The organism is Occallatibacter savannae (genome assembly GCF_003131205.1).
GTDB classification, from domain to species: Bacteria; Acidobacteriota; Terriglobia; order Terriglobales; family Acidobacteriaceae; genus Telmatobacter; species Telmatobacter savannae.
Window position 1 is genome coordinate 173,015 of record NZ_QFFY01000008.1, and the last position, 57,671, is coordinate 230,685.

Sequence of the window (57,671 nt, forward strand, 5' to 3'; positions counted from 1 at the left end):
AGCTGCACCGGAACCCCTCCGCGGAACACCGATTGCAACATCCTTCTACGGCACGACGCGAACTTGCACCTGCTTCTCAGTTCTGGTGAAAGGAGCGAAAAGATGAACCAGACTTACACCATAAAGTTCATACATCGAATAAATGAAGATGGCTCAATCGATTCCATCTGCCGCGACTGCTTCGTGACGATCGCAACAGGTCGTTCGCGGTTGGAGCTCGCGCCTCAGGAACAGCAACATACCTGCGAGCCGATGACCATCCAGCGCTACGAGGGGTATAAAAAACTCGCGGTACGCTGAAATTTGTACCCGTGTAGATATTGCACACGGCAACCAGCCGGGGCGTTCCATCGCCCCGGATCTACTCAACCGGCCCCACCATCTGCTCTGTTTAGGATTGCCACAGATTCTCACGCAACTCAGTGCTGCGCCTTGTACCTGCGCGCCTTCATGCGATTGCCGCAGATCTTCATGTTGCACCAGCGCCGCGTGTGGTTCTTGCTCGTGTCGATGAACAGCCAGCGGCACTCCTCGCTTCCGCACTGCCGCGCCAGGCTCATCTGCTCTGAAGTCGCAAGTTCCGCCGTCTTCAGGCTCAGCAGCCACAACGGACACGCCGCTTCAGAAGTCTGCTCGAGAACCCATTCCAGCTTCTCGCCGGTCCATCGCGTTGTCTGCTTGGCCCTCGCCGGCGCAAAGTACTCTTCCAGGCGCCTCACACTCGATTGCGCAGGACTCGTGCCTTCGATCGCTGCATAGAACAACTCCGCTGCTGCTTCGCGAAGCTCCCGAATCTGCGCGAGCACTTTTGCGCCCTTGCTCTCCGGAACCGTGCGCACCAGCCTGCGCGCTTCCATCGAGGTCAACACCGCACTCTGCTCGCAGAATCGCAGCACATCGGAGTAGTCCGCCAGCAGTTCCTCCGGCCCCGACTCCCGAAAACGCCAGTCCAGCGTGTTCACCAGATCCAGCGCCGGATGACCGCCGCTCAAATCGAACGCGCGATCCTTCCTCTCCTGCAACGCTGCCGAACCCTTTTCCACCGCTAACCCCTCATCTCATGTTGACAGGTTACCCCGCCGATGTAAATATGGTAACCAGTCATGGCCGATTCGGTGGTTAGCATAAAAACCGGGGCAGAAGACATTGCGGCACGCGGGTATCGCGCCCGCATGCTCTTCTCCTTCTTCGCCGTCTACGTGATCTGGGGAACCACCTTCCTCGCCATCCGCATCGCCGTCGAAGAACTCCCGCCGCTCTTCGCCGCCGCCGCCCGCTTCTTCACCGCCGGCGTTGTCCTCTTTGCATTCATGCGCTTCCGCGGCCAGGCCTCACCCACACTGCGCCAATGGCGAAACCTCAGCCTCGTTGCGCTGTTTCTTTTCGTAGCCGAGTACGCGCCGCTCTTCTGGGCAGAGAAGTCCGTGCCCTCCGGCGTGGTCTCCGTTCTCGCCGCCACCATTCCGATCCTCACCCTCGTCGCTGAAGCCGTCATCCTGCGCGAGAAGCACCTCAAGCCGGGAGTCATCATCGCTACTCTCCTCGGCTTCAGCGGGGTCGCCATTCTTCTCCTCCACGGCGCGCACAGCAGCTTCGGTCTCGTCCCCTGCATCGCCGTCCTCGCCGGCTCCATCTGCTGGGCAGCCGGCTCTGTCTTCAACCGCTCCATGGATCTGCCGAAATCGCGCCCTGTCACCGCTGGTGCAACCATGATGCTCGGTGGCATCGGGCTCTTCGCGCTCTCTGCCGCATTCGGAGAACTGCACCCATTCCCGCACATCTCCCTGCGCGCGGTCTGGGCTCTGCTCTACCTCATCGTCTTCGGGTCGCTCGTCGCCTTCACCGCGTACGTCTGGCTCATCGGCCACATGTCGGCCTCGCGCGTCTCAAGCTACGCCTACGTCAACCCCGTCATCGCTATCGCCATCGGCTACTTCTGGGCAGGCGAGCCCATCACCCCGCGCATCCTCGCCGGCACCGCCCTCGTGCTCATCAGCGTCTTCCTCATCCTCCGCCAGAAGTAGGGTGTCCGTCTTGTGTCCCTGCAGGCCGACTTGACTCACTTGTATCCGGACGTACCGATGGGAATCGAAGCATATTCGGATTGCGCTACATCTTTGATGGAAGTGAGAGATAGCTGAGAGCTGAGAGCTAAAAGCTAATAGCTAAAAGCTAAAAGCTAAAAGCTCTCAGCTTCGACGAACCTCACTCCACCCTTAACGCCCTCATCGGTTCCACCTTCGAAGCCCGCATCGCCGGCAGCAGCACCGCAACGAATGCCACTGCACACAGCACGGAAGGAACTGCGATGAATGCCGTAGGATCCCAAGTCTTCACGCCGAACAGGAAGCTCGCAATCAACCGCGTCAGCCCAAATGACGCCCCAACTCCCAGCACCATTCCCACCAGCGCCAGCTTCATCCCGCTCCAAACCACCAGCTTGCGGATCGTTGTGCGGTCCGCACCCAGCGCCATGCGAATTCCGATCTCCTGCGTCCTCTGCTGCACCGAGTAGGCCATCAATCCGTAGATTCCGATCGCCGCCAGCGTCAGCGCAATCGCCCCGAAGATCGATAGCAGCATCATGTTGAAGGTCTGTCGCGACGTGGTGTTCGAGACAATCTCCTCCATCGTCTTGATCCGCGCCACTGGGAATCCGCCGCTCGCCTGCCGCAGTTGTTCCGCGATCGCATTGCTCAGCTGCCGCGGATCGCCGTGCGTCCGCACCGCCCAGCGCAGCGGAACGATCTTCGCGTTCAGCTCCGTCATCGCATCCAGCACCTGTGTATCCGGCACCACCATCAGCGGAGGCGTGTCCTGGTCCAGTCCCGCATCGTGCGTGTTTCCGACCACGCCCACAATCGTCCGCGCCGGTTCCTCAAACGGCGGTCCCATTCCCTTCGCCACTGCGATCTGCTGCCCCACTGGATTCTCATTCGGAAAGAACTGCTTGGCGAACGCCTCGTTGATGATCACCACGTGCGGCGACGACGCTGTGTCCGACACGTTGAACTCGCGCCCGCGCTTCACCGGAATCTTGAACGTCTTGTAGTAGTCCGCCGACGCGTGCATCCATCCCGCGCCCTGCTGTCCCTTCGAGGGATCAACCGGCTTGCCGATGATCGCGAATGGCAGCCCGAACTGTCCTTGCACCGGCAGGCAGCACGAGAAGGTCGAACTCTCCACGCCCGGAATGCGATTCAATCTCTCGCGCCCGTCGCGGGACAACTGCGCCACAGCCGTCGTCTTGCCAAATCTATCGCCGTTCAGCGACATCTCCATGGTCAGCACGTTATGCGCGTCGAACCCCGTATTCACCGCGCGCAGCGCCACAAATGTCCTGATCAGCAGCGCCGCGCCCACCAGGAGAACGAGCGCCAGTGCCACCTCTGTTACCACCAGAACGGCGCGCGTCTTGCCGGTCCCGAAGCTGGTGCCCGAGCGGTTGCTGCTCTCCTTCAGCGTCGAATTCAGATCGGTGCGCGAGACGCTGAAAGCAGGGAAGAGCCCAAACAGCACGCCCGTCGCGCACGAAACCAGCAGCGTAAATCCGAGCACCCGCCAGTCCACGCCAACTGCCGCGCCATTCTCGCCGACGCGGGGCAGTCCTGCCGGACTGATCGCCAGCAGCCATCGCACTCCCAGGAATCCGAGCGCCGAGCCCAGCGCTCCGCCGGTCACAGCCAGCATCACGCTCTCCGTGAGCAACTGCCGGATCACGCGCGTCCGGCTCGCCCCCATTGCCGCGCGAATCGCAAACTCCCTCTTCCGTCCCGTCGCCCGCACCAGCAGCAGGTTTGCCACGTTGGCGCAAGCAATCAAAAGCACCAGGGCCACTGCCCCAAGCAGCACTAGCAGCGAAGTCTTCGCGCCGCGCACAATCGCATCGCGCAGCGGCTGCACCGCAAACCCGCCCTTGGGATCAGCATCGGGAAACTTTCGTTTAAATTCCGCATACGCCAGCTTCATCTGTGCATTCGCCTGCGCAACCGTCACGCCCGGCTTCAGCATCGCCGCACCGAGGAAGAAGTGCCCCTGGTTCACGCTGTTCGGCTCAAATTGAAATGGAATCCAGATCTCCGCCTCAGGATCTGTCCTGAAGTCCCGCCCCAGCACGCCAACAATGGTGTAAGGCTCGCTCCCCAGCGAGAGCGATTTACCGACGACATTGGGATCACCGCCAAATCTCCGCTGCCACACACCATAACTCAGCACCACCACGTGCCCGCCATTTGGCGAATCCTCTTCCTTCGTGAACGTCCGGCCCAGCGTCACCGGTGCGCCAAACACGCGGAAGTACGCCTCCGATACGTGAATACCGTGGATCAGCTCCGGCCGGTCGCCCGTAATATTGAACCCCGGTCCAGCGAAGTCATATGCCGCCACATCCTTGAACACCGACGTCTGCTGCTGCCATACCTGGAACTTCGGAATCGACGCTCCCGGTCCGCTGCCACCCGGCCCGGTGAGCATCATCTGCATGATCCTGTCTGAGTCCGGATACCCCAGCGGCTTCAGCAGCACCGCATTTACCACGGTAAAGATCGCCGTATTCGCACCGATCCCCAGCGCCAGCGCCGCCACCGCCGCAAAGGTGAACCCCGGGCTTTTTACGAAGAGGTGCAGCGCGTGCTTGATGTCACTCCACAGATCGGTCATGCAGTACTCCCTTTTCTCGTTCGCCGGACACTGATTTTCGGGGGAAGTTAGAGCCGCACTAAGACGACGCGCAACCGTATTGCTTCGTTAACGCCCTGCCGTCGATTTGTGACGAATGGCCCGCCCCTCATGCCGTATCCTTTCCTACGAACTTGAAAGGACTCCGGTTCCGTGCTCATCTTCGCCGCCATCCTCGCCATCTTCGTTTACGGAATGATCGCCGCCATGCTCGGCACGATCCTGCCCGAGCTGTCTGAGCGCTTCAAGCTCACGCCCACGCAGAACGGCACCATCGCCACTGTGCAGGCGCTCGGCCTCATCATCGCCTCGCTCAGCGTCGGACCTCTGCTCGACACGCAGGGCGATAAGGTCGGCCTCATTCTCGGACTGGGCTCCATCGCCGTTGCTCTCTTCCTGCTTCCGCGCTCCAAGGGCTACGGCAACATCCTTCTGCTCATGTTCCTGCTCGGGATGGGCGGCGGCATCGTCGTCACCGGAGCCAACGCGCTCGCCAACAGCGTCAGCGGATCGCAAAGCGCCGTCGTCCTCAATCTCGTCAATCTCTTTTTCGGGCTCGGCGGCCTCGCCACTCCCTTCATCGCCGCCAACATCTTCAAGAAGAACTGGGTCCGCCTCTGCTACACCGTCGCCGGACTCACTGTGGCCGCCCTTGCCGTGCAGGCCTTTGCCCACATGCCCGCGCCCACCGGCAACGCGCAATTCCTGCTCGCCAATGTCGGGCCAATCCTCGGCAAGCCCGTCATCTTCATGCTGGGCCTCTTCCTCTTCCTCTACATCACCTGTGAAGTCGGCGTGTGGAACTGGCTGCCGCGTCACCTCATCGCGCAGGGCATTCCCGAGTCGCGCGCGCTCAACATCCTCTCTCTCGGATTCGCGCTCGGCCTGCTCATCGGCCGCGTCGCCATCTCGCCGGTCCTCGCGCACGCCCCCGCCATCGAAGTCACCCTCGGCGCGTCCATCGCCATGGCCGTCACCACATTCCTGATGCTTCAGACCAACAAGCCCGGCATGGCCTTCGCGCTCGTGTTCATCGCCGGACTCTCCATGGCGCCGGTCTTCCCGACCACGCTCGCCATCACCGGCCAGGCCTTCCCGCAGATGACCGGAACCGCGCTCGGCTTCGTCATCACCTGCGGCTGGGTGGGACTCGCCGTCAGTTCCCGCATCATCGGCTCGATCGCCGGCAATGACCCGCGCCGCCTCAAAAAGGCGCTCCTCATCTTCCCCGTCTCCGCGGTTTTGATGATCGGGCTCGACGTGGCAATCTGGTCCATCCTCCGATGAACGATCTCCAATGCGGGAAACAAGCACATCGTGCGATCACAGCCCAAAACACTACGAGCTTCAGGGCACGACTTTACAGATTGCTGAAAAGGTCCGGTTCACCATGGTTTTGAAAGGGCACGGATTTATCCGTGCCGCTAAACTGCCCAAATTAGAAATCGGGCTTTAGCCCCTGAGGGAAGGGGTCTGCTGGCAGTAGACTTTTCAGCAGCTGTTCAGTCGTGCCATAACAACGCACTAAAAAGATCGGGGCTTTAGCCCCTGCCACACACGAAGGCCCAATGACCACCGCGCTGACCGCCTACACCGACCAAACCCGCCGCCGTTACAACCTCATCCTCCAGGTGGTCGCCGGACTCGGTGGCCTCCTCTACGGCATCGACGTCGGCATCATCGGCGGCGCGCTTCCATACCTCGAAGCCACCTCAAAGCTCGATCCCTCGCAGCTCTCCATCATCGTCGCCGCCGTCCTCCTCGGCTCCGTCCTCTCCACGCTCTTCGCCGGCCTCCTCGCCGACTGGATGGGCCGCAAGCCGCTCATGATCCTCAGCGGCGCAGCCTTCATCCTCAGCATTCCCGTCATCGCCCTTTCCCAGGGATACTCATCGCTCTTCTTCGGACGCCTCCTCCAGGGCATGAGCGGCGGACTCATCGGCATCGTTGTCCCCCTCTACCTCGCCGAGTGCCTCTCCGCCTCCACGCGCGGGAAGGGAACCGGCGTCTTCCAATGGATGCTCACCTTCGGCATCGTCGTCGCCGCGCTCATCGGCATCTTTTTCAGCTACCGCGTCGAAGCTGTTGCGCGCCTCGGCGACGCCGCCGCGCTCTTCGACTTCAAGAATCATGCATGGCGCAGCATCTTCTGGATGTCCATGCCCCCCGGCATCCTTTTCGTTCTCGGCGCATTTCTCGTCACCGAATCGCCCCGCTGGCTCTACCGCCGCAGTCCTGAGCGAGCCCGCGCCGCCCTCCTCCGCTCCCGCGCTCCCGAACAGGCAACCATCGAGTTGCGCGAAATGGAAGCGGCCTCGAAGCCTGCGATCGCCACCGCCGGCGTAAAAGCAAGCGACTCGCTCCTCCGCCGCAAATACGTCATCCCCTTCCTGCTCGCCTGCATCATCCTCGCCTGTAACACCGCCACTGGCATCAACTCCATCATCGGCTTCAACACCAACATCCTCATCCAGAGCGGCCTCTCCGATCTTCAGTCGCACTGGGGATACGTCATCCTCACCGCCTGCAACTTCTGCTTCACCGCTATCGGTATGACCCTGGTCGACCGCAAGGGCCGCAAGTTCCTCTTCATCCTCGGAACCAGCGGAATCATCCTTGCCATGCTGATCGTAGGCACGCTCTTCCGCCAGACCGAGAAAGAGAACATCGACTGCCGCGACCAGATCCAGGCCCTCGTCAGCGCAAATCCCGGCGCGCAGCAACTGACCTACCAATTCAACAAGGACAAGGCCCAGCAACTTCTCGCCGCCGCCGGAGCTACCTCCGCAGCCATCGACCCCAGCCGCGCCTCCTTCGCCATCATCTACTCCTATGGCGACTTCACCGGCACCACCAGCTACGCCCGCTCCGATGATCCCGCCGCTCCGCCGCTCATCGTCACCCGCGCCAGCGCCGTCCCTGCCAACAAAGTGCAGGCACTCTTCCAGAACCCCTTCGGCAACTACGAGGCCGCGCGCACCGCACCACTCCGCATCGACAAAGCCGTCCTCGGCCCCGTGCCGCAGCAGAGCCACGGCTGGCTCGTCGCCATCTTCATTTACATGTTCATCGCGTTCTACGCCACCGGCCCCGGCGTCTGCGTCTGGCTCGCTCTCTCAGAACTCATGCCCACTCGTATCCGCTCCAACGGCATGAGCATCGCGCTCGTCATCAACCAGCTTGTCTCCGCGATCCTCCAGGCCATCTTCCTGCCCTTCGTCGCCAAACACAGCTACTCGTCGATGTTCTACCTCTTCGCCAGCTTCACCGTCGTCTACTTCCTGACGACCACCTTCCTCTTCCCCGAAACCAAAGGCAAAACACTAGAGGAGATCGAAGCCTTCTTCGAAAAAACCGCCACAGATTGATCGTCGGGTGCCAGAATCGAATAGCAACTCGCTTTACAACGGCGCTGTCATTCTGAGCGCACGGGGCCCCAAGCGCTTTCTTCAGCTTGGGGGTGGTAAGCGAAGAATCTGCTTTTCGAAAATCACCGGGTGCCCCCGGTCCCTCGCACCTTGGGACCGGGGAAACAACGCCCTCACCTCCCCGGCGTCACCGTGATCTTTCTGAATATCACGTGCCCCTTCTCGCTCCCCTGCAGATAAATCGGCCCCGCCTCGCCCTCATGGCTATCCAGCGCGCCGCCCGTGATCCCCGGAATGTCCTGATGATCGATCACCGTCTTCCCGTTCTGCACCACCGTCACATTTCGTCCGACAAGCGTGATATCGAACGTCTGCCACGTATCAGGACTCCGCGGCTGCTCCGGTGTGGGTGCCAGAAACCCATACACCCCGCCGGTATGATGACTGGGCCCCTCGCCCTGCGACTCCGTCTCGATCTGCACCTCATACCGCCCGCGCAGATACACACCCGCATTCGCATCTTTCCCGCAATTGAACTCGACATGCAACTTGAAGTCCTGGAACTTCTGCTCGCCGATCAGCTCCGGCCCATTCCCCGGACTCACCAGGTTCCCGTCCTTTACCGACCAGTCCGGCGGCCCCGCCTTGCTCTCATGCCACCCCGACAGGTTCTTCCCGTTAAACAATTCAACCGGCTTTCCCCAATGAACAACCGCAACGTTCTTCTTCAGCGCCGGAGCCCTCACCCCAACCCACGACCACGTCGACCCATCCGGTCCATTCACCGATCCCGCCAGACTCCCATCCTTCAGCGCCCCTTCAAACACGAGATCCGCCTTGCTGTCCTCCTCCTCCTTCGGCGACACAAACCTCAACCGCCCACCATCCACCTCGACCTTCGGCAACGGCCGCGCATTCCCCCACCGCCCCGTGAACAGAGCCGTCAGCTTCCCATCCTTCTGCCCGATATCAATCCACGAAGGATACTCATGCCCCGCGCCCTTCAGCGTCAGATCCCACCGCCCGACAATCGCCTCCGAATAAGCCTGACCCGTCCCCAACTCCAGCCCGCAACTCGAGCACGCGCCCGCAACCACCACAAGCAGCCCGCCACAAAACAGCCTCACGCTCTTCACAATCGAACCCTCTTCCTATGTCGCTGACTTGATCGTCTGCGATCCCTCATCCCACTTCACCGGCACTCCCCTGAAGTACGACTCATTCGCCATGTGGCAAGCCAGAGCCGCATGATGCCCGAACACCGCATCCTGCACCACCGGCTTCCGCGAACGCACCGCCTCAAAGAAGTTCCACACATGCGGCCTCAGATCGTCATAGTCATTGCCGTTAATCGTGATCGACTCCGGAGCTGGCTCCTGCCCAGGCTTTGGATCATGCTCCTCGTGCCACTTCTTCGTATACTCCGCGCGCATCGCCGCCGGATATGACCCCGTGTAGTAGCTCGGCGCAGTATCCACACCGGGCTGCGGAGAATACGTCACCGAAAACTCGCGCAGCTCGATCACGCCCTTTGATCCGTAGAACCGCGTCACCTCCGCCGACTCGCTCCCGAGATTCAGCCGCATGTACACCGGAAGGTCGCCGTACTCGAACAGCACCGCGTGCACGTCCGGCATGTTGCGCCCATCCTTCCACCGCAGAATCCCTCCGAATGCCGACGCCTTCTTCGGAACCTCATTGATCCCCAGCGACACCTGCATCCCGCTGATCAGGTGCACCAGCAGATCGCCCGCCACTCCTGTGCCGTATTCCTTCCAGCACCGCCACCGCGCAAACGCCAGCGGATCGAAAGCCTTCTTCGGCGCCGTGCCCTGCCACGTATCCCAATCCAGATTCTGCGGCGACAGATCCGGCGGTGGCGGATACTCCCACGCGCCCGTCGGATCGTTCCGCCCCATCGTCGCCTCGATCAGGTTCAGGTCCCCGATCGCGCCCTTCGCAATCATCTCGTGCGTCTTCGCGCACAGCACCGAACTCGTTCTCTGCGCTCCAATCTGCACAATGCGATCCGTCTTCTTCGCGGCCGCCACCATCGCCACGCCGTCCGCCGCGTTGTGCGACATCGGCTTCTCGCAATACACGTCCTTGCCCGCAGCCAGCGCGTCCACCACCACCTGCTTGTGCCAGTGGTCCGGCACCGCGATCAGAATCGCATCGATGCTTTTGTCGTCCAGCAACTCCTGGTAGCGCCGCGTCGTCTTGATCGGCTTGCCCACAATCTCGCGCGCCAGCGTATGCCGCCCGTCGTACAGATCGGCCGCCGCCACGCACTCCGTCCCCGGCAGCGCAACAGCCGTTGCCAGCACGCCGCTGCCCTCCATCCCCACGCCCACCATCCCGAACCGCACGCGATCGCTCGGCGCAGAATACACACCGGCAGAGTACGCCGGCTCAGCCTCCAGTCGAATCGTGTTCGCAGCCAGCGTCGCCCCCGCAGCCGCCGCAGCCGCCGCAGACGTCTGCAGAAATGCACGTCGAGACAAAACAGATTTCGTCATAGGTTTTTGTTCCCTCACAAGAGCACACCCCTTCTATCCCCGCCGCCCCTTGGTGTCAAGCCGCGCACCTCATCATGTACACCGGACAGAAAATTCGCCCTTTGACCGCTGTCATTCTGAGCGCACGGGGCCCCAAGCGTTTTTCAGCTTGGGGGTGGTAAGCGAAGAATCTGCGGTTGCCTTTTGCACCCGGGGGCGAAGGGTAGGAGCAGGAAGCGGAACTAGTTCACTTCTCCTTTTACTCCCGCGATGAACTTTTCGTACGTGCTCCACTCCGGATCTTTCGCCGTATGAATCTCAATGGGAAATTCGGCCATTCCGGCTACTGCAAAGTCGAAGCGAGCTCCGAATTCAGCTTCGGATCGCGCATAGTACGTCCACTCGCGCGAATTTTCACCAGTTGATACGAGAGCGAGCGTCGCGAAACGATCATTCTCCAGCACCGGTTCCAACGCATCCTCCAACTCGTTCATTCGTTGGTGCTGTTCGCTCTCGGGCATTCCGGTTTCCGATTGATAGTTCCAGACAATGATGATCCGAATCGGCTGCAACGATCGATCGAACTCAGCTCTGAACTTTTTGGCATACCGGAAGACAATCCGTCGATTGTTCTCCTTGTTGGTCGATATCGCGGTTGCCCATTCCACCACTTCCGAAGCCAGATCCATTGCAACTCCTCGACAGCAGGCTAGGTGAAAGCTAACAGCTAGTAGTGGCCCGGATCACTCTTCGCCTGCTGCGAAATTGCTCCTCTACTATTCTAGGAACTCATCTCATACTCAACAGCTAGAGGGCAGCAGCGTGCTCGATCTCGACCTCCACATCCTCCACGCAACCCCCTCCGACGCCGAGGCGCTCTCCCGGCTCTCCGCCGCGGTCTTCCCCCTCGGCTGCCCTGCCAACACACCGCCCAGCGATCTTGCCGACTACATCAGCCGCGAACACACCCCCGATCGCTATCGCACCATGCTTCAGGACAAGCGTTTCCGCATCCTTATCGCGAAGGTCGCTTCGCCGATCACCCACCAACTCGCCGGCCTCGCTCTCCTCGTCCAGGCCCCGGCGCCTCCCGAGATGCCTTCGCCCTCCCAACTCGAACTCCGCAGGTTCTACATCGACGCGCCCTTCCACGGCCGCGGTGTCTCTCACGCGCTCATGAAAGCAACACTTAGCGCCGCGTCCGAAATGCGCGAGCCCTCCGTCTGGCTCAGCTCCTTCTCCGGCAACGCACGCGCCATCGCGTTCTACCGGCGCTGGGGCTTCCGCATCGTCGCAGAACACGACTTCATCGTCGGCACCGACCGCCAGCGCGACTACCTGATGCTCTGCCAGTCTCCTGATCCGCGCCTCCACGAGTCCTAAGAACCGGAAACCCAAGCGTGACCGCACCTTAGCGTGTCCTGAATTCGTCCAACACTCCGGTCACGTTGCAACCAAGGTTTTCGGAATTTTCCACTTCTTCAGGCAGCGATTTACCCTGTGGCCAAAATCACACCGCGCTCTGATCAAAAGACCCTCCGCCACTTTCACCACTGTCAATCTCGTACCACTTGTATGTCCTTCATAGCTTGACAGTTGTATCCGCTTACAACACTCAGGCGATGGGCGTGGTAACTCACTCCCGATATCGTCGGTGATGTCAGGAGTTCAGTACTTTCTCAGATCGAGGGGCTCATGCAAGACCACCCGGCATTCACGTCGCACCGTTCCAAAGTCGCAGAAGACATTCTCTGCGCCACCTCTTACCTCACTCCGCTTCCGGCGGCAGTCATGCTCATCATTCCCGGCACCAGGCGCAATCGCCGCATCCGCTTTCATGCCTGCCAGTCCGCGCTTCTGAACTGGCTTCTGCTCTCGGCCGGCTTCCTTCTCCATCTACGCGCCAACCTCGACCAGCTTCTTGACGCAGGCACGGGCAGCCGCTTTGAGTGGACTGCTCGCATCCTCTGCATGGCCGTCTGGAGCATCGTCGCTCTTCGCGTTGCGGGCGGCCGCGAACTGCGCATTCCCGTCCTCTCACGCTTCGCAGAACAGCAGGCCAATAGCTGGCTGTTCCGGCTCGGGACCTCCTCCCGCGGAGAAGAACGGTTCACCGCGAACCCAAGGCTCAAAGAAGCCATCCAGCTCTACAACTAGGCGAGCGGCATCGGATCACCGGCGGCGGGCGGGCAGCAATGCCTGCCCGTCGCCTTTCCTCTCAGCACGAGCCGTCCTCGGCGCGCTTTTCGTCAAGCGCAGCCCACCTCTCCCCGGCCGCTAAGCTTCACATTTCAGAAAGCTTCGGGAATTCAATTCCGTTTGCAGTCAATTAAGGCTGAAAGGCGCACAATCAGGGTAGTGTGAAAACGGTAAGCGGTTGTGCCCGCTTGCCGACTTGGTGAACATGGATATCGGCCGGGTGCGACAGGGAAGCGCCCGGCCGGCCTCCGCCCACGCAAGCCTAAGTCCTTTGTTATGAAACACCTTGTGAATAAGTCCAGTCAGGAGATACACTTAGCCCGGTGCCGATTCTGCAAGCCTATGAAACTACGGCACTTCCTTGCTAGCAGTAGGGGGAGGGGGCGGGGGTAGTCACATTGCACTTCACGTGATCTGTATCACGCGAAGCTGATCCCCGCCGGTCTACGAACTCGTCTCGATCACAGCCTTCGACAAGTTCCTCGGCCGGTCCACATCCACTCCTCGCTCCAGCGCCATGAAGTACGCGAACAGCTGCAGCGGAATCACCTCAGATATCGGTAAGAGATGCTCGCTCGCCGACTCGACAAAAACGCAGTGCGCCGCAAGCTTTGCAACCTCGCCGTCGCCCGCATTTGCCAGCGCGATCACCCGTGCTCCCTGCTTCTTCATGTCGCTCAGCAGCTGCAGCGTCTTCTCGTAGCGCAGCACTGAGTCGTCCAGCTTGCGGTCCACCGTTGCCAGCGCCACCAGCGGAACCTGCTCGCTCACCAGCGCGTTCGGTCCATGCTTCAGCTCGCCCGTCGGATAACCCTCCGCCGTAATGTACGACGACTCTTTCAACTTCAGCGCGCCCTCGCGCGCAATCGCATAGTGCACTCCGCGTCCGAGATAGAGAAAGCTCTCAGCATCGCTGACCTTCGCGGCAATTTCCTTCATCGCCCCGCGCCAGCCCTCGAGCTGCCGCTCGATCGTCGCCGGCAGCGCACGAAGCTCCGCGATCCGCTCCTTCAACTGCGCCGGCTCGAACGATCCCAGCCAGCTTCCCTCGTAGAGCGCCAGCAGATAAAGCGCCGTAAGCTGGCAGGTAAAGCTCTTCGTCGCCGGAATGGCCAGTTCTTTGCCCGCATCCAGCGGCATTGCCGCTCCTGCCTCGCGCAGCATAGTGCTGCCCGGCACATTTGCAATCGCCAGCGTCTGCTGCCGTCCTTCTTTCGCAAACCGCAGAGCCGCCAGCGTGTCCGATGTCTCGCCCGACTGCGAGATCACCAGCACCGAAGGTTGGCGCGGATTCACCGCCGGTCTGCAGCTGTACTCGCTCGAATATTCAACGTCAACCGCAAGCCCGCACAAATCCTCGAAGATGATCTCTGCGGCCAATCCCGCGTGACGGCTCGACCCGCTTGCGGCAATCAGCACCTCGCCGCGCGAGTTGAGCCACTGCTCCATCGGCGCAAACACATCCTGCTTCAGGCCGTTGCTGTCGAGATACAGATCAAGAGTGCGCTGGATCGCCGCTGGCTGCTCGAAGATCTCGCGCAGCATTGCATGAGGGAATTCGGTCACTGAGTTGGAATCCTTAAGAAGTTAAGCTCGTACTCTTCGATTCTAAGTGCCGCGCAAGCGGGTTAAATTTAAAGCCGCCGCAGCCGCGCGCACGCTTCGTCCAGATCGTGATCCTTCTTGGCGAAGCAGAAGCGCAGCAGGTCTTCGCCGCGACCCGGGCGGAAGAACGCCGAGCCCGCAACGGATGAGACGCCCGTCTGCGCCAGCAGATACCGCGCCTTTTTCGCCGCCGTCTCGCCCTGCAGCCGCGTCGCTTTCGCCAGCACATAGTAAGCGCCTGCCGGAACGCTCGGCTCCATGCCCGCATCCCGCAGCGCCGAGACAATCCGCTCGCGCTTCGACTGATGATCAGCCGCAAGCCTGGTGTAAAACTCCGCTGGCAGCTGCTCCAGTCCCGCGGCCGCGCCATGCTGCAAAGCCGAAGGAGCGCACACATACGTCAAATCGTGGAAGTAGCCCATCGCTCCCATCCACTTCGCATCGCCGGTCACGTAGCCGAGCCGCCAGCCCGTCACGCTGAACGTCTTGCTGAAGCCCGACATCACGATGGTCCGCTCGCGCATGCCCTCGAGCGTTGCCAGGCAGATGTGCTTCGCTCCGTCGTAAACAAAGTACTCGTAGATCTCGTCGGTGAAAACAAACAGGTCGTGCTCGCGCGCCAGTTCTGCAATCGATTCCAGCTCCGCGCGGCTGAACACCTTCCCGCTCGGATTCGCCGGAGTGTTCACGATCATCGCCCGTGTCTTCGGCGTCACGGCAGCCCGCATCGCATCCACGTCGAGCGCCCAGTCCGGCTCCGCCAGCGGCACCAGCACCGGCTTCACCCGCATCGACTTCAGCGTGCTCACGTGATAGCCGTAAAACGGCTCGAACATCAGCACCTCGTCATGCGGATTCAGCAGAGCCATGCAGGCTGCGTGCAGACCCGCTGTCGCTCCGCACGCCACCATGACCTCGGTCTCCGGATCGTACTCGAGACCGTAGTCCCGCCGCTGCTTGGCCGCAATTGCCTTGCGCAGCCGCTCGATGCCATCCAGACGCGTATAGATGTTGTGCCCGGCACGAATCGCCGCGATCGCCTCGTTCTCCACCGGACCCGGAACCGGCGTGTCGCAGACGCCCTGCGCAAGATTGATGCCCCCGATGCGGTCGCATTCGGTCGTCATCGCCCGGATCTCCGACTGCATGGCTCCGGGCGCAAGCTCGCTCAGCGCGAGACGGGAAGCTGTATGCGGATGAGGCGCAAGGGTTTTGCTCACGGGGAAGTCGCTCCAGCAGCCATTCTACAGTCGAGTGCCGTTCGACACACCCGACTTCAATCCGGCGCTTTAGAATCTTGCCTTCAGCGAGGTCCCGTGCACGAGCTCTCCATCGTCTCCAGCATCGTCGACTCCGTCACCGAAACCCTCGCGGCCTATCCCGGCGCGCGAGTCAAAGAGGTGCGCCTCCGCGTCGGCGCGCTGGCCTCGGTGATCGAAGACTCGCTCCAGTTCTGCTACGAGATCGCAACCAGAGATACGCCGCTCGATGGTTCGGCGCTGGTCGTCAAAGTTCTTCCGGTTCGGATGCACTGCGACAAATGCGCAGAAGACGTTGAGATCGCCAGCCTCCAGAGCTTTCGCTGTCCCCGCTGCGGTGAGCCGCTGACAGACATGCGTCAGGGTAGGGAACTGGAAATCGACTCCATCGAAATCGACCAGGTTGAGGAAAATGTATGACCACCCGCATCGTTGAATTGCGCCAGGGCATTCTCAAGAAGAACGACGAGCTGGCCCGCAGCCTCCGTGCTCAATTCGAAGCATCCGGCGTCCTCGTCCTCAACCTCGTCTCCAGCCCCGGAACCGGCAAGACCGAATTTCTCCAGCGCACTCTCCGCGAGCTGATCAACTCCGGTGCCAAAGCCGCAGCCCTCGTCGGCGATCTCGAAACCGATAATGATGCCCGCCGCCTCGCCGCCAGCGGTGCTCCCGTCCGCCAGATCAACACTCACGGCATCTGCCACCTCGAAGCAGAGATGATCGCGAAGCATCTCGATGGCTGGAAACTCGCCGAACTCGACTACCTCTTCATTGAGAACGTCGGCAACCTCGTCTGTCCATCCAGCTACGACCTCGGAGAGAAGATCCGCGTCGCCCTCCTCAGCGTCACCGAAGGCGAAGACAAGCCGCTCAAGTACCCGACCCTGTACAACTCCGCCGACGTCGCTGTAATCACGAAGATCGACATCGCTCAGGCCGTCGGCTTCGATCGCGACGCCGCCCTCCGCAACATCGCCGAGATCCGTCCCGGAGTCCGCATCTTCGAAACCTCGGCCAAAACCGGCGCCGGCATGGCAGAATGGCTTGCGTATCTGGCCCAGCAGCGATCGGCCAAGTAGTCCTCCAGGAGAAAGCAATGCGCAAGACCCCGAACCCCGCAGCACCGAAAGCAAAACTGGCCGACTCCGCCGACGGCGTCGACGCCTATCTGGCCAACGTCCCCGAACCCGCCCGCACCACGCTCCAAAAGGTTCGCGCGACGATTCGCTCCGCCGCTCCCAAAGACGCTACTGAAGGCATCAGCTACGGCATGCCCGCCTTCCGCTACAAAGGCGCTCTCGTCGGCTACGCCGCATTCAAGAGTCACTGCAGCTTCTTCCCCATGCAGGCCTCCCTCATCGACGAGATGAAGGAGGAACTGAAGAACTACCGCACGGCAAAAGGAACTCTCCAGTTCCCGCAGGACAAACCCCTGCCGGCCGCTCTGCTCAAGAAGATGGTCAAACTCCGGGTCGCCGAAAACGAGATCCGCTCTGCAACGAAGGGCCGGAAAAGTTAATGACCGCTGGAGACCTCGCCTCCTTCAGATCCGAACGTGAAGCCAAGGAATATCTCATCTCCCGCATCGTTGCCGAGGCCAGGGTGCAGGGAACTGAACTGAGCGATGTCGAACGCAAGATGCTCTACTTCACTGAGACCGGCTGGACGCTTCCCGGCATCATGGATGTGAACGCCGAGTTCGAGCGGGATCACGACAACGAAGAGTACGAGTCGAAGATCGCTGGCATCGTACGACAGGTTGAAAAGGCTAATTCCGCAACAGGCGGCGATCAGCAGTCGCTCTGGGATGACGCAGTTGTTAAGCTGAGCGAAGGTGATCACTATCTCTTAGTCTTGATCGGTCTCGGTCGTTCAGCACCTGCCGGAAAACTTTCAAAATGGCTCCCTGTCGCGAACTTCTACGGAACGGCCAGGGCGCGCCCGGTAGGAGATTTCTTCCGGCTAATCGCGGTTGCTGTCGCCTCGATCCTCTTGATACTGGCCGTTGTGGTCATCCAAGCTTGGCTGCGCCGCTAATCTCCAAGGTGATCCAAATCACATCTGGGCATCATCTTCCGGCGTTATAAGGGTGATGCTATGTGCCTGGCAATCCCCGGAAGAGTGGAACAAATCACGTCCGAAGGCGACATTCGCATCGGCCGCGTCAACTTCGGCGGAGTAATCAAAAACGTCTGCTTGGACTACGTTCCCGAACTCGTCGTCGGCGACTACACCATTGTCCACGTTGGCTTTGCGCTCTCCAAGATCGATGAGCAGAGCGCCCTCGAGACCCTGGATCTCTTTCGCAAAATGGGCGCTCTCGACGAGGAACTGGCGACCGAGGAAGAAGCGTTCGCCCGCGCCGCCATTGCCCCGCAGTCAGCCTGTCCCGACGGAAGCTGCGAACTCACGGGAAAAAACCTCCGGGATAAATCCGAGCCGATCCGATGAGATACCTGAACGAATTTCGAGACGGCGAAGTCGCCCAGCGCATGGCGCGCGAGATCTGGCAGGTTGCCACGCAGCCCTGGAAGATCATGGAGATCTGCGGCGGTCAGACGCACTCCATCATTCGCAACGGTATCGACCAGATGCTTCCGCCCGGCATCGAGATGATCCACGGTCCCGGTTGCCCGGTGTGCGTGACACCGCTCTCGCTCATCGACAAGGCGCTCGCAATCGCGGCTCAGCCCGGCGTGATCTTCTGCTCCTTCGGCGACATGCTTCGCGTCCCCGGCACAGACGGCGATCTCTTTCAGATCAAAGGTCGAGGCGGCGACGTCCGTGTCGTCTACTCGCCACTCCATGCCGTCGAACTCGCTGTCAAGAACCCAGACAAGCAGGTTGTCTTCTTCGGCGTCGGCTTTGAGACCACAGCACCCGCAAACGCAATGAGCGTTCATCTCGCAAAGCGGCGCGGCCTCAGGAACTTTTCGCTCCTGGTTTCGCATGTGCTCGTGCCGCCCGCCATCGAAGCCATCATGAGCTCGCCCGAGAACAAGGTGCAGGCGTTTCTCGCCGCCGGCCACGTCTGCAGCGTCATGGGTTTCTGGGAGTACCCGCCTCTCGCCGACCAGTTCGGAATTCCGATTGTGGTGACCGGCTTCGAACCGCTCGACCTTCTCGATGGGATCCGGCGCGCCGTGATCCAGCTTGAGAACGGCGAGCACCACGTTGAGAACGCCTACGAGCGCATCGTGACCTATGCGGGAAACCTGGAGGCTCAGCGCCTTCTTGCCGAAGTGTTCGAGCTTACCGATCGCGCATGGCGCGGCATCGGAGTGATCCCAAACAGCGGCTGGCGCTTGAATGACCACTATCGCGCCTTCGATGCCGAACAGCGCTTTCAAATCTCCGGAATCCGCACCGAGGAGTCGCACCTCTGCAAAGCAGGCGACGTGCTCCGCGGTGCAATCAAGCCTGCAGGCTGCGCTGCCTTCGGCAAAGAATGCACGCCGCGACATCCGCTGGGAGCCACAATGGTTTCGAGCGAAGGCGCCTGCGCCGCATATTTCAACTACGGTCGTTATCTTTCCGCTGAAGACCTGGCCGGCGCCGGAGCAGCCCATGCCTAACCAAGGCGCGCCTGACTTCTCCAACTGGAGTTGCCCTCTTCCGCTCCGCGACTATCCCACAATCGTCATGGGACACGGCGGAGGCGGAAAGCTTGGCAACGAACTCGTTGAGCATCTGTTCCTGCCCGCATTTCGCAACCCGGCATTGGAGAACCTCGGCGATGCGGCCGTGATCGAACCCGGCTCCGGGCGGCTGGCGATGAGCACGGACTCCTTCGTGGTGCAGCCCTTGTTTTTTCCCGGCGGCTCAATCGGAGCTCTGGCCGTCAACGGTACCGTCAACGATCTCGCAGTCTCCGGAGCCGACCCGAAATTCCTCAGCGCCAGCTTCATCCTCGAGGAAGGCTTTCCGCTCGCGCAGCTTGCCGCAATCGTCGAAGCCATGGCAGATGCTGCCGCGAAGGCTGGCGTCCGCATCGTTACCGGGGATACCAAGGTGGTCGAACGAGGCCACGGAGATGGCTGCTACATCAACACCGCGGGCGTGGGCGTGATCCGGCAGGGAATGAGCGTCGGCCCCAATCGCGCCCAGGTTGGAGACGTCGTCCTGGTCTCAGGTACGATTGGCGATCACGGGATGGCCATCATGAGCGTCCGCGAGGGTCTCGAATTTGAGAGCCAGATCAAATCTGATTGTGCCGCGCTCAACGGCATGATCGCCGATGTGCTGGATAGCGCAGGCTCCTCGGTGCACGCCATGCGCGATCCTACCCGCGGAGGCCTGGCCTCGACTCTGAACGAGATTGCGACAGCTTCGAACGTCGGCATCGAAATAGAAGACGACAAAGTGCCCGTGCGAACCGAGGTGCAATCGGCCTGCGAGTTGTTGGGGCTCGACCCGCTCTATGTCGCCAATGAAGGCAAAGCGGTCTTCTTCGTTGCCCCCGAGGCAGCAGATCGCGTCCTCCGTTGCCTGCGTTCACATCCGCTCGGCAGCGACGCGGCAATCATCGGATCAATTCCTGTCCAGCACCCGCGCATGCTGGTCGCCCGAACAGCCATCGGCGCGAATCGAGTCATCGCCACCCAGATTGGCGAGCAGCTACCGAGAATCTGCTGACGACGGAATTGCGGCTGCTTTAAAGCCCGTGATCAATCGGGGCAAGTTCTTGCTCACGGCTCGTTCGCATCGGCACACCTTTTGCCGGAGAGCCGCGTCGATGTAAACTCTAGCTCACCAAAACGTTTTATCTAAGTTGCTTTCTGTATCGGTCGACGCAGTCCGGGCACCCGTCAACCCAGGCAGGAGCAGGGTGAAGAAAGAATGAGCGGGAAGAGAAGAAAGACGTCCTATCACAAGACAAGGATGCGGTCATTGTGGCTGACAATTTTGGTGTTAGGCGCAATCATCATCGGATCAACCATTCTGATGGCCTCGGCCGGAAACTTCGACCGGTTGTTCCGATCGTGAATAGCTAGATCACGAGATATTCTCGAACGCACGCTGGATCCGCTCTGGTATCTCACCCGGAGCGTCTTCGAGGTTGTAGCCAATCTCCAACACTGCGGCTGGCGGGTTCTGAAGCGCCTTAATTGCACCGAGGGCTTCGGTCCAGTTGATCGTGCCATCACCCGGCCAGAGATGTTCGTCGCGCACTCCGTGGTTGTCGTGGATGTGCAGCTCGGCGATTCGCTTGCCGAAGATGCTAATCGCTTCTGCAACCCCGGGAGCCATGTGAGCGTGGCCGAGGTCGAGGCAAACGTCAATCTGATCGAGATGAGCCATGTCCAGAATGGTCATCAGGTGTTCAGGCGAAGCGAAGTCGCTGGTCAGATTCTCCACCAGCACGCGGACGCCGAGAGGCTTGGCAAATGCGCCCAGGTGCTCGAGCGCCGTGGTGGCGTACTCGAGCAGACGCATCGAAAAGCTGTCGAAGTTCTCGCCGAGGTGCACAACGAGTTTCTGGATGGGTATGTGCTCTGCCACTTCGAGAGCGCGCTTGATCTCATCCATCGCGTCAATACGGCGGGACTTCTCCGCATGCACAAGATTGACGGCCGGAGCCCCTGCGCGTCCCATCTCGCGATCGGGCCATAGTGGTGCGTGCATCGACCAGGGCTGAAGCTCATTGAACGCAAACCACCCGGCAAGCTCGGAAACATGCTCGCGGCTTGTGTAGTCGAAGTGCTGGCGGGCTGCGAAGATCTCCACGCCCTGTGCGCCACAGCGAGCGGCGGTTTCGAGAAGTCCAGGATGCAACCGCTGCTTCAGGAAAAGATGAGTCGATAGAACAGGCAGCATGCTTAGTTGAGTTCTCCTCGAAAACTTTCCCAATTGTCTCATTTCCAACGACGAATCGAGCTGATTTCCATACGCGGAGATTCATGCGGAGGCCGCTCCGACCGGGTCCGACGAATCGGCCAGTTTGACGGTAACCGCCTCGGCAGGCGCGACAATCAGACTTCCAGTGACGCGCACGCCTTCACGCCGCGCGCTGGTGGCTGCCGCAATCACTCCGTCTTCGCACGCGATCTCACTGGGTTCGTCGGATAGATTGATGCACACGCGGAAGCGAGCCCTTGTGTCCGATCGCAGGAAACGCAGCACGCCATCCATTGCCGAAAGCTCCGTGAGCTTTCCAGAGACGAGTGTGGACTCATCGCGGCGCAGTCGGAGCAGTCGCTGATAGAGCGAAAGCATCGAGTCTGGGTTCATCCGAGAATCCGTTACGTTGACGGCACGATTCGCATCTCCGATCGGCAGCCATGGCCGGGCGGGAGTGAAGCCGCACAGAGGTGAGCCGTCCCAGGGCATGGGCGTACGTTCCGGATCGCGCCCCATTCCGATGCCAGGCTGCCGTTTCTCTGCGGGATCCTGGACGTCATCGGCGGGAATAGCCACGTCCTGCATACCCAACTCTTCGCCGTTGTAGATGGTCAACGTGCCGGGCAACGACATAAGAAGCAGGGCGGCTGCCCGGGCTCTCGAAAGGCCAATGCGGGTTGCGATCCGCGACTTGTCGTGATTGCCCAGCACCCAATTAGGCCATGCGCCGGCGGGAAGAGCAGACATGTACTCTCCGATCGTGCGTGCGAGCTCGTCGGCTGTCCAGGCGCACTGCAGAAGCTGAAAATTAAATGGCAGGTTGGCGCCGCCCAGAGAAGGGCCGTAGTAGTCCATCAGGCGCGGAATCGGCAGGTAAATCTCGCCAATCAGAACCCGGTCGCCGAACTCCTCCAGAACTCCGCGCATTTCAGCGACGAGTTCGTGAATCTCGGGTCGGTCAGCATCGTAAATCGGGAGAAACTGCGCCCGGGAGCCTTGACCGATCGTGTAAGCCGGGTTCGGCGGATTGTCTCGAAACTGACCGTCCTTGATCATCAGCCACATCACGTCAACCCGGAAGCCGTCCACGCCTTTACGCAGCCAGAAACGCAGGGCGTCAAACATGGCTGCCTTCACCGCAGGGTTGCGCCAGTCAAGGTCAGGTTGCTCTCTCAGAAATTCGTGCAGATAGTACTGACCAGTCTTCTCGTCGAACTCCCACGCGGAGCCGCCGAAGTGGCTCTGCCAGTTGTTCGGCTGGTCGCGCCAGATATACCAGTCGCGTTTTGGGTTGGTGCGCGATGACCGGCTCTCCACGAACCACGGGTGTCGGTCGGAAGTGTGATTCGGAACGAAGTCAAGGATGAGACGCAACCCGCGCTGATGCACAGCTTCGAGCAGGCGATCGAAATCGTCCATCGTTCCGAAGATCGGATCGATCCCGCAGTAATCGGCTATGTCGTAGCCAAAGTCCGCCATCGGCGACGGGTAGATCGGCGAAATCCAGATAGCGTCGATGCCAAGCTCGACCAGATAGTCAAGCCTGTTCCGAATCCCGTTCAGATCGCCGATTCCGTCATCGTTACTATCCTGAAACGATCTCGGATAGACCTGGTACACCACAGCGTGCTTCCACCAACTCAAATCCTGCATCCCAACTATTACTCTCCCGCTGCTGCTCGCGGACGACAAGATCATGATCAACGATCTCTGGTACAAGAACGCAATCTTCTACTGTCTTTCTGTCGCCACATATATGGATGCGAACGGCGACGGAGTGGGCGACTTCCCGGGGCTGCTCAGAAGGCTGGACTATCTGCAAGGGATGGGCTTCACTGCTCTGTGGCTGATGCCCTTTCAATGCTCGCCGGGCCGCGACAACGGCTACGACGTGAGCGACTATTATGCGGTCGATCCCCGATACGGCACACTGGGAGACTTCGTTGAGTTCACTCGCGGCTGCAAGCAGCGCGGCATGCGGGTCATCATCGATCTGGTCGTGAACCACACGTCGAACGAACATCCATGGTTCAAGGAAGCATGTGTCGACCCGGAGTCGAAATACCGCGATTGGTATGTGTGGTCGACAAAGAGACCGAAGGACGCGAATAAAGGTATGGTCTTTCCGGGAGTGCAGAAGACCACGTGGTCCTACGACAAGACCGCTGGTCTCTGGTATTTCCACCGCTTCTACGACTTTCAGCCTGATCTGAACACGTCTCATCCGGATGTGCAGGCAGAAATTCTGAAGATCATGGGTTTCTGGCTGCAACTCGGCGTCGACGGTTTCCGTATGGATGCAGTCCCGTTTGTAATTTCGCAGAAAGGGCCGGATCTGAAACGCCCCGTCGAGCACTACGACATGCTGCGGTCGTTCACCGAGTTCCTTTCCTGGCGCAAGAGCGGGGCGATGATTCTGGGCGAAGCGAACGTCACGCCGAAACACGACATGCAGTACTTCGGCGATGCCGGCGAGCGACTCCAAATGGTCTTCAACTTCGACGTCAATCAGCACCTGTTCTACGCCCTGGCTTCAGGCGATTGCGGACCTCTGATGAAAGCCATGGACGACACGCGCTCGCGTCCGGCAACCGCGCAATGGGGACACTTCTTGCGCAACCACGATGAGCTCGACCTCGGCAGGTTGACCGCTTCGCAGCAACAAACTGTCTTCCAGGCTTTCGGCCCGGAAAAGAGCATGCAGCTTTACAACCGGGGTATCCGGCGAAGGCTCGCTCCGATGCTGCAGGGCGACCGCCGCAGGCTTGAGCTTGCTTACAGCCTGATGCTCACCCTTCCCGGCACTCCTGTCATTCGCTATGGCGACGAGATCGGCATGGGCGATGATTTACGTCTTCCAGAGCGCGAATGCGCGCGAACGCCGATGCAGTGGTCCAAAGAGCCGCATGCTGGGTTCACGAAAAGCGCAAAGCCGGTGATGCCTGTCATCAGCGAAGGGCCATACGGGTTCGAGCATGTGAATGTGGCGGCGCAGCGGCGCGACCCGAATTCGATGCTCAACTGGATGGAGCGCATGATCCGGATGCGCAAGGAAGTGCCCGAGATTGGCTGGGGAGACTTCAAATTTCTGAACGTCAAGACGAACCAGGTCCTCGCTATGCTTTACCAATGGCGCAACAACTCCGTCGTTCTGCTGCACAATCTCTGCGCCGAGCCTTTCGAACTGCAGCTGCGGCTGGGACGGAACGCCGCAGACGATCAGGGGCTGGTCAATCTGCTCTCTGAAGATCACAGCCGCCCGACGAAGACCGGAACGCATCGAATCCTGCTCGAGCCGTACGGCTACCGCTGGTATCGCGTCGGCGGGCTCGACTATCTTCTGAAGCGATCGGAGTCCTAGGCTGAACTGCTAGTAGCCCGCGGCACTGCCATAGGAGCTGCGATGGTCGTGGCCTGCAAGGAGTTCGCCGGTCTTTGGATCGATGGCGATGCACTCGCCGTTCGACCAGTGGCCATCGCCGAGGTCGAGAGTATGGCCCATGTCCCTAAGTTCGTCCTGGACCCTTGAGTCAACGCCGGGTTCCAGATAGAGCTTGTCGGGCAGATATTGATGGTGAAACCTTGGCGCATCGACCGCCTCCTGAATATTGAGCTTGCCTGCAGTCGCGGAGAGGAAGATGTTCGCGACCGTGGTGATGATCCGGCCGCCACCTGGCGAGCCGAGAACGTACCGCAGCTTGCCATCTTCCAGGACAATGGTCGGCGTCATTGCGCTGAGCGGACGCTTGCCGGGCGCGATCGCATTCGCCGGACCCTGTATCAGTCCATACATATTGGGCGTCCCGAGCTTCGATGTGAAGTCATCCATCTCATCGTTGAGCAGAAACCCGAGTGACCCGGCAGTGACGTGCGAACCAAAGCTGTCATTCAAGGTTGTGGTGAGCGCGACCGCATTGCCTTCTGCATCGACAACGGACAGGTGCGTCGTGTCGGGCGACTCCTTCTGCCGTGTGCCGGCAGTCGATGGCGCAAGCGGCAGAAAGCCCGCGGGGCGCTTGAGAGCGGCGCTGGGTGAAGCGCGATCAGGCTCGATGCTCTTGCTCCAGGCCGCAGCGTAGTCCTTGGAAATCAGCTCGGCGGTCGGAATGCGGTTGAAGTCGGGATCGCCAAGGTATTCGGCGCGGTCCATGTAGGCCCGGCGGAATGCTTCTGTGATGAAGTGGATCCATGGCGCACTGCGATCCTTCATCTGCGCAAGATCGAATCGCTCGAGAATATTGAGAGCACTGACCAGCACGATCCCGCCGGACGAAGGCGGCGGCGCGCTGATGATGGTGTAGTCGCGATACTCGCCAATGATCGGCTTGCGCTCGACGACGCTGTACTGCGCCAGGTCGTCGCGGGTGATCAGCGAGCCGCCTTTGCTCAGATCGGCGACGAGTTCCTGCGCCATCTTGCCGTGATAGAAGTCATCCGGATCAGCCGCGATCCTCTCCAGCGTGCGAGCAAGCTGCGGCTGTTTGAACACTTCGCCTGCACGGTAGAACTTACCATCGCGCTGAAAAAGGGATCGCGATTCCGGAAACCGCGCGAGATCGGATTCGGTCAGCTCGTTGGCTTCTTCCGCCGTGAGCGCGAACCCGTCGGAGGCAAGCTTGATTGCCGGAGCGATGACGCGCTTGAGTCCCAGCTTGCCGTACGTTCTTTCCGCGTAGGCAAGCCCAGCGACAGAGCCGGGTGTTGCGATGGAGCGGTATCCGAGCGTGCTGGCATCCGGAATAATGTTGCCCTTCGCGTCCTGGTACATGGTTTCGGTTGCGGCGAGCGGTGCCTTCTCGCGAAACTCAATGAAGGTGGATTTACCGTCGTGCGTGCGAAGCAGCAGAAATCCACCGCCGCCGAGATTTCCGGCGATTGGGTGCACTACGGCAAGCGCGAAGGCGGTGGCAACCGCCGAATCCACTGCGTTGCCGCCTTCTCTCAAGATGTTCAGGCCTGCGTCCGACGCGAGGTGATGGACACTGACCACCATGCCGTGCTTGGCTCGGACCGGCTGCTCGCCACGCCATGCGAGCACAGCTTTGTCGCGTTCCTGCGCATGCGCGGCACACGAACTTGCGAGCAATCCGGAAATCAGAAGGAATGAAGAGAAGCGTCGAACGGTATGCATGTCCTAGCCGTCAGGATAACCTGCAACGTTATGCGAGCATCGCACCGTGTTTGCAAGGGTGAGGGGATTTTCAATGAAGGCAATTGTTCTGCACTCTTATGGCGGACCCGAAGAGCTTCGATACGAGGACAGCGAAATTCCGGAATTTGGCGACAATGAAGTGCTCGTGCGTGTCAGGGCAACGAGCGTCAATCCAGTGGACTACAAAATTCGCAGCGGCGCTGCGAAAGCGCGGATGCCGGTCGATTTTCCTGCAATTCTCGGGCGCGATCTCGCCGGCGAGGTCGTTGACGCCGGGCGAAACGTCACCGGCTTCCCGAAAGGCATGCGCGTGATGGCGCTCGCTAATGGCACGTATGCGGAATTTACGGTTGCAAAGGCGGACGTGCTCGCGCCGATTCCCGATGCGCTCGATTTCGAAAAAGCTGCGGCGCTGCCGCTGGTTGTGACGACCGGCGCACAGCTGATTGAACGCTCCGTGAAGCTTCAGCCAGGATGGACAGTGCTGGTGACCGGCGCACTGGGAAGCGTGGCGCGTGCCGCGATACACGTTGCGCACAGACATGGTGCGCGTGTTATCGCCGGGGTTCGCGAGAAGGAAAAGACTCAGGCAGCGGAACTTGACGTCGACGAGGTTGTGGCGATTGACAGCGAGCGTGAGATCGAGATGCTCCACGATCTCGATGCCATCGCAGACACGGTCGGCGGGAGGGCAATCCAGAGGCTATTCAAGACGCTGAAACCCGGCGGTGTGATTGGTTCCGTGCTCGGCGTTCCAGAAGGCGCACGCGAACACGGAATCCGCGTGGAAGCGATGATGGCGGTTCCGGACGCCTCGCGGCTTTACGAATTGGCGGACGAGAATGCGCGCAATCAGTTCACCATTCCGATCGCGCGTACGATGAGGCTTGAAGAAGCCGCCGAGGCGCAACGGCTTGCCGAAAGCGGCGGGGTCGGAGGAAAGATCATTCTTGTGCCATGATCCGCGCGCAACGCTGAGAGTCCGCAAGCAAGAAGGGCAGACGATGTAATCTCGTCTGCCCTTCGAGTTCTGCGGATCAGCTCTTCTTAGAGATGTTCCACGATGTGCCGGATCGCGTCGTCCTGCTTGAGCGGGAGCAGCGCACGCGATGGCTCGACACCGACAACGTTGCGTTTCGGCAGCAGGCCGAGCTCGAGAAGGACTGCCAGGCTGACTTCGTCGCGCGAACTGAACGGACGGTATTCAGGATGCTGATACTTCTCCCAGTTCTGCGACAGATTGGCAACGATCGTTTCGGGTTCTGAATCGGCGCTGACGGTGACGACCATGTTGAGCAATGAGATCTCACGGTCGGTCAGTCGCACAGCGGGCGTTCCTTTTTTCAGCTCGTGCGCGACAGTTGGAATCTGCTTCTCGAAGAGTCCCTTGATCTCGATCCAGCGGGCGAGGCCGAGCCATGTTGGCGGATCCTCAGGCTGCGGGATGATGAGCTTGTGCATTTCGCTCACGAGAAGCGGAATGCCGGAGGTCAGCGTGTAAATATCATCGATCTGCTTGTCAGAGAGAGCAATGCGATAGATGTCGCTGAACCACGCCTTGATGTGATCGCGGCTGAAGCGCCGGATGGAGGCGATGCCCTGGAAGTTGCGCTCTGAGGGTTGCAGCAGGCCCCAGCGAAGCAGATCAGCGCCGCCGGTGAGCATTGGGAGGCCATCGTCCATTGCGATCGCCTGCATCACGTCGTTCGGAGAGATCCATTCGAAATCGGTGATAGCGGGGTGACCGGTCAGTGCCCGGATTCCGCACTTGGGATGCGAGAGCGGGTTGTGATCCTTCGGCTCGAGCCACTGCGACACGGCGAGCAAGGCGCGAACAGTGCGCGCATCTTTGCGCTCGATATTGGCGCGCTCGATGTGGCTCGTGAACTGGTCAACCTGGTCCCACGAGAAGAACGAGATCTTGCCGTTGCGCGATGGGATCAGAGATCCAGCAGGAAGTTCCTCTTCGTGCGAGTCAGAGGAGACGTGCAGGGCCGGGAAGTCGTCCGGTTCAGGAGCCGCAATCTTCGGCTCTTCGATGGCGATTTCCTGAACAGGCACCGGTACGGGTACGGGCGCAGGTACAGGCGCGGACTGGACAACCGGTTCCGGCATCACCGGAGTGTGAAGCTGTATAGGCTCCTGTTCCGCAGCGTGAATCACCGGCTCAGCGATCGGCGCAATAGCAGGCTCCTTGTAGCTTCCGTTCCCGTTGCCATTGCCGAAGTGCGAACCATTCGATTCGATCTTTGCAGGAGCGCTTGCCGGCTTCGGCGCAGGCTTCGCTGCTGCGCGAGGCGCGGACTCAGGCCCGTTACGCCACCAGTCGATTTCAAGCTGGCGGACAAAGTCGTCGAGGCGAGGAAACCCAGACTTGAGCTGCTGCAGCTCTGCATCGTTGGTCTCGTCTTCAAGGCCGCAGGCCCAGCCCAGCCAGTTTTCTGCTTCAGGGCCGGGGAGTTCGGGCGGCGTGGCGCGCTCGGAGATCTCCATCAGTTCGGAAACAGCAGCATCGCGGAGGGCAAGCCGTTCCTGGCGAGTGCGTTCGCGGCGATGCGAGATGGTGCCGGTGGCAAGGAACTGCGCAAGCTCAAGATAGCGGCGGCGCTTTGCGGCCGCATCATCGAGGCGGGAGACCAGCGTGGTCAGTTCCGACTTGGTCTTCCATGCGGCGGTGCTGTCTTCCGAAAGAATCGCGTCGCGCAGGTTCTGGCAAAGGTCAAGGAGCTTGCCGACCTCAGCGATGATCTCGCCGCGATTGATGCTTTGCGCTGCCTCAAGCTGATCGATCTTGTCGTGGCAGAGTTTCGCCTGCCCTGCGAGGCTCTTCAGTGTCTCGGCAACGACACTCGGGCCGTGTTTTGTCTCTTCGGAGGTCTTCACTTTGTTGAGCTCCCATCGCACTGAACAAGGGATTGTGCGGTATCGCCACATCGTATCGTGATTCGTGCCCTTGGTTTAAGGTGCTGCGAGACTTTGGTAATACAGAAGTCACATTACTTTTGTAGAGATATTTGATTCAAAGGTCCCTGATGAATCGCATCCGGAAGGTTGCGCGACGGCGAGAGCACAGCGTCGCGGCGGGTCCGAGAGCGATTCGTTGTTGCATCGTACTCGCCGGCGCGATGCAGCTTCGATTGCTGGGCGTGCTTCACTCATCCGCCGAAACGGTGCGCTGCACGGACTGACGACGCTCGCTTTGATCCGACGGCCTCCCCCGCCCCCCTCCCCCTACACCTTGCAGGGAAGTAGTGTGGGTTCAGCGACTTACAAAACCGGCTCGGCGCTAAGTGTGTCTACCCATTGGAGTTGCTCACAAGGTGTTTCATAACAAAGGGTTTAGCGAGCTGCCCGACAGCAATTCCAGGGCAATCTCGTTCACATCTCCTGTTTCGTCATTACGGCAATCGAGCGCACAAAGCGCCGGCTGATTTCCGCTACCTTCATTCTGCGCTTTTCGAACTTAATTGACTGCAAACGCAGTGTTGGTGTGGAAGCCGCTTAGATCGTGCCGCTTAATGGCGAGCGGTCGGGTTGACGCGCTTGACGAATCGTACGTGTGCATATCTTCGTGTAGTTGATGCAGACGCAGTGTCGCGGTGCGTTGCGGAACTGCGGCCTGCGTCACACTTCACTCTCTACTTTGTGGAGAGTTTGCCATTCAGGGTCGAATGGGTTGTCACGGTGAGCGAAGACGCGGTCCGATAGAATGCTTGCGTATTTTCATTCCTTCGAAGTGGAGCTTCAGTGAGAGGACTTATACCCATAGGGAGAGGGCTCGGTGTCTGGGCTCTCGCGTCGGTTTGCGCCATTGTTATGAGCAGTTCTATCCCCGCGTTTTGCGGGCCGATCCACGATGCAGCTCGCAAGGGCGATCTGAAGAAGGTGAAAGCCCTTCTCGCTGCCGATTCAAAAGCCGCGAACGAGCGCGACGCCAATGGCGACACTGCGTTGCATCTCGCAGCCCTGCACAACCAGCTGGCCGTTGCCCAGGCGCTGCTCGATGCGGGCGCGGACGTGAATGCCAAGAACGGCTACGGAGCGTATACGCCCGAGGATCTGGGAAGCATCCTGGGATCGAGCAATCATAAAGATCCGGTTTCGTTACTGACCGTGCACGGGATTGATACCGCGGATATGAAGAACGGCTACACGCCGCTGCACCTGGCGGAGTTCTCGGTGGGCCACCGGAAGATGGTGGAGCTGCTGGTGAGCAAAGGCGCGGATGTGAACGCTCGGCCTGCAAGCGGCGCCACTCCGCTTTTCTTTGCGGTGTTGCGCGACCAGAAGGATGATGCGCAGTTCCTGCTCGAAAAGGGCGCGCACGTGAACACGCCGGATGCCTACGGCAACACGGTTCTTGACTGCGCATTGCAGTTGCAATACGGCAGCCTCATCCAGCTGCTTGTCGATAAGGGCGCCGACGTGAACGCGCAGGACCAGAGCATGCATCGTCCGTTGAGCTACGCCATGAAGATGGACGACCACAGGTGGGCAGACTTGCTGAGGAAGCACGGCGCGCACGAGTGAGCGTGGCCGTCAGGCTGCGTCACAATGCTGCGACTTCCGTGTCCGAGCTAGCGCTCGGTGATGAGCATGAGCGGATCGGGTTGAGTGCGGCAGGTCTGCAAGCTTGACCTGCTCCACCTTGATCCGTCTGCATAGGAAACGGAGATCAGTTCGACGGAGTGGACAGCGGTGAATCCGGGGACCCGCAGGTCGGCTGAGACGCTGCCGTCTGCCTCTGTGCCGAATCTCACGTTCTGGATGGTGACAGCATTCCAGTCCTGCTCGGTGCCGGCCGGAGTGAGCATCATCCGGTTCTTTCCATTTAGGCCGCGCACGCGCACGACAGCAGAAACGATCGGATGACTGTCTTTGAGGTTCAGGGCGATTCGTTGTCCGACTTGCGGGCGAGCGCTCTGCTTCTCGCCTTCCCGGACGCGGATGGTGTGGTCCCACATCCCCTGGGTCGCGTGCATCCCGATGGGACATGTTTCCGCCAGGTCGGAGAGGAAGACCGCCGTTCCTCCCGGCATGAGGTGCACCTGCGGTGGTGGTGCGGAGCGGGAGCTTTCCTGAGCAGCCAGTGTGAAGGGCATGAGAGCAAGGGGCAGAGTCAGGGCCAGCCCAACAGCGGTACGAATCATAAGGCACCCCCGGGCGAACGAAGTCGCGTTGGAGATAAAAATACGCCAACGTAACGTTCCCTCGCAATGGTCCAGAGCACAGCGCCCGGGTATAGATTGAGTGCCTGCTGTGTTACCGTTTCAGTACGGCGTCCCTCAGCGATGCGGGGCAGCAATTTACATGAAGTCCATGGCTGCGCAGTGGCGCAGACGATTGAAGGGGCGAGGCTTGTGGCCGGCTTCCTGATCCGGAACGATGGACCGATGCAGGCCCTGGAGAATGTCACAGCAGCCCGATTTTTCGACGTCGAGCATGCCCACTAACCCGGCACCCGCAACTGGCGCATCAACATCCTCTTCTAACGAGAGCGCGCCCCTGGCCGATGACGTTATGGGCAGACCTTCACCGCAGCGGATTCCGCACTGGCTGGTGCGAACCGAACTGTATCTCCGCGTGCTGCTGAGGATGTATATCGGTCTGGCGATCTGTTATGCGCCGTGGTCGCAGCTGTTCTGGGATCAGAATCCGCTGTTCGTGCAGTATCCGACCCTGTCGATCTATGCGGCGAACGGCGCGGTGCGCGGCATCATCTCCGGACTGGGGCTGTTGAATATATGGATAGCGCTACAGGACGCCATTCGGCATCGAAACGAATGATTCGCCCTTGAAGTGAGTAAGGCTATGAGCGAGAAGACCGAACAGGGAAAAGGCGACCGGGCTGCGAAGAGCAGTTCGGAGCAGTCGAAGACAGCGGAAGCCGACGCGAAATCCCCCGCAACACAAAACAACGACCCCGACATGGCGGTTGAGCTTCCGGCAAACGGAACTCCGCCAGCGCTGGCGGCAGCGCCGCTGGCGTACGAGAACCCAGCGTTCCTGAACGGGCCCGACGGCAGGTTGATCCGCATAGTAGCGGAGTACATGGAACCGCTGGCGCGGTTCCGGCGCGAACACATTCAGGACACCGTTGTGTTCTTCGGTTCGGCGCGCTTTCGCGGCAAGGAAGAAGCCGCACACGAACTTGAGTTGCTGGACAACACCGGGTCGACGGCTCCCGCGCCCAGCGAAGAACAGCCGGCAAGCATTCCCGACATTGCTGCGGGCAAGGCGACGGAGTTGCAGCGAAAGCGTGCGGTAGCGGCCGTTGCCATGGCTCGTTACTACGAAGATGCGCGACGGCTGGCGCAGATGTTGACGCAGTGGTCGCTGAAGCTGCCTTCGCGGCGGCATCGTTTCGTCGTCACCTCGGGCGGAGGGCCCGGCATCATGGAGGCAGCGAATCGGGGCGCACACGAGGCTGGCGGAAAAACGATCGGCATGAACATTCGCCTGCCTTTCGAGCAGTCTCCCAATCCGTACATCACGCCGTCGCTGAATTTTGAGTTCCACTACTTTTTCATGCGCAAGCTGTGGTTTGCTTACCTGGCAAAGGCGCTCGTTGTGTTCCCGGGAGGTTTCGGAACGCTGGATGAGATGTTCGAGATCCTCACCCTGGCGCAGACACACAAGCTGGCAAAGAAGATCACGGTTGTCGTGTACGGATCCGACTACTGGAAGAAGGTGTTCAACATCGATGAGTTGGTGGACACGGGCGCGATCTCGCCGAAGGATATTGAGCTATTCCAGTACGCGGACACTCCGGAAGATGCGTTTGAGATCCTGCGCAATGGGCTGACGGAGAACTACCTGATTCCCGAGGCAAACGCTGCTGCCGAACAGGCGTTCCACGGCGTGTTGCCCGGGGCCACGTTCGAGGACTTTCTCGGGCCGGAGATGGCCAGAATGAACAAGGACCAGGACTGATTTTCGTCACTGCTTTAACGCCAGTCATAAACGCCGGAGTGCCGGAAATTCAGGCGCAACTGAAGAGTTGCATTTGCGTCCTTGACTACCCTCTTTTCGCGATTACCAGTCTGAGTCGCTGCACTGATTGATGTGCAATTCTTCTCCTCTTAACCCTCTGTTGATGAGCCGGCCCGGATACTGAACGCGCAGCCCAGGCCCGCTCCCATGCGGACGAAGGAGGAGAGATGGCGAATGCGACCGTTTCGTACCTTTGGCGTGATCGAAAGGCGCACGAGGGCTATCGCACCGGCATTTCACTGCATAGCCACACCAATCAATCGCGCGAGACTCTCGACTTTCTGGCGAATCTTGGAAGCAAGTACGCTCTGATCCGCCCGCTGCTGGCACGGCTGGAGCATCGTGCCGAACGGCTTCATGGTGTCAGGGTCGACTACGCATCGAGCTACTGGACGCCGCCGATGACTCCGAAGCTTGCCTTCGACCTCGAGAGCGCGCAGATCGAAAAGCTGGGCCAGAACTCGATGGTCTCGATCACGGATCACGACAACATCGCGGCTCCCATGCTGCTGAGAACCGTCCCCAGCGCACGCCGTATTCCGGTATCGGTCGAGTGGAGCGTTCCGTATGGCGGCGTCCAGGATTTTCACCTCGGTATACATAACCTGCCGAGTTCCAGGGCAAAGCAGTGGATGAAGACGCTTGCGGAGTTTACGGCAAATCCCCGAGAGGAGCGCCTCAGGGAGATCCTGGTTGCTCTTCACGAAGAGCCGCATGTGCTGGTCGTGTTCAATCATCCGATGTGGGATCTGTTTCTGATTGGGGAAGAGCGGCATCGCTTCATGGTGAACGAGTTTCTGCAGAAGTTCGGCGGCTGGCTGCACGCGCTGGAGTTGAACGGGCTTCGCAACTGGGAAGAGAATCGCGAGACGCGCCGGCTGGCAGAGCGATGGAACATGGTTCTGATCAGCGGCGGAGACAGGCACGGCGTCGAACCAAACGCGAACATCAATCTCACGAACGCCGCAACCTTCACTGAGTTTGTGCACGATATACGCCGCGAGCGGCAGAGCAATATCTTGTTCATGCCGCAGTATGCGCAGCCCTGGAAGCACCGGCTGCTGCAGTCGACCCTGGATGCAATTCGAAATTATCCTGATTTCCCGCAGGGATCGAGAACGTGGGACGAACGCGCGTATCACCCGGATGCGCACGGCGTCGTGAGGCCACTTAGTGAAATCTGGCCGAGAGGGCGAGCGCCCCTCGCGGTTCAGTTCGTCATCAAGTCCGTACAGATGCTGGGCAGCCGTCCCGTGTCGGGCGGACTGCGCATGGCATGGAACGATGCGAGCCAGCTTCGCCTTGCACTGAGGGACCAGGAGAGCTAAGCGCAAAGGAACGGTTGCATGACCGGACAGGTTCCGCGGATTGCATTTTTCCCGGACTCGTTTCACGAGGTCAACGGGGTCGCGCATACCAGCCGTCACTTCGAACAATTTGCGAGAGAGCACAGCATTCCGTTCTTATGCGTTCGGGCGGGAAGCCGCGCTCCGAAGGTGAGCCGTGACGGCACCGTGTGGACACTCGAGCTTCCCCGGAGCGCCTTTTCCATCCCGCTGGAGAGAGACCTGACGTTCGACCCTGTGTATCTGCGGCACCTGCCTCTCGTCGATGAGGCGATACAGGACTTTGCGCCGGACGTGGTGCACGTTACGGGACCGAGCGATGTAGGCGTGCTTGGCGCATCGATGGCCCGGTACCACAAGATCCCGCTCGCGGCAAGCTGGCACACCAACGTGCACGAGTACGCCGCGCGCCGCTTTGCGCACTTGCTGCGCGTGTTTCCGCAAACTGCCCCGCTGGGTGCTGCCAAGGGCATTGAAGAGTGCGCGATGATGATTGCCGCACATTTTTATTCGGCTGCTGGAGTGCTATTTGCTCCGAATCGACAGCTGTGCGGGCAACTCGAGGAGCTGACCGGCCTCTCCTGTTTCCTGATGCGGCGAGGGGTGGACTGTACGCTGTTCAATCCTGGGAAAAGGAAGCGCGGAAGATCCGGGAGAGAGTTCGTCCTGGGGTTTGTTGGGCGGCTGTCCGTCGAGAAGAATGTGCGGATGCTTGCGCGAGTTCAGAATGAGCTCGAGCGGCTTGGCCGAAAGAACTTCCACTTCATGATCGTGGGGCATGGATCGGAGCAGGACTGGCTCCGGCGCAATCTGCCTCGCGCGGAGTTTACCGGCGTGCTGAAAGGCGAAGCGCTGGCCGAAGCCTATGCTGATATGGATCTCTTCATCTTCCCGTCGCACACCGACACCTTCGGCAACGTTGTTCTCGAGGCCCTCGCCAGTGGAGTGCCGGCAATCGTGACCCCCGATGGCGGGCCAGCGAGCATCGTTCGCGACGGGGAGACGGGCCGGGTGGCTTCGGAGGCCGTCTTTGCGCAAGCCATTGAAGATGTTCTCGAAGACGTCGCACTGCATTGCCAGATGGGCCAAGCGGCGCGAAGAGACGCGCTTAGTGCGACTTGGAATTCTGTATTCAGTGACGTTCTTCGCGGCTATCGGCACCTGACCGCGCAGCCCTCACATGACCCTTCCTGGGCCGCCACGAACTGACGAGCGACATATAACCTTGAGAGCTGAACTGCCATCCAAGTCCTGATGGTCTCGGTTATCCGCTGGAGGGTTTCGTGGCTTCGCTCGTTGTCCTGATGATGGAAGAAGAACAGCCTGAAGGCCTTTCCGCGCGCAAGCTCGTTGTGGAAACGGCAAAACACAATGTGCTGACTGCATACAATCTGCAGGACGGACTTGACCTTCTCCACCGGTTCCCGAATGTCGATGTCATCATGGTCCATTCACGTCTCCTAGAGCAGAAGCACGATCTGCTGGCTGAAGTGAGACGGACATGCCCGGGCAAGCCGATCATCCTTGCAAGTCCGTTTGCGAATGACGGGCGCGAGGAGGTCGACTATGTGGTGGATAGCCACAAGCCTCACGATCTGATCCGGCTGTTCGCGTCGGGAGAGTTACGGCTCAGACCCTGCTGATCTCTCTCCGGTTTAGATAAGCCCAGGGTTATCGTGTCGCCACGGTCAAAGATCAGCATGTCCGACATCCTGAAAGCGGCGTACGGCTCCGCAGGCAAGCCGGGAAACTTCTTCCGAATCGCTTCGATGATTTCGTTTGCCTGATCTCCAGAAATGCTCGGCAGCAGCATTCTCGAGCCCAAATCGAGATGCGCGTATAGCCCCGCCGCCTCTCCTTCGCCATCTCCCGGGTGGTAGCGAATGGCAGCAAGGTCCGCTATCCCAACCTGCTCGTGAGTGGAGAAGACGTGACCGAGATTCCCGTGTGCGATGACGCCCTCAATCGTGACACGCAGCCTGGTTTCGCGTCCGTGAACTCTATCCGCGAAGGCCCCTACCATCGTCCATATCGTGACGATGGCAATGAGAATGCAAATCCCTAAGTTGCCGCGATACCAGAACCAGCAGATGAGGATCAGGGAGATTGCGGGCCCGATAAAATCCTGGACCCCGCCTGTTTCGCGCAGAACCGTGAACTCCAATGCGTCGAAGTATTCGACTGTCTTTAGTTGCACGCCGCTCTCGAGTGACATGGCTCGCCTCGCTGCCGTTAAGGTGTTCTGAGAGCGCCGCTCTCCAGATCGAGCGCGAACGGTGTTTCCTTATCCGTCATTAAATTCCATCCCAGGCCATGAAGCGTGCAGCCCTCAATCGCATTCACAGTGACTCCCTCGTCCGACAGCTTGGGAGACTGCCACGCTTCTCCATGCGCGCCCCAGGCAAGGATGGAGCGGTGTCCAACGAATAGTAGTAGATTGGCGTCTGCCGCGGGGTACACATTGAGAACGGGACGATAGGGAAGCATGGTGAATCGCTCCGGCGCAGAGGTGTCGATCATATAGGCGTACCCTCCGGCGACGGCGCAAATCTCTTTTGGGTCTGGCGCCGACCAGATTCCGGTAGGAACAATCGGATCCTTGAAACCGAGCGCGCAGGTAGCGAGAAAGTCCCCGCCTGCGCTCGGCCGGACGAGAACTTCGAGCGCTCCGCGTTCTACCTCTTCCACCTGGAGCGGATAAACGAAGTGGCGCGCGGGCAGAATGGGCGGTCGACCGGCAAGCACCTCCGCTTGCCAGTCGTGAGCGAAGGTGAGGTCCGTCCGCACTGCGCTTTGCATGGACAGTTGAGCTAGAGAAATGCCGCGAGGCGCTGGCCCACGCTGGGGATGCCGATATCCAAGGCCGCTCCCTGATCGAGGACCGGAATAAGTGTCGTGAATTCGGGACACGAGGTTGAGCCGGTGAGTGCGATGCGTACCGGATCGTAGAGTTCGTTGCCGGAGATGCCGGTGGTGCTGCTGATCTCACTCATCCACGCATTGAAGTCGGCTGCGGTAAGCGGGCCGGGCTTGGTGCGGGTCTTGGCGGAGATCTCGTAGATCACGCGGCGAGCCGAATCGGCGGCGAGGATGGCTGCATTGGCCTCATCGGCGCGGGCGAGGTTCGGATTCATGTGGAAGATGAACGCTGCTTTCGCCGGGATCTCGCCAAGCCGGTTCACCGAGGGCAGGAACATCGCGATCATATGGAAAAACCAGACCAGTACCGCATCCGGCGTTTCTTCCTTCTCCGGCAAGAGGCCGCCGAAGTAATCCCAGCACAGGGCGGCGAGCCTGGCGGGCGTCGCAAGCTTGAGATAGTGCCGGTTGAGAGCATTGAGCTTCTCAAAGTCGAAGATTGCGGGGCTCGCGGCGATGTCTTCGAACGAAAACGCAGCGACCAGTTGATCGGGATTCAGAATCTCCGACTTTGCATCCTTCGGGGTCCAGCCCAGCAGCGCGAGATGGTTCACAAGAGCTTCCGGCAGATAGCCCATCTCGCGAAAGCCCGACATCGACGTGGCGCCATGCCGCTTCGACAGGCGCTCGCGATCGGGACCGACGATGGTAGGCAGATGAACGAACTCGGGGACCTTCCACCCGAAGGCCTCGTAGATGGCAACCTGCTTTGGCGTGTTGGCGATGTGATCGTCGCCGCGAATCACGTGGGTGATGCCCATGAGGGCATCGTCGACTGTGACGACGTAGTTGTAGACGGGAACTCCGGGGCTTGCCCCGGCGGTTCCACCTTGCGCGGACCGAACGAGAACGGGGTCGCTGATGGTTTCAGGCGCGAACTCGAGATCTCCGCGGATCGCGTCGTGAAAACGGATCGGCCGGTCTGGAATCTGGAGGCGAATGGAATAGGTCTTGCCGCGAAGGAGATTCTCCTTCACGTCGAACTTGTTCATCACGCGGCAGCGGCCGCTGTACACCTGCGGGCGGCCCTCGGCAATGGCGAGTTGGCGCTCCTCTTCGAGCTCCTCCGGAGTGCAGAAGCAGCGATACGCCTTGCCCTCGGCGAGCAGCTGAGCTGTATGGGTGGCATAGGTTTCCATGCGCTTCGACTGACGATAGGGGCCGCGATCCCCAGTCTCGCTGGCATCGTTCTCATTGGGACCTTCATCCCAGTTCAGGCCCAGCCAGACCAGCTCCTGAAGCAGATGCTTCTCGTAGTTGGGCTTCGATCTGTCGACATCGGTGTCTTCGACGCGAATGACGAACTTGCCCCCGCTGCGCCTGGCAAACAGCCAGTTGTACAGAGCAGTGCGTGCATTGCCGACATGCAGCATGCCGGTGGGGGATGGCGCAAACCGCACGCGTATACTTTGGCCTTCCATGCACTTACGATAATATCCCGCAATCTGAAAAGAGCCAGTAACTACTCTGGTTTGGCTTTTCGGGGGCGGAAGTGCTCCCAGCCGCGCGGTTCAAGCGGCTGTTTTTTTCCCGAAGAGACGAGGACCAGGCGGGGGGCTGACCCGCGATGCCTTTTTACCGTGCCGACCTGCGTGAGCGGGACCCCGGCAATGGTGTGCGGAAGACGCGCACCCGGCGGTGCTGTGAACAGGAGTTCGTAGTCTTCTCCGCCATGAAGGGCGTCATCGAGCGACGCACCCGGAAAGGTGGGCAGCGATGCCTGGTTGATTTCTGCCGACACACCGGACTCCTGGCAGAGGTGATGAAGATCGGTGGAGAGACCGTCGCTGATGTCGATGGCAGCCGATGTTGCGCCTCGGCGCCGGAGCCAGAGCCCCTGCTGAATGCGTGGTTGAGGCCACAGGTGCCGCGCGAGTTCGGATTCGGATTGCTTTCGGCCAGAGTTGAGAAGCTGTAGACCGAATGCAGAGCCGCCGAGCGACCCTGTCACGTAGATTGAGTGGCCCGGCCGGGCTCCGGAGCGGAGCAGGGCCTTCCCTCGCGGAACTGCGCCGATGAGAACAATGTCCGCAAGGGGCATCGAACACTCAGCCAGATCGCCGCCGGCCAGCGGCGTTTTCTGCTGGTCTGCGAGACGCAATAGCCCATCGAGAAATCGGTCGCTCCAGGCAGGCGCTCCGCGACGAGCAGGCCGGGTCAGTTCAGGAGGAAGGCCAAGCGAAAGAAATGCGGCAAGCGGCCGCGCGCCCATCGCGGCAAGGTCGCTCAGCCCGCGGGCGATGGCGCGGTGGCCGACGGCCTCGGGCGGATGCAGATCGCGGCGAAAATGACGCCCCTCGATCGACAGGTCAGTGGTGACGGCGATCTCTTCTCCCGGCCTGGCCCGCAGAAGCGCGCAATCGTCGCCGATTCCGAGACTTACCGCGCCAGACGACCTTTGCGCTCGCTGCCGGATGCGATCGATAAGTGCAAGTTCCGCCGCAACTTTCGGGATCGTCGATCGGGAGCTTCGCTGCACGTATCCAAGCATAGGACATCGCATTCAATGGCCGAAAAGCGTCATTACGCAGGGACAGCTTGGCCCGGAAAACGGGCGGAATTCGGCCGGTTTTCCGTCACCAGTTTATTGACCCCCCAAAGGGGCGGCTGCTAGCCTAAGTAGAAGTTCAAGAGAGTGCGCAGTTGTAGAGGCGTACGCAGTAGGGCGGGGCTCCCCCGGTACCTGCATTCATTGACCAACTGGCTACGCGGGTAAGTAGCATCTTTCATTTATGTGAAGGCAGGATCATGCTGCGAAAGCGCTATTACGTCCTTTTTGTTGCCAGAGATGAAGATGGCCGGGTCAGGAAGATACCCCTTCCTCTGCAGTATGTGTACGGATTCGTTGCGGCTGCGCTGGTGGGTGCATTCACCATCGTGGGGTTGGCCGGATCCTACACCCGCATGCTGCTCAAGACTGAGCACTTCAACGAGGTCCGAGAAGACAATCAAAAGCTTCGCAAGGATGTGAATCAGCTCGCGAAGGTGGCGCACGATCGCGATGTGCAGGTGGCGTCGCTCGGGGCGCTGGCCAGCGAGGTGACTGCGCTCTACGGGCTTCGTTCGCATAAAGTGCTTCCCGCAAAGCCCACTGCCAATCCAGCCGCAGGCGCAACTCCGGCAAGCCTCACTCTGAAAGATGAAGTGAGCAACGCCGATGTGAAGATGACGTTCGAGCAGTTCATCGCGCTCCGCGACCAGGCGATGTCAGGCCGCGTGACGCGCGCGCTCGAGGGCGGGTTGACGCCAAGCTTCCTCGGGGACTGGACGCAGATCGCGGACGCTCCTTCGATGTGGCCGGTTGAGGGTCGCGTAGGCTCAGGATTCGGTCAGCGTGAAGATCCCATCAATGGCGAGGGCGCCTTCCACCCGGGCATGGACATTGAGGCCGCCTATGGCACACCCGTCCGCGCTTCGGCCGATGGCAATGTCACCGGCGAGAACATGGGTGCGGGATACGGACGCCAGGTGGTGCTCGACCACGGACACGATCTGATCACGCTGTATGGACACCTGTCGTCGATCGCAGTCATTCCCGGTCAGCACGTACAGCGCGGTCAAGTGATCGGGTATGTCGGGCAGTCTGGCCGTGCGACGGGTCCGCACCTGCACTATGAGGTGCGCGTGCACAAGGTTCCCGTGAATCCCCACAAGTATCTGCGCATGACGTTCGAACAGGCACTGACCGCGGATACGACGCAACATATCGCCAGCAAATAAGAGACTGGAAATCAGGTGAGGAACGGCTCCAAGCGGGGCCGTTCTTCTTTTGTGCCTGAAGATCAGAGATACGGATCGCGGGCGAATTCTCTCCGGTTCGTCACAATAGTTGTTTCGGAATAGTATACCGGGCGTACTATTGCCGGCATGGTGAAAACACCGGAGTATCGCGACCTGTTTCCTGGCGCGCTCGAGATGATGATCCTGCAGACTCTGAGCCGCCGTCCGTTGCACGGGTACGCTCTTGCACAGCACATCAAGTCCATCTCAGACGATCTGCTTCAGATCGAAGAGGGTTCTTTGTATCCGGCGCTGCAACGGATGTTGAAGAGTGGTTGGCTGAAGTCGGAGATGGGTGTCTCGGCCAGGAATCGCCCGGTACGCGTTTACAAGGTTACGCCGGCGGGCCGCAAGCGCCTCGAAGAGGAGAGGTCGAGCTTCGAGAAGATGTTCGCGGGTATCAATCGCGTTCTGGCGATGGGCTGATGAGGAGTGAACATGCGCTGGCTTAAGCATCTCCTGACCCGGGAACACCTCTACGATGAGCTTACTGAATCGATGCGCGAGCATCTCGACGAGAAGATAGCGGATTTGATGGACAGTGGCTTGTCGCAGGAGCAGGCGGAGAGAGCAGCCCGCGTGGAGTTTGGGAATGTGCTTGTGATTGAGGAGCGCTGTCGGGAGGTGTGGCAGTTGGCTGCGCTTGAATCGCTATGGGCAGATGTGAAGTTTGCCGGGCGCCAGATGCGCAAATCTCCCGCGTTCACGATTACGTGTCTTCTGACCCTGGCGCTCGGCATCGGGGCCAACTGTGCGGTGTTCAGTGCGATCAATACGATTCTGCTTCATCCTCTGCCCTATGAGGATCCGGGAAGACTCGTGCTTGTATCCGAGAGCCTTCCGCTGTTGAACGGAGACAATCTGGTTGGAGTTTCGGCGAAGGAGTATCTGGACTACCGGCAGCAGAACACCGTCTTCACAGATGTTGCGGCGTTCGAGACGGAAGAGTTCAATCTCACCGGTATCGGGCAGGCGCAGCACGTGCATGCAGCGCGAATCTCGGCGACCGCTCTACCGCTGCTCGGCATAGAACCTGAACTTGGCCGTAATTTCAGCAGCGAAGAAGATCGCCACGGCTCCGACCACGTCGTGCTCCTGTCGCATGGGATTTGGGAGAGTCAGTTTGGCCGCGATCCCTCGATTGTGGGCAAGGCGATCCATCTTGATGAGACGACGTATACCGTCATCGGCGTGATGCCATCATCCTTTCGCTTTCCGCTCGATGCCGCGCCACCTTCTGAACGCGCGAGTCTGTGGCTTCCGATGGCGTTCTCGCCGAACCTGCTGAAACCGGAAAACCGCACGATGGAATTCGGGGTCGGGCTTGTGGGGCGCCTGAAGCCACAGGCCACGGCAAAACAGGCGCAGAACGAAATGGATCAGATTGCGAATCGCTTCATGCGCGATAGCGGGTACAGCGGATCAATCCGTGTGTCGCCGCACGTGCTTCCTTTTGCGGCGCACTCGGTAGAAGGTGCACGTTCGCTTCTCATCCTCCTTGCTGCCGCAGTCTTCTGTGTGTTGCTGATCGCAAGTGCCAATGTCGCGAATCTGCTGCTGGCCCGGGCAAACTCTCGCACGCACGAGATGGCGCTCCGTATGGCCATTGGGGCTAACCGCCGCCGGCTTCTGGGCCAATGTCTGGTAGAAAGCTCGTTTCTCGGCTTGATTGGTTCCATTGCGGGCATTCTGCTCGCAGTCGTTCTTGTGATGGGTCTCAGGCGTTTCGGGCCGGCGAACCTGCCGCGCCTGCAGGACGTAGTCATACATCCGGTTGTGCTGCTTTTTGCGGTTACGCTCTCGTTCATCAATAGCCTGTTCTTCGGGTTTATTCCCGCATGGCGGCTCGCCCATGTTTCTCCCAGGGCTTCGCTGGGAACGACAAAGCAGGCCGGCGGAGACCGTGGCAGCCTTCGCGTGCAGAACTCCGTTGCAGCCGCTGAGATTGCAATTGCGTTTGTCCTGTTGGTCGCAGGAGGATTGCTGCTGCGCAGCTTTGCGCGCCTGGTCGACTCCCCGTTCGGCTTCAATCCGCAGAATGCTTTTGTGGTCAGGACGGTCTTTGACCGCGTGCGGTATCCCGAGCCCGTCAAGCGGGATGTTGTCCAGAAGCAAGCATTGGATCGCCTCGCGCGCCTTCCTGGAATCGAAGCCGTCGCGGAGGCAAGCCACTTACCGCTGAGCGATACGCGCCAGATTGGATTCCGGCTGGAACATGCAGCAGCCGACGACTTTCACGTGGCCGAGAACTCGCTGGTGAGCTGGGGATATCTTCGGGCGATGGGTATCGCACTGCTGGCGGGGCGAGATTTCAGTCCTGGCGATGCCCGCGATACTCCTCCGGTTGCGATCGTCAATCAAGCTTTGAGCCGGAAATACTTTGCGGGGCAGTCTGCGATCGGGAAGCACTTCGATTGGGGAGATCGAGGGACATTCACGATTGTCGGTGTCGCGCAAGACGTGCACATCTCGTCTCTGGATAGTGATCCTCCGCCGATGATCTACCTCGATATGTTTCAAGTAGAAAGCGGAGTCAGCGGCAACACTGCGTTTATTTTGCGGGGTCCGCAAGCCGCCACTGAACTTTTGCCTGCGATCCAGCGAGAAATCTGGTCGATGGACAGTGAATTACCGCTCTATCAGGCAACAACTTTGCAATCGCTGATCTCTGAATCGCTGGCACAGCGAAGCTTCACACTCGTTCTCCTTGGCGCCTTCGCCGCTACTGCCCTGGTGCTTGCAGCGGTCGGCATCTTCGGAGTGATCTCCTACCTTGTTCTGCAACGGAGACGCGAATTCGGCGTGCGGGTGGCTCTGGGGGCGGATCGTTCGCAAATCACTCACCTGGTGCTCGCGCGTGGAGCGTGGATCGCCCTTGCCGGATGTGCGAGTGGACTGGCGCTTTCAGTTGTGGCTTCTCGCCTGCTGGCGACGAGTCTCTACCATACAAACTCCTATGACCCGGTGATGTTCTGTGCGGTGCTGCTGCTTCTTTTTGCGGTTGTGTTGCTGGCTTCCTGGATTCCGGCGCAGCGTGCCGCGAAGGTCGATCCAATGGAGTCTCTGCGCATCGAGTAGCACAGTCCCCACTTTCTCAACCTGCTGCACAGATGCGTCGGGTTTCGACGTAGTATCGTTTCCTGTTGGATTCTTTTGGAATCAACGGGAGATATCTGTGGGCTATCGGATTCGTTTTAGTTTTCTTCTTGCCTTGATGGCGTTAGCCGTTCCTGCACTTGCGCAGGATCGTGCTGCCGAGGTGAAACTTGCATTCAGCCGGGCGCAGCATCTGCGGCACGGCATCAATGCCTCTGAGTGGTTCGCGCAGAAGCCGGGACACTACTCCGCCGCCGAGACCAGCGCGTACACCGACGACGCCGACATTGCGCTGATGGCGCAGCTCGGTTTTGACAATGTCCGGCTGAGCATCGATGCCGAGCCTCTGGCGCGCGGATTTGCCGGACACGATGCTTCTGACTTCATCGGCAGGCTCGATCACGCCGTGGACCAGATGCTGGCCAAGGGCATGGCGGTCCAGATCGACATCCATCCCGAGAGCGATTACAAGAAAGCGGTGAGCACGACCGGCGAGGGCGTCGACCGCTTCGTGATGCTCTGGCGCAAGCTGGCCGCGCATTACGCAGATCGCAATCCCGATCTGATCTTCTTCGAGATCATGAATGAGCCGGAAGAGCGTGACGCCTACCGCTGGAATGGCGTGCAGGCTCGGGCGGCGGCTGCGATTCGAGAGGTCGCTCCGAAGAACACCATCATCGCAGCAGGAGCGAACTGGTCGGGCATCGGCGACCTGCTCATGCAGCAGCCGTTGCGCGATGGAAATGTGGTCTACACGTTCCATTTCTACGAGCCCATGCAGTTCACGCATCAGGGAGCGAGCTGGACCGGCACATGGCCGATGCTGACGCACCAGATTCCCTATCCTCCCACGGAGGAAAGCCTCGAAGCTTCCCTTGCGCAGGTTCCGGACGCGCGAAGCAAGTATGAGCTGGAGCAGTACTGGCTCGATCACTGGGACGCGCGCAGGATCAGGATGCAGATGGATGCCGCGGCAGCCTGGGGCAAGAAGAATGATGTTCCCGTCACCTGCAACGAATTCGGCGTGCATCGGCCGGTGGCGCCGGCGGACTCGCGCATGCGGTGGATCCATGATGTGCGCACCGCTCTCGAGGCCGACGGTATCGGCTGGACGATGTGGGATTATCGCGGAGGCTTCGGCGTAGTGTGGAAAGAAGACGGCAAGCCGGCGAAGGTGGACGATGCGGTGGTGCAGGCGCTCGGGCTGAAACACTAGTCCTACGAAAGCGATCTGGTCGTTCGAGGCCGACAACTTGCCGGCCCCGGACGGCAGCGCACGCTACGTAAGCGCCGAAGTCTTCGATTGCGCTGGTGCAATCGGTGTGACATGATACGACGCGTATCCCTTCTTTCTGAGGCGGCGTGTTGACCAGACTTCTCGCGATTTCCTTCCTGATTTTCCTGGTCCGAAGCATTTCTCCTGCCCAGAAAGTTCAGCCGGAAGTGAAGCCGGTTCCCATGGCTGAGTTGAATGGGCCGTGGTCTTTCCACACCGGAGATGATCCTGCCTGGGCAGACCCTGAGTTCAACGATTCCTCGTGGTCGCGGATTGAAGCTGCCCGGAGTTACGAAGAGCAGGGATTCAAGGGCTACTCAGGAACAGCGTGGTACAGGCTGCGGGTAAACCTTCCGCAATGGAATGGCCCGCTGGCCCTCGAGTTCCCTGTGGTCGCGGACAGCTATCAGGTCTTTGTGAACGGACGCCAGATCGGGCAGGTCGGCAGCATGCCTCCGCACGAGTCGGTTGTGCTGGCAAGCCAGATGATCTTTCCCATCCCGCCCGAGATCGACATGCAGGCTCCACTGAACATTGCGGTTCGTGTGTGGCACTGGCATCGGTTTTCGGCCTACGAGGGCGGAGGTCTGGAGGCGCCGCCGCGTATCGGCACGCTTGCCACCATCACCGAATGGCAGCAGACGCAGAAGCATGCTCGTTATTGGGTAGAGACCGATGCGACGATCAGCCTGCTCGCGAACCTGCTCACTGCTTTCGCAGGTCTGGCTCTGTTCGCACTTCGGCCGAAGGAGCGAGAGTATCTGTGGTTCGGAGCGGCGCAGGTGGTTTGGGCAGTTCAGGTGGGCCTTCACATTGCTCTGGTGACGCGGACTGTGCCGTTCCTTGCGATGGAGCTGGCGATCGCCTCCACGGTGGGTTTGGCGATGATATTGAACGTGGAGTTCTTCGTCACGCTCCTTTCGCAGCGGAAGCGGGTGCTGTACTGGAGTGCGGTCGTTTCCGCGATGCTCCTCGTCTTTACACTGGGTCCGTCGTGGCTGGACTGGTTCAGCGATGCGCAGTATTCGACGGCCCAGATGCTGCTCGAGTTTATCTACGGCGCATGCGTGACCGCGATGTTTTACGCAGGCGTCAGACAGGGCAATATTGAAGCCAAGCTGCTCGTCGCGCCCTTCACATTCAGTTTCGTCTGCAACACGATCGAACCTCTCATGGCGTTGCCCATCTTCGACCGCGTCGCGTGGCTGCGGGCATTCTCTGCGCGCTTCGACCAACTCACCTCGTGGCCGTTTCCGTTCAGGACGGTGGTACTGGCAGGCGACATCGCCATGTTCTCCGTTGTCGCGGTGCTGGTGTTTCGTTACGCACGCAGCAGGACAGATGAAGAGCGCATGAGCGGAGAACTGGCCGCTGCGCGCGCCGTGCAGCAGGTGCTCGTTCCCGAGCGCATCCCGACCGTGCCGGGATTCGAAATTGAATGCGTATATGAGCCCGCGGGAGACGTGGGCGGAGATTTCTTTCAGATCATTCCGCTGAGCGGGTGCGAACTGCTGGTCGTCATCGGCGATGTCAGCGGCAAGGGAATGCCCGCGGCCATGACCGTGTCGCTGCTGGTGGGCATGGTGAGGACGCTGGCGCAGACGATCAAAAGCCCGGGAGAGATTCTGTCGGCCATCAACCACAACATGATGGGCCGTACATCGGGCGGCTTTACAACCTGCCTGATCCTGCACATCTCTGACGACGGCGCGGTGACCGCGGCAAACGCCGGGCACCTGGCTCCGTATCTGAACGGAAGAGAGCTGCACATCGAAAATGGGCTGCCGCTCGGGCTCGCCTCGAGCGCGGAGTACGTGGAGTCGCATTTCGAGGTGGCGCCTGCGGACCGGTTGACGCTGCTTACCGATGGCGTGCTGGAGGCGCGTAGTGCCAACGGCGAACTGCTCGGGTTCGAGCGCGCTGCCTCGATGAGTACGGAGTCTGCCGCTCGGATCGCAGCAGCCGCGCAGCGATTCGGCCAGGAAGACGACATCACTGTCCTGTCGCTGACGCGCAGGAGCAGCTGCAGCGAAGGTCTCCAAATGGTTGAAGCGGCGTCGGCGTAACCAGCGGCGGGACTAAGTTCCTACAGCCACTTTTGCTTTGCGCCTACGCATCGAGAGGCTGGCAACGAAGTAGACGGGAAGGCCGCCGAACGCGATGGTGAGAGCGAAGGCGAATGCCGAGATCCCGGCCACCGTCTCCGAGCGTGACGCCTGCAGCGCATAGATGATCAGGCAGGTTGGACCGAGGCCCAGCAGAACGGGAAGCCAGTCAGGTCCGGGGATGCGAAAGGGCCGCAGCAGCGAAGGCTCCTTGCGCCGAAGAACAATCAGCGCGACGAATTCCAGAATCACCGACATGCCCCAGAGCACCAGGTCGATGGTGATGAGACGCTCGAAAGTAAAGCCGAGGGCAAGAGCCCAGCAGCTGGCGCAGGCCAGTACGGAAACCCATGGCGATCCATTCGGAAGCTTTCTCGTAAAGATGGCCGGCAGGTAGCCATCTTGAGCAAGAGCGTGCGGCAGCCGCGTATACGAGAGCGTGAGGTTGCTGAAGGTGCCAAAGCCGTCCATCAGCCCGGCCAGCACCACCGCTGTGGCGAGAAGCGACCCGCCGAAGATGTGCGCGGCGTCGACCCATGCGCCGGTCGAGAACCTGTCTGCGGGAATGCCTGCCCATGCGACGGCGCTGACCGGTATGGCATAGGTGAGCATCACCATCACGATGGCGAGCAGCGCGACGCGCGGGTAGTTGCGCTGCGGGTTCTCAACTTCGTTGGCGATGGTGGTCGCGTTATCCCAACCCATGTAGTTCCACATGGTCACCATGATGGCGGTGGAGAAGGCAGCTCCGGCGGGGTGCGCCAGAGAGGCGTGCCCGCCGAAGGGGCCGTGAGCGCCGCGCGTTCCGGCATAAAGGGCAAGCCCTACGATCACGAAGTAGGGCGAAATCGACACGAGCCAGAGCTTAAGCGATCCTTCTCCGACCGCGGCAGCGCCGAAAAGATTCCAGAGCACTGCGGCGGCAACCACCGCGAGCTTCAGCAGGAGCGCTCGATGGCCGTGGGTCAGGTCGGGCGCCAGCCGCTCCAGGTAAAGGACAAAGATCGTGGGGTAGATGGCCATGTCGAAAACGGACGCCGAGAGCGAGAGCCACACTTCCTGGAATCCCCAGAAGGGGCCCAGGGCGCGGCGCACCCAGGCATAAAAGCCGCCTTCGTCCGGGATTGCGGAGGCGAGCTCGCCGAGCATCAGGCCGGTGGGAAAGCTCCAGAAGAGCGGCAGAAGAAAGATGAGCAGCAGAGCGCGGCCGTATCCGCCGTAGCCGACGATGTCTTCAATGCCATAGGGTCCGCCGGACACCATGAAGTAGGTGGCGGCGAGCAGGGGAAAGAGACGCAGCTTGCGCGGGCCGGAGGTACGGGTGATCTGGGGCAACTCTCTCCTTCGAGGCGTTGAAGATGTTCAGGGCGATCTCATTTCCATCCTAGCGACTGGCCGATCATCTGCGTAGTGTTCGTTGGAAACGGAACGGCGAGCGACCGAGATTCGGGCTGAGAGTCGGCCTGTGAATTGAAGATCGAAACAGTCGTGATGAGAATCACCGGAAAGCTTGCAGTCTATTTCGAGGGATTTCGGCACAATAGGAACATGCTGCGATCTAGACAAGCTGATGGCGCATTCCACCGTCGCTCCGAGCTCGGGCAAGGCGGGCGGACCAGCTAAATTCTTTGTTTGCATACACCTTGTGAAGAAGTCCAATGGTGTCTTACATTTGGCGCTACCCGGCACCCCGCAGTCTGTTCAAAGGAAGGAACTTCGTCACAAGGTGTATGGGGAAGGGGTAGCCCCCTCAAGCAGCTTTCAGCTACTAGCCTTTAGTTTTTAGCCGTTCCGGTTTCGTCTGGGCAAATTGAAATGCCGACGCCTCCGTTTGACTAGGAACACACTATCGATCGGCAACACGCGAGCTAGCAGCTAAAAGCTAATAGCTAGTAGCTCGAAGCTCCTCTCACCGCAGAACGGTCGTTGCGCTTTGCGCCGTGGTGGCGACGACGATCACGCTCCAACAAAGCGCAAAGAGCGCCACAGACCACCAGCGCCTTCCGGCTGTAAGAAGAAATTCCTGGGAGACAACGACGCTGAGAAGAATGACAGCGTCAACGATCAGAAACATCTGCCCGCTGATCGGAGTGAAGTTGATGAACGACATCTCTAATGGCCCTTGTATATGGTTTATGGTTCTCTAGCACAACGAGCAACTTCTTGACATCCGATGCAGCGAACGGCGATCTACGTTGGGCGAGGCGGTCGTAAGCCGGGTCAGATGAAGCCCAGCATCCCGCATCGCGAAAATGCGAGTAGGTCTGTGTACGTGGCGTTACAGAACCTCCAGATTCAGAGATCGAGACTTTACGAATCCTTTACGCCGCGCGTAAGCAGTTCTGCATCAAAGCGCGAGAGAAACCTGTCTTGTCGATCGTCTGGGAATGGGAATTCTAAGTAGACAGACAATCGAAGCGTAAGCAGGACGTGCGAGCGTTCACTCACCTGAGTCTGATCTGCACGTCCTTCACCCGGTCTCTACACCTTACAAACCAGGCGGTCTGCGGATGGCTCAGGCTCAAGCACACAGCCTTGCAACTGGGCTTGCGCGAAGCCTCCGCGCAGATTGATGACGTTGTCGAGCCCGCTGCCTTTGAGAGCGCAGGCCGCCAGATATCCGCGCTGCCCCTTCTGGCAGTAGACAAGGATTTTGCGGTCGCGCGGAAGTTCGCTCAGATGCTCGCGGAGCTCATGGAGCGGAATGTTCACTGCATCTTCGAGAGAGCCGAAGCGAGCGAGCTCTTCCGGATCGCGGACGTCGAGAAGGAACTCGCCGTTGCGTTTCCATTCGTCGGGAGAGATCGAGGAGATGTCGCCGCGCACGATGTGGTCGGCCACGAATCCTGCGACGTTGATGGGATCGTTGGCTGAGCCGAACGGTGGCGCGTATGCGAGATCGAGGTTCTCAAGGTCGAATACGCTCATGCGAGCAGCGATTGCAGTGGAGAGCACGTCGATACGCTTGTCGACGCCTTCTTCGCCGACGATCTGCGCGCCCAGCAGGCGTCCGGTGCCTTCTTCAGCGACGACCTTGATGACGGTTGGCTTGGACCCCGGATAGTAGCCCGCATGGCTGTTGTCGCGCGTGACGCTGGTGAAGAAGGTGAGTCCGGCCTTTGCGGCTTGAGCGCTGGAGAGACCGGTGGTCGCGGCCATCATATGCAGGATGCGAACGATGGAGGTGCCGAGAGCGCCTGGATAGGTGAAGTGGCCCCCGGCGGCATTCGATCCCGCGATGCGGCCCTGGCGATTGGCAGGGCCAGCGAGAGGAATGCGCGTGCGGGCTCCCGTGAGGGCGTGCGTCGTCTCCGCCGCATCGCCGACGGCGTAGATGTCAGGGTCAGAAGACTCCATGCGCGCATTGGTTTTAACGCCGCCGGTGACGCCGATTTCGATGCCGGCTTCTCTGGCGAGACCGACGTCGGCTTTGACGCCAACGCTGAGCAGAATCAGTTCGGCAGGGATCAGAGAGCCGTCGGCTAATTCGACGCCTTGCGCGGTGAGTGCTCTGGCTTCGGCCGAGGTCTTGAGATCGAGACCGCGTCCGTAGAGGTGATTTTGCAGGTCAGCGGCCATGTCGCTGTCGAGGAGCGGAAGGATGTGGGGAAATCTTTCGATGATGGTGACATGCATGCCGCGCCGGTGAAAGGCTTCGGCCATTTCGAGCCCGATGAATCCACCGCCGATGACGGCCGCGGTTTTCGGTCTTTGAGTTTCGAGGAAGGCGACGATGCGGTCCATGTCGGGAACGTCACGCAGCGTGAATACATTTGGGAGATCGGCCCCGGGGATGGGCGGAACGATGGGACGCGCACCCTGGCTTAGGATGAGCTTGTCGTAAGAGACGTCCTGCTCCGTGCCGTCGGGTCGGCGCACGCGGATGGTCTTTGCGGCGCGGTCGATCGAGATGACTTCGTGATTCACGTGGGCTTGCACGCGCGAGCGAGCCCACATCTTTTCGGGAGTCATGATCAGCAGGCGGGAACGATCCTGAATTTCACCGCCGATGAAGTATGGCAGGCCGCAGTTGGCGAAGGAGATGTAGGGTCCGCGTTCGAAGATGTGGATTTCGGCATTTTCATCCACTCTGCGTGCCCGTGCGGCGGCAGATGCTCCGCCGGCTACGCCGCCGACGATGACGATCTTTCTGGATGTCTTCATGATCTTTCCGGAGTGTTGCTGAGTTGAAGCGGCTGTGAGTTGGTGCGGTTCCACGGCATACGCGCGAGCAGGATGGCCATTCCGCAGGTGCCGGTGAGGCCGGCGAAGAGCAGGCCGCTGCCGAGGAGCAGCGGTATGAGGGCGAACCAGGAGCTGACAGTAAGTGCGAGAAGGGCGCTGAGAACAGAGAGGCTTCCGACAACGATCTGGACCTGGCGCATGATGGGCAGAACGCTGGCTGTGCCGCGGTTGACGGGAAGGCCGGCATCGATCCATGCTTGAGTGCCGCCTTCGACGAGCACAGCGTCATTGCATCCGCAGGAGTGGAAACGCTCGATGGCTTTGCGGGCACGCGCGCCGGACTGGCAGATCACGTAGAAGGCATGGCCGGACGAGTGGGACTTGAGGCACGCTGCCGGCTCGAGGTCATCAAGAGGGATCAGCATGGCGCCGGGAACGTGAGCGGCATTGAATTCCGGAGGAGTGCGGACGTCGAGAAGCAGAGGTGGATTTGCAGAAGCAAGGAGCAGGCAGAGATGAGCGGGCGAGACGGATTTGACTTGCGCTTCGTTCATATTTGTGTATGATCATATCACCATAGAGGAATATGTCAACTGCAAGCAAAACACGAACGCTGAGTGACGAAGAGCTGGATCGCGTGGCACAGCAGTTTCGGCTTCTTGGAGAGCCGATGCGGCTGAGGATTCTGCAGACGATCTGTAAAAAGCCGCTGACCGTGAACGAGATTGTGGAAGCGACGGGCGCAACGCAGTCGAATATCTCGAAGCACCTGTCGCTGCTGGCGTCTTCGGGGATCATCCGGCGGGAGAAGAATGCGCAGTTTGTGTATTACAGCCTGCGCGATCCCATGACCATGAAGCTCTGCGAACTGGTACACGGGAAGGTGTCGGAGAAGGACTGACCGAAGCCCCGGCGCCGCCCCGGTCTCAGAGACGCGCAGCCGGACGCGTCGTGATATAGGTCACACTTTGCGGCTGGTGCTCGAGGGATTCGCGGGGAAAGCTGCTCCATTACCACCTCGGTGGGCTTCCCTTCGATTGTCCGTTCTGCGATAAAGGTGAGAAGCATCTCACACCAGTAGGAAGGTTGACCTGTTGCACCAGATCGATTGCGCGGGTGCAGTGGCGCTGGGTGGCTTCCCCGGAATGGTACGAGCGGGATGAAAAAGGGTACGGACAAAACGGATACTTTTCCAGGGGTTCTTCGCGGAAGCGGAGAGATGGCCGAGTGCAAATGCGTCGTTGCCCTGGTGACGAAGCTGACCCCCGGAAGATCGGGAAACGCAGTTGCGACAAGCCTTCGGATTGACTCGACGGAGAAGACGCCGCCAGACGGGAACTATCGCCTGGATGTGCGGGGACGGATCTTCAACGTCCGGCGCGAAGGCGGCCGGTGGCCGCTGCTGGCGCTGTAAGAGGCGGCTTTCAAGCTGCTCCAGTCCCTAGCTATCAACTCTCAGCAATCAGCGCAGATCGGCTTCGTTTAGCTCCGGATGCGGAGTTGCGTGCGACTGCCAGGTGACGAACTCAGGTGTTCGGCGGTCTATGACGTATCGGATATGCCGGTACGTTTGGTTCCGTGAGCGGCCTGGAAGAGCGGGCCGCAGAGGAGACCCATGACTCTGCCCGAGCCATCGAGCCCGCGCGAGCGCGCACTGTTTTCCTTTCCGCGACTTGAGGAGCAGCCTCTGTGGCGTGAGCTTGCCAATGAGGTGCGGGAGCGGCTTTTCCCGCTGCGACTGCCTCCCCTGGAGTTGACCTCGTCGCCGGTTGTTGTGCCGGACCGCATGGCGACGAGTACAAACCGCTGGGCGTTTGAATCAGCGGCCGTGGTGAACTGCGGCATCGTCGTGCTCGCGCTGGTGCTGGGCCTGAGAACTGGTCATCCCGCGTCTCCGTTTCTGGCACCAACGGACAAGTTCGTGATCAAGGAGTATCCGTTGCTGGCGGCAATGCGACTGCATACTTCAGACGGCAGCAACGGCGGCGGAGCAAACGATCCGGTCGAAGCGAACAGAGGACGCAATCCGATGCAGGACATGCGTCCGCTGGCACCGGTGCAGGTGCCGGATCTGGAAAATCCGAAGCTTTCGATCGAGAACAGGATTGCGGTGCCACCCGACGTGAAGCTGCCGGACAATCAGGAGATGGCGATGATCGGCGTGCACGAATCGGCAAATGTGACGCTGATGTCGGGAGGACCGGGCGGTCCGGCGGGCATCGGAACCGGGCGCAATGGCGGCGATGGGCCCGGCAACGGCCAGAGAGGCTGGGGACCGGGTGCAGGCGACGGGATCTATACGCCCGGTTTGAATGGAGTGAGTCAGCCGATTCCGGTGTTCACGCCGGAGGCGGAGTTCTCCGACGAGGCGAGACGGCACAAGCAGCAGGGCGCGTGCACGATTTCGGTGGTGATCGATGCACAAGGCAATCCGCAGAATCCGCGGGTGGTGCAGCCGATCGGGATGGGGCTGGATGAGAAGGCGCTGCAGGCGGTGATGCGGTACCGGTTCAAGCCGGCGAAGAAGGACGGGAGGCCGGTGGCGGTGCGGATCGGGGTGGTGGTGGACTTCAGGTTGTTCTGAACCCCCACACAGCGTGGTCTCCCAGGTCTCCAAAAACGGGAGACCTGGGGCACCCGAGTTTTTGTCGAAGCGGATTACTTGCCGGTGTAGATGACGTGCCAGATGGAGTTGGTGCCGTCGTCGGAGACGAAGAGCGAGCCATCTTTGGCTTCTGCGACGCCGACCGGGCGGCCCCAGACGTTGCCATCACCGACGGTAAAGCCGGTGAGGAAGTCTTCGTATTCACCGGTGGCATGGCCGTTCTTCATGGGCAGGCGCACGACCTCATAGCCGGTGCGCTGGGCTCGGTTCCATGAGCCGTGTTCGCAGGCGAAGCCGTCGCCCTTGAACTCGGCGGGGAACTGCGAGCCCTGGTAGAAGAGCATTTCGAGCGATGCCATGTGCGGGTTCATGAGGATGTCGGGGGTGATGACCTTCGACTTCAGCTCAGGGTGCTTGCCGACATGGCGCGGGTCTTGATGCCCGCCCATGTACCACCAGGGCCAGCCGTAGAAGCCGCCTTCCTGGACGTGAGTGACGTAGTCCGGGACGAGGTTGTTGCCGATGGCATCGCGCTCGTTGGTGGAGCACCAGAGCTCGCCAGTGATGGGGTTAATGGCTTCGCCGACGCAGTTACGGATTCCCCAAGCGTAGACTTTCTGGAACTTGCCGTCGGGGGTGAACTGAAGGACGTCGGCGCGGTGGAACTCTTCAGGATGCGTATCGGAGTCGTCGACGTTTGAGTGAGAGCCGACGGAAGCGAAGAGCTTGGAGCCATCTTTGGAGAAGACGAGGTCGCGCGACCAGTGGCCGCCGCCGCGAAGACGGCCGCCGCCGGGGAGCTCAGCAAGTTGCTCAGCCGGGCCGCGAGCTTTGAGGTCGCCTGATTGATAGGGAAAGCGAACGATGCCGTCGGTGTTGCCGACGTAGATGTATTTGGGGTTCGTGGCGGGATAGAACGCAATGCCGAAGGGAAGGTTCAGGCCCTCGGCAAACGTTGAGGTCTGCTGCGGCTTTCCGTCGGGAGTGGTGCCGCGGAATACGAGGATCTTGCCGGGCTGACTCTCGGCGACAAACAGGTCGCCGTTGGGAGCGACGCGGATCAGGCGCGGGTTGTCGAGGCCGGTGGTGTACTGCTCAACCTTGAAGCCCTTAGGGGCGATGGGCCAGGCATTCTGCGGGCGCGGAACCATGCTGGCTCCGTTGTCGACGGATTCCTTCTGGTTCGGCTCGGGAAGATCGTTGACGGTGAGGTGCCGGCGGGTTCCTGGGGACTCGTGAGCGGCGTCGGTGAAGGCGTTCTGCCCGGTGAGGACTTTGGACGAGGATTGGGAGCCGGACTTGGACTGGGCGGCTTGGGTCTCTGCGGAGTGCCGGGCTGCGGAGGCTGCGGCGCAAACGAGGCAGAAAATCGTGCAGATCAGAATCTGACTTCTGAGAAAACGGACCATGACACCTCTCTGGTTCTGTTGAGGAAGATAAGGGGCTGTTGCATCTGCGGATAAGGATGCGAAATGGAGGGCTGGGGAGGCAAGAGGAATGCGCCCGAAAACGAAGAAGGCCGCCGGAGCCAAGCCCATCCCCCAACCCAGGAAGATGCAAACTCTTACCGGCGACCCGTTGGCAACACTTGTGAGGCAAGACAGGGGAAACCGCGCTGTCTAACTACCTTGATGCGGACTCGGTGGCGGGGGTTGCCGGGGTGCCGAAAGAATCTTCGCTTTCCGTAACCCGGCCCAGCAGGTCGGGGGAAAGTGAGGCGGTTGCCACGACACGGTTGCGCTTCTGGCTGATCTGGGTGCTCTTGAGCACCTCGCGCAGCGCGTCGTTGGAAGGGTTACTGGAAAGCTGGACGGTCACGTCGCGGGCGAGGACAACGATGGTGCTGAGCGCGGCGGCCTGGCTGGCGGCCTTGGCCTCGTCGGGGGCAATCTCTTCGACCCGGAGACGGACGGAGTTGCCGAGGGGGAGGCCAGGGGTGACGCTGGCGATGATGGTGGAGTCGTCCTGGAGCGGCAGGGACAGGCCGAGGACCTTGATAGCCCCGCTTTCAGAGAAGGGTAGACCGATCTGGCCGACTCCCCAGGCGACGGAAAGGAGCGGGACCTCGTGGAAGTGCTCGCTGAGCAGGGATGATCCAGCGAAGGGCAGGGCGGCCGTGCGATGGCGGTCGATGATGGAGTGGATCTTCTCAGTGGTGGGGAAGTTGGAGACGGCGATCATGTCGTAGCCAACCTGAGCGACGCGGACCATGCGGTTTTCCGATGGAACGTCGTAGATGGTGTGTCCGGCGTAGAGTTCGCGGCCGGCTGCGTGGCTGTCGAGCCAGGTGTTGAGGCGCTTGCCGGTTAGTTTGCCGGTAAGGACCATGGAGTAGGCGACCGGGCCATTGGGGCCATTGGGATCAGCCATGCGATGAAGCGCAATGGCAGCGGAGTCGAGGTCGCGCTCCCAGTCGACGCCGGTGGCATCTACGAACTCCTGGTACTCCGGGACGCGGCGGGGCGGCTTAAGGTCTTTGCGGAGGAAGGTGCGGACGGGCTTGAGGTTGAAGTAGATGATGCCGTCGGATTCAGGAAGGAGGCGGGCAGCCTCGGGCGGGGCCTTGGAGCGCAGGAAAACGGCGACGGCCAGCAGCAGCAGGACACCCGCTACCACGAGAAGCGTTCTACGCGTGCGTTTGTGCATTCGCCTCGGAGTACCCAGTACAGGATAGCGAATTGCGGCGGGCGAGTGAGGGGTATCTGGGCGGTATACGTATTCTCGGCGGCCCGGACAAGCAGGTGGAAAAGTGCGGTGCTGGTGGTGG

General features: G+C 60.3%; 51 protein-coding genes. 29 read left to right on the forward strand and 22 right to left on the reverse strand.

Annotated elements, in window-relative coordinates; all coding sequences use genetic code 11:
• Window positions 1-102 precede the first annotated feature (102 nt).
• Entirely contained in the window at window positions 103-300 is a 198-nt protein-coding gene (locus tag DHV10_RS24490; RefSeq protein WP_109489051.1) for a hypothetical protein, read from the forward strand.
• Window positions 301-419: 119 nt separating this feature from the next.
• Here the strand turns inward: DHV10_RS24490 and DHV10_RS24495 are convergent, their stop codons facing one another.
• Complete coding sequence (locus tag DHV10_RS24495) at window positions 420-1,043, reverse strand: CGNR zinc finger domain-containing protein (protein ID WP_109489052.1); 624 nt, start codon at window positions 1,041-1,043, stop codon at window positions 420-422.
• A 60-nt stretch (window positions 1,044-1,103) separates the two neighbouring features.
• On the opposite strand from DHV10_RS24495, the gene DHV10_RS24500 reads away from it, so the two are divergent.
• The gene (locus DHV10_RS24500) at window positions 1,104-2,024 is read left to right on the forward strand and encodes an EamA family transporter (RefSeq protein ID WP_109489053.1); all 921 of its coding nucleotides are present in this window, start codon (window positions 1,104-1,106) and stop codon (window positions 2,022-2,024) included.
• 181 nt (window positions 2,025-2,205) lie between these two features.
• Here DHV10_RS24500 and DHV10_RS24505 read toward each other — a convergent pair whose 3' ends face one another.
• On the reverse strand, window positions 2,206-4,659 hold the full coding sequence (locus tag DHV10_RS24505; protein ID WP_109489054.1) for an ABC transporter permease: 2,454 nt from the start codon (window positions 4,657-4,659) through the stop codon (window positions 2,206-2,208).
• Between the two features lie 171 nt (window positions 4,660-4,830).
• Between DHV10_RS24505 and DHV10_RS24510 the strand changes: the two genes are divergently transcribed.
• Complete coding sequence (locus DHV10_RS24510; RefSeq protein WP_109489055.1) at window positions 4,831-5,964, forward strand: MFS transporter; 1,134 nt, start codon at window positions 4,831-4,833, stop codon at window positions 5,962-5,964.
• Between the two features lie 281 nt (window positions 5,965-6,245).
• The gene (locus DHV10_RS24515) at window positions 6,246-8,045 is read left to right on the forward strand and encodes an MFS transporter (protein ID WP_109489056.1); all 1,800 of its coding nucleotides are present in this window, start codon (window positions 6,246-6,248) and stop codon (window positions 8,043-8,045) included.
• Between the two features lie 173 nt (window positions 8,046-8,218).
• On the opposite strand, the gene DHV10_RS24520 is transcribed toward DHV10_RS24515, so the two are convergent.
• The 3 genes from DHV10_RS24520 to DHV10_RS24530 form a co-directional block, all read right to left on the reverse strand.
• Entirely contained in the window at window positions 8,219-9,181 is a 963-nt protein-coding gene (locus DHV10_RS24520) for a 3-keto-disaccharide hydrolase (protein WP_239462028.1), read from the reverse strand.
• A gap of 15 nt (window positions 9,182-9,196) precedes the next feature.
• Window positions 9,197-10,564, reverse strand: coding sequence for a Gfo/Idh/MocA family protein (locus tag DHV10_RS24525; protein ID WP_109489057.1), 1,368 nt, complete (start codon window positions 10,562-10,564; stop codon window positions 9,197-9,199).
• Window positions 10,565-10,785: 221 nt separating this feature from the next.
• Complete coding sequence (locus DHV10_RS24530; RefSeq protein WP_109489058.1) at window positions 10,786-11,232, reverse strand: DUF695 domain-containing protein; 447 nt, start codon at window positions 11,230-11,232, stop codon at window positions 10,786-10,788.
• A 133-nt stretch (window positions 11,233-11,365) separates the two neighbouring features.
• On the opposite strand from DHV10_RS24530, the gene DHV10_RS24535 reads away from it, so the two are divergent.
• Both DHV10_RS24535 and DHV10_RS24540 read left to right on the forward strand, forming a co-directional pair.
• Complete coding sequence (locus DHV10_RS24535; RefSeq protein WP_109489059.1) at window positions 11,366-11,926, forward strand: GNAT family N-acetyltransferase; 561 nt, start codon at window positions 11,366-11,368, stop codon at window positions 11,924-11,926.
• A gap of 312 nt (window positions 11,927-12,238) precedes the next feature.
• On the forward strand, window positions 12,239-12,700 hold the full coding sequence (locus DHV10_RS24540; protein WP_109489060.1) for a hypothetical protein: 462 nt from the start codon (window positions 12,239-12,241) through the stop codon (window positions 12,698-12,700).
• 486 nt (window positions 12,701-13,186) lie between these two features.
• On the opposite strand, the gene DHV10_RS24545 is transcribed toward DHV10_RS24540, so the two are convergent.
• The gene (locus DHV10_RS24545; RefSeq protein WP_239462029.1) at window positions 13,187-14,308 is read right to left on the reverse strand and encodes an SIS domain-containing protein; all 1,122 of its coding nucleotides are present in this window, start codon (window positions 14,306-14,308) and stop codon (window positions 13,187-13,189) included.
• A gap of 68 nt (window positions 14,309-14,376) precedes the next feature.
• A complete protein-coding gene (locus DHV10_RS24550) occupies window positions 14,377-15,567 on the reverse strand; it encodes a pyridoxal phosphate-dependent aminotransferase (RefSeq protein ID WP_338042638.1) in 1,191 nt (396 codons plus the stop codon).
• 96 nt (window positions 15,568-15,663) lie between these two features.
• Between DHV10_RS24550 and hypA the strand changes: the two genes are divergently transcribed.
• The 7 genes from hypA to hypE are packed head-to-tail and all read left to right on the forward strand — an operon-like array spanning window position 15,664 to window position 20,241.
• Entirely contained in the window at window positions 15,664-16,026 is a 363-nt protein-coding gene (gene hypA / locus DHV10_RS24555; protein WP_162601868.1) for a hydrogenase maturation nickel metallochaperone HypA, read from the forward strand.
• Window positions 16,023-16,685 (forward strand): hydrogenase nickel incorporation protein HypB, encoded by a 663-nt coding sequence (gene hypB, locus DHV10_RS24560; protein WP_109489063.1) that lies wholly within the window; start codon window positions 16,023-16,025, stop codon window positions 16,683-16,685. The genes hypA and hypB overlap by 4 nt, the downstream gene beginning before the upstream one ends.
• A 17-nt stretch (window positions 16,686-16,702) precedes the next feature.
• Window positions 16,703-17,125 (forward strand): iron chaperone, encoded by a 423-nt coding sequence (locus tag DHV10_RS24565; protein ID WP_109489064.1) that lies wholly within the window; start codon window positions 16,703-16,705, stop codon window positions 17,123-17,125.
• Window positions 17,125-17,643 carry a hypothetical protein gene (locus DHV10_RS24570; protein WP_109489065.1) on the forward strand — a complete coding sequence of 173 codons (519 nt, stop codon included), beginning with the start codon at window positions 17,125-17,127 and terminating at the stop codon, window positions 17,641-17,643. Before DHV10_RS24565 ends, DHV10_RS24570 begins: the two co-directional genes overlap by 1 nt.
• 60 nt (window positions 17,644-17,703) lie before the next feature.
• Entirely contained in the window at window positions 17,704-18,057 is a 354-nt protein-coding gene (locus DHV10_RS24575) for a HypC/HybG/HupF family hydrogenase formation chaperone (RefSeq protein ID WP_109489066.1), read from the forward strand.
• Window positions 18,054-19,181: a hydrogenase formation protein HypD gene (gene hypD, locus DHV10_RS24580; protein ID WP_109489067.1), complete on the forward strand. Its 1,128-nt coding sequence runs from the start codon at window positions 18,054-18,056 to the stop codon at window positions 19,179-19,181. Before DHV10_RS24575 ends, hypD begins: the two co-directional genes overlap by 4 nt.
• The gene (gene hypE / locus DHV10_RS24585) at window positions 19,174-20,241 is read left to right on the forward strand and encodes a hydrogenase expression/formation protein HypE (RefSeq protein WP_109489068.1); all 1,068 of its coding nucleotides are present in this window, start codon (window positions 19,174-19,176) and stop codon (window positions 20,239-20,241) included. The genes hypD and hypE overlap by 8 nt, the downstream gene beginning before the upstream one ends.
• A gap of 360 nt (window positions 20,242-20,601) precedes the next feature.
• On the opposite strand, the gene DHV10_RS24590 is transcribed toward hypE, so the two are convergent.
• Window positions 20,602-21,423, reverse strand: a complete 822-nt coding sequence (locus tag DHV10_RS24590; protein WP_109489069.1) for a sugar phosphate isomerase/epimerase family protein — start codon at window positions 21,421-21,423, stop codon at window positions 20,602-20,604.
• Window positions 21,424-21,504: 81 nt separating this feature from the next.
• A complete protein-coding gene (locus tag DHV10_RS24595; RefSeq protein ID WP_109489070.1) occupies window positions 21,505-23,100 on the reverse strand; it encodes an alpha-amylase family glycosyl hydrolase in 1,596 nt (531 codons plus the stop codon).
• Between the two features lie 43 nt (window positions 23,101-23,143).
• Between DHV10_RS24595 and DHV10_RS24600 the strand changes: the two genes are divergently transcribed.
• Window positions 23,144-24,808, forward strand: a complete 1,665-nt coding sequence (locus DHV10_RS24600; RefSeq protein WP_109489071.1) for an alpha-amylase family protein — start codon at window positions 23,144-23,146, stop codon at window positions 24,806-24,808.
• A gap of 9 nt (window positions 24,809-24,817) precedes the next feature.
• Here DHV10_RS24600 and ggt read toward each other — a convergent pair whose 3' ends face one another.
• Entirely contained in the window at window positions 24,818-26,578 is a 1,761-nt protein-coding gene (gene ggt, locus DHV10_RS24605) for a gamma-glutamyltransferase (RefSeq protein WP_109489072.1), read from the reverse strand.
• A 73-nt stretch (window positions 26,579-26,651) separates the two neighbouring features.
• Between ggt and DHV10_RS24610 the strand changes: the two genes are divergently transcribed.
• A complete protein-coding gene (locus tag DHV10_RS24610) occupies window positions 26,652-27,560 on the forward strand; it encodes an NADP-dependent oxidoreductase (protein WP_109489073.1) in 909 nt (302 codons plus the stop codon).
• A gap of 86 nt (window positions 27,561-27,646) precedes the next feature.
• On the opposite strand, the gene DHV10_RS24615 is transcribed toward DHV10_RS24610, so the two are convergent.
• The gene (locus DHV10_RS24615) at window positions 27,647-29,482 is read right to left on the reverse strand and encodes a hypothetical protein (RefSeq protein ID WP_109489074.1); all 1,836 of its coding nucleotides are present in this window, start codon (window positions 29,480-29,482) and stop codon (window positions 27,647-27,649) included.
• Between the two features lie 933 nt (window positions 29,483-30,415).
• Here DHV10_RS24615 and DHV10_RS24620 point away from each other — a divergent pair.
• Window positions 30,416-31,129 (forward strand): ankyrin repeat domain-containing protein, encoded by a 714-nt coding sequence (locus DHV10_RS24620; RefSeq protein WP_109489075.1) that lies wholly within the window; start codon window positions 30,416-30,418, stop codon window positions 31,127-31,129.
• Window positions 31,130-31,176: 47 nt separating this feature from the next.
• Here DHV10_RS24620 and DHV10_RS24625 read toward each other — a convergent pair whose 3' ends face one another.
• On the reverse strand, window positions 31,177-31,749 hold the full coding sequence (locus tag DHV10_RS24625) for a hypothetical protein (protein WP_162601869.1): 573 nt from the start codon (window positions 31,747-31,749) through the stop codon (window positions 31,177-31,179).
• Between the two features lie 370 nt (window positions 31,750-32,119).
• On the opposite strand from DHV10_RS24625, the gene DHV10_RS24630 reads away from it, so the two are divergent.
• From DHV10_RS24630 to DHV10_RS24650, 5 genes are all read left to right on the forward strand, one after another.
• Window positions 32,120-32,386: a hypothetical protein gene (locus tag DHV10_RS24630; protein ID WP_109489077.1), complete on the forward strand. Its 267-nt coding sequence runs from the start codon at window positions 32,120-32,122 to the stop codon at window positions 32,384-32,386.
• A 141-nt stretch (window positions 32,387-32,527) separates the two neighbouring features.
• Complete coding sequence (locus DHV10_RS24635; protein WP_109489118.1) at window positions 32,528-33,532, forward strand: LOG family protein; 1,005 nt, start codon at window positions 32,528-32,530, stop codon at window positions 33,530-33,532.
• Between the two features lie 227 nt (window positions 33,533-33,759).
• Complete coding sequence (locus tag DHV10_RS24640) at window positions 33,760-34,920, forward strand: hypothetical protein (protein ID WP_109489078.1); 1,161 nt, start codon at window positions 33,760-33,762, stop codon at window positions 34,918-34,920.
• An 18-nt stretch (window positions 34,921-34,938) separates the two neighbouring features.
• Window positions 34,939-36,147, forward strand: a complete 1,209-nt coding sequence (locus tag DHV10_RS24645; protein ID WP_109489079.1) for a glycosyltransferase — start codon at window positions 34,939-34,941, stop codon at window positions 36,145-36,147.
• Window positions 36,148-36,221: 74 nt separating this feature from the next.
• Window positions 36,222-36,581: a hypothetical protein gene (locus DHV10_RS24650; RefSeq protein ID WP_109489080.1), complete on the forward strand. Its 360-nt coding sequence runs from the start codon at window positions 36,222-36,224 to the stop codon at window positions 36,579-36,581.
• On the opposite strand, the gene DHV10_RS24655 is transcribed toward DHV10_RS24650, so the two are convergent.
• The 4 genes from DHV10_RS24655 to thiL are packed head-to-tail and all read right to left on the reverse strand — an operon-like array spanning window position 36,527 to window position 40,336.
• Window positions 36,527-37,153, reverse strand: coding sequence for a hypothetical protein (locus tag DHV10_RS24655; protein WP_109489081.1), 627 nt, complete (start codon window positions 37,151-37,153; stop codon window positions 36,527-36,529). The two genes, DHV10_RS24650 and DHV10_RS24655, sit on opposite strands and share 55 nt — an antisense overlap.
• Before the next feature lie 17 nt (window positions 37,154-37,170).
• On the reverse strand, window positions 37,171-37,737 hold the full coding sequence (locus tag DHV10_RS24660; RefSeq protein WP_109489082.1) for a hypothetical protein: 567 nt from the start codon (window positions 37,735-37,737) through the stop codon (window positions 37,171-37,173).
• 11 nt (window positions 37,738-37,748) lie between these two features.
• The gene (gene gltX, locus DHV10_RS24665) at window positions 37,749-39,278 is read right to left on the reverse strand and encodes a glutamate--tRNA ligase (protein ID WP_109489083.1); all 1,530 of its coding nucleotides are present in this window, start codon (window positions 39,276-39,278) and stop codon (window positions 37,749-37,751) included.
• 41 nt (window positions 39,279-39,319) lie between these two features.
• Window positions 39,320-40,336, reverse strand: coding sequence for a thiamine-phosphate kinase (thiL, locus tag DHV10_RS24670; RefSeq protein WP_239462031.1), 1,017 nt, complete (start codon window positions 40,334-40,336; stop codon window positions 39,320-39,322).
• A gap of 272 nt (window positions 40,337-40,608) precedes the next feature.
• On the opposite strand from thiL, the gene DHV10_RS24675 reads away from it, so the two are divergent.
• From DHV10_RS24675 to DHV10_RS24695, 5 genes are all read left to right on the forward strand, one after another.
• Window positions 40,609-41,577, forward strand: coding sequence for a M23 family metallopeptidase (locus tag DHV10_RS24675; protein WP_109489119.1), 969 nt, complete (start codon window positions 40,609-40,611; stop codon window positions 41,575-41,577).
• Window positions 41,578-41,724: 147 nt separating this feature from the next.
• Window positions 41,725-42,063 carry a PadR family transcriptional regulator gene (locus DHV10_RS24680; RefSeq protein ID WP_109489085.1) on the forward strand — a complete coding sequence of 113 codons (339 nt, stop codon included), beginning with the start codon at window positions 41,725-41,727 and terminating at the stop codon, window positions 42,061-42,063.
• 12 nt (window positions 42,064-42,075) lie between these two features.
• Window positions 42,076-44,715: an ABC transporter permease gene (locus DHV10_RS24685; RefSeq protein ID WP_109489086.1), complete on the forward strand. Its 2,640-nt coding sequence runs from the start codon at window positions 42,076-42,078 to the stop codon at window positions 44,713-44,715.
• A gap of 97 nt (window positions 44,716-44,812) precedes the next feature.
• A complete protein-coding gene (locus tag DHV10_RS24690; protein ID WP_109489087.1) occupies window positions 44,813-45,949 on the forward strand; it encodes a glycoside hydrolase family 5 protein in 1,137 nt (378 codons plus the stop codon).
• Between the two features lie 242 nt (window positions 45,950-46,191).
• Window positions 46,192-48,075, forward strand: coding sequence for a PP2C family protein-serine/threonine phosphatase (locus DHV10_RS24695; protein WP_162601871.1), 1,884 nt, complete (start codon window positions 46,192-46,194; stop codon window positions 48,073-48,075).
• A gap of 12 nt (window positions 48,076-48,087) precedes the next feature.
• Here the strand turns inward: DHV10_RS24695 and DHV10_RS24700 are convergent, their stop codons facing one another.
• The 4 genes from DHV10_RS24700 to DHV10_RS24715 form a co-directional block, all read right to left on the reverse strand.
• Complete coding sequence (locus DHV10_RS24700; protein ID WP_239462033.1) at window positions 48,088-49,449, reverse strand: APC family permease; 1,362 nt, start codon at window positions 49,447-49,449, stop codon at window positions 48,088-48,090.
• Window positions 49,450-50,023: 574 nt separating this feature from the next.
• Window positions 50,024-50,224: a hypothetical protein gene (locus tag DHV10_RS24705; RefSeq protein WP_109489089.1), complete on the reverse strand. Its 201-nt coding sequence runs from the start codon at window positions 50,222-50,224 to the stop codon at window positions 50,024-50,026.
• A gap of 371 nt (window positions 50,225-50,595) precedes the next feature.
• Window positions 50,596-52,278: an FAD-dependent oxidoreductase gene (locus DHV10_RS24710; protein WP_109489090.1), complete on the reverse strand. Its 1,683-nt coding sequence runs from the start codon at window positions 52,276-52,278 to the stop codon at window positions 50,596-50,598.
• A complete protein-coding gene (locus DHV10_RS24715; RefSeq protein ID WP_109489091.1) occupies window positions 52,275-52,853 on the reverse strand; it encodes a rhodanese-like domain-containing protein in 579 nt (192 codons plus the stop codon). The genes DHV10_RS24710 and DHV10_RS24715 overlap by 4 nt, the downstream gene beginning before the upstream one ends.
• A 32-nt stretch (window positions 52,854-52,885) precedes the next feature.
• Between DHV10_RS24715 and DHV10_RS24720 the strand changes: the two genes are divergently transcribed.
• The 3 genes from DHV10_RS24720 (at window position 52,886) to DHV10_RS24730 (ending at window position 54,883) form a co-directional block, all read left to right on the forward strand.
• Complete coding sequence (locus DHV10_RS24720) at window positions 52,886-53,200, forward strand: ArsR/SmtB family transcription factor (protein ID WP_109489092.1); 315 nt, start codon at window positions 52,886-52,888, stop codon at window positions 53,198-53,200.
• 318 nt (window positions 53,201-53,518) lie between these two features.
• On the forward strand, window positions 53,519-53,713 hold the full coding sequence (locus DHV10_RS24725; protein WP_162601872.1) for a hypothetical protein: 195 nt from the start codon (window positions 53,519-53,521) through the stop codon (window positions 53,711-53,713).
• A gap of 201 nt (window positions 53,714-53,914) precedes the next feature.
• Window positions 53,915-54,883, forward strand: a complete 969-nt coding sequence (locus DHV10_RS24730) for an energy transducer TonB (protein WP_109489094.1) — start codon at window positions 53,915-53,917, stop codon at window positions 54,881-54,883.
• A gap of 74 nt (window positions 54,884-54,957) precedes the next feature.
• Here the strand turns inward: DHV10_RS24730 and DHV10_RS24735 are convergent, their stop codons facing one another.
• Both DHV10_RS24735 and DHV10_RS24740 read right to left on the reverse strand, forming a co-directional pair.
• Window positions 54,958-56,313, reverse strand: coding sequence for a PQQ-dependent sugar dehydrogenase (locus tag DHV10_RS24735; RefSeq protein ID WP_109489095.1), 1,356 nt, complete (start codon window positions 56,311-56,313; stop codon window positions 54,958-54,960).
• Between the two features lie 214 nt (window positions 56,314-56,527).
• A complete protein-coding gene (locus DHV10_RS24740; protein WP_204101520.1) occupies window positions 56,528-57,550 on the reverse strand; it encodes a hypothetical protein in 1,023 nt (340 codons plus the stop codon).
• Between the last annotated feature and the right edge of the window lie 121 nt (window positions 57,551-57,671).

Coding starts and splice junctions, on each gene's coding strand:
- DHV10_RS24515 (WP_109489056.1), top strand. CDS start 6,246: ATGACCACCGCGCTGACCGCCTACACCGACCAAACCCGCCGCCGTTAC.
- DHV10_RS24575 (WP_109489066.1), top strand. CDS start 17,704: ATGTGCCTGGCAATCCCCGGAAGAGTGGAACAAATCACGTCCGAAGGC.
- DHV10_RS24625 (WP_162601869.1), bottom strand. CDS start 31,749: ATGATTCGTACCGCTGTTGGGCTGGCCCTGACTCTGCCCCTTGCTCTC.
- DHV10_RS24695 (WP_162601871.1), top strand. CDS start 46,192: ATGGCTGAGTTGAATGGGCCGTGGTCTTTCCACACCGGAGATGATCCT.
- hypE (WP_109489068.1), top strand. CDS start 19,174: ATGCCTAACCAAGGCGCGCCTGACTTCTCCAACTGGAGTTGCCCTCTT.
- DHV10_RS24640 (WP_109489078.1), top strand. CDS start 33,760: ATGGCGAATGCGACCGTTTCGTACCTTTGGCGTGATCGAAAGGCGCAC.
- DHV10_RS24705 (WP_109489089.1), bottom strand. CDS start 50,224: ATGTCGTTCATCAACTTCACTCCGATCAGCGGGCAGATGTTTCTGATC.
- DHV10_RS24540 (WP_109489060.1), top strand. CDS start 12,239: ATGCAAGACCACCCGGCATTCACGTCGCACCGTTCCAAAGTCGCAGAA.
- DHV10_RS24570 (WP_109489065.1), top strand. CDS start 17,125: ATGACCGCTGGAGACCTCGCCTCCTTCAGATCCGAACGTGAAGCCAAG.
- hypB (WP_109489063.1), top strand. CDS start 16,023: ATGACCACCCGCATCGTTGAATTGCGCCAGGGCATTCTCAAGAAGAAC.
- DHV10_RS24620 (WP_109489075.1), top strand. CDS start 30,416: ATGAGCAGTTCTATCCCCGCGTTTTGCGGGCCGATCCACGATGCAGCT.
- DHV10_RS24735 (WP_109489095.1), bottom strand. CDS start 56,313: ATGGTCCGTTTTCTCAGAAGTCAGATTCTGATCTGCACGATTTTCTGC.
- DHV10_RS24660 (WP_109489082.1), bottom strand. CDS start 37,737: ATGCAAAGCGCAGTGCGGACGGACCTCACCTTCGCTCACGACTGGCAA.
- DHV10_RS24645 (WP_109489079.1), top strand. CDS start 34,939: ATGACCGGACAGGTTCCGCGGATTGCATTTTTCCCGGACTCGTTTCAC.
- DHV10_RS24715 (WP_109489091.1), bottom strand. CDS start 52,853: ATGAACGAAGCGCAAGTCAAATCCGTCTCGCCCGCTCATCTCTGCCTG.
- ggt (WP_109489072.1), bottom strand. CDS start 26,578: ATGCATACCGTTCGACGCTTCTCTTCATTCCTTCTGATTTCCGGATTG.
- DHV10_RS24730 (WP_109489094.1), top strand. CDS start 53,915: ATGACTCTGCCCGAGCCATCGAGCCCGCGCGAGCGCGCACTGTTTTCC.
- DHV10_RS24680 (WP_109489085.1), top strand. CDS start 41,725: ATGGTGAAAACACCGGAGTATCGCGACCTGTTTCCTGGCGCGCTCGAG.
- gltX (WP_109489083.1), bottom strand. CDS start 39,278: ATGGAAGGCCAAAGTATACGCGTGCGGTTTGCGCCATCCCCCACCGGC.
- DHV10_RS24710 (WP_109489090.1), bottom strand. CDS start 52,278: ATGAAGACATCCAGAAAGATCGTCATCGTCGGCGGCGTAGCCGGCGGA.
- DHV10_RS24500 (WP_109489053.1), top strand. CDS start 1,104: ATGGCCGATTCGGTGGTTAGCATAAAAACCGGGGCAGAAGACATTGCG.
- DHV10_RS24655 (WP_109489081.1), bottom strand. CDS start 37,153: ATGTCACTCGAGAGCGGCGTGCAACTAAAGACAGTCGAATACTTCGAC.
- DHV10_RS24630 (WP_109489077.1), top strand. CDS start 32,120: ATGGGCAGACCTTCACCGCAGCGGATTCCGCACTGGCTGGTGCGAACC.
- DHV10_RS24635 (WP_109489118.1), top strand. CDS start 32,528: ATGGCGGTTGAGCTTCCGGCAAACGGAACTCCGCCAGCGCTGGCGGCA.
- hypD (WP_109489067.1), top strand. CDS start 18,054: ATGAGATACCTGAACGAATTTCGAGACGGCGAAGTCGCCCAGCGCATG.
- DHV10_RS24725 (WP_162601872.1), top strand. CDS start 53,519: ATGGCCGAGTGCAAATGCGTCGTTGCCCTGGTGACGAAGCTGACCCCC.
- DHV10_RS24590 (WP_109489069.1), bottom strand. CDS start 21,423: ATGCTGCCTGTTCTATCGACTCATCTTTTCCTGAAGCAGCGGTTGCAT.
- DHV10_RS24685 (WP_109489086.1), top strand. CDS start 42,076: ATGCGCTGGCTTAAGCATCTCCTGACCCGGGAACACCTCTACGATGAG.
- DHV10_RS24610 (WP_109489073.1), top strand. CDS start 26,652: ATGAAGGCAATTGTTCTGCACTCTTATGGCGGACCCGAAGAGCTTCGA.
- DHV10_RS24595 (WP_109489070.1), bottom strand. CDS start 23,100: ATGCAGGATTTGAGTTGGTGGAAGCACGCTGTGGTGTACCAGGTCTAT.
- DHV10_RS24740 (WP_204101520.1), bottom strand. CDS start 57,550: ATGCACAAACGCACGCGTAGAACGCTTCTCGTGGTAGCGGGTGTCCTG.
- DHV10_RS24600 (WP_109489071.1), top strand. CDS start 23,144: ATGATCAACGATCTCTGGTACAAGAACGCAATCTTCTACTGTCTTTCT.
- DHV10_RS24525 (WP_109489057.1), bottom strand. CDS start 10,564: ATGACGAAATCTGTTTTGTCTCGACGTGCATTTCTGCAGACGTCTGCG.
- DHV10_RS24565 (WP_109489064.1), top strand. CDS start 16,703: ATGCGCAAGACCCCGAACCCCGCAGCACCGAAAGCAAAACTGGCCGAC.
- DHV10_RS24490 (WP_109489051.1), top strand. CDS start 103: ATGAACCAGACTTACACCATAAAGTTCATACATCGAATAAATGAAGAT.
- DHV10_RS24530 (WP_109489058.1), bottom strand. CDS start 11,232: ATGGATCTGGCTTCGGAAGTGGTGGAATGGGCAACCGCGATATCGACC.
- DHV10_RS24720 (WP_109489092.1), top strand. CDS start 52,886: ATGTCAACTGCAAGCAAAACACGAACGCTGAGTGACGAAGAGCTGGAT.
- DHV10_RS24505 (WP_109489054.1), bottom strand. CDS start 4,659: ATGACCGATCTGTGGAGTGACATCAAGCACGCGCTGCACCTCTTCGTA.